Source organism: Gracilimonas tropica DSM 19535, assembly GCF_000375425.1.
GTDB classification, from domain to species: Bacteria; Bacteroidota; Rhodothermia; order Balneolales; family Balneolaceae; genus Gracilimonas; species Gracilimonas tropica.
On record NZ_AQXG01000005.1, the window covers coordinates 115,343 to 171,850 of the forward strand.

The 56,508-nt window shown below is 42.5% G+C and carries 60 protein-coding genes (2 of these 60 only partly in view); 27 read left to right on the forward strand and 33 right to left on the reverse strand.

Translation table 11 applies throughout. The annotated features are described in order from the left end of the window. On the reverse strand, positions 1 to 72 hold the 5' end (the start) of the coding sequence (gene purM, locus B151_RS0110075; protein ID WP_020403506.1) for a phosphoribosylformylglycinamidine cyclo-ligase. 918 nt of this gene lie to the left of the window's left edge; the window shows 72 of its 990 coding nt (coding positions 1-72); its start codon is at positions 70 to 72; its stop codon lies off the left edge, out of view. Between the two features lie 540 nt (positions 73 to 612). Between purM and dtd the strand changes: the two genes are divergently transcribed. From dtd to B151_RS0110110, 7 genes are all read left to right on the forward strand, one after another. Then, the gene (gene dtd / locus B151_RS0110080; RefSeq protein WP_020403507.1) at positions 613 to 1,053 is read left to right on the forward strand and encodes a D-aminoacyl-tRNA deacylase; all 441 of its coding nucleotides are present in this window, start codon (positions 613 to 615) and stop codon (positions 1,051 to 1,053) included. Positions 1,054 to 1,332: 279 nt separating this feature from the next. Further along, on the forward strand, positions 1,333 to 2,220 hold the full coding sequence (locus B151_RS0110085; protein WP_020403508.1) for an alkaline phosphatase family protein: 888 nt from the start codon (positions 1,333 to 1,335) through the stop codon (positions 2,218 to 2,220). 55 nt (positions 2,221 to 2,275) lie between these two features. After that, on the forward strand, positions 2,276 to 2,767 hold the full coding sequence (locus B151_RS0110090; protein ID WP_169332207.1) for a nucleotidyl transferase AbiEii/AbiGii toxin family protein: 492 nt from the start codon (positions 2,276 to 2,278) through the stop codon (positions 2,765 to 2,767). Next, positions 2,764 to 3,018, forward strand: a complete 255-nt coding sequence (locus B151_RS0110095) for a hypothetical protein (RefSeq protein WP_020403510.1) — start codon at positions 2,764 to 2,766, stop codon at positions 3,016 to 3,018. Before B151_RS0110090 ends, B151_RS0110095 begins: the two co-directional genes overlap by 4 nt. After that, positions 3,008 to 3,889, forward strand: coding sequence for a patatin-like phospholipase family protein (locus B151_RS0110100; protein ID WP_020403511.1), 882 nt, complete (start codon positions 3,008 to 3,010; stop codon positions 3,887 to 3,889). Before B151_RS0110095 ends, B151_RS0110100 begins: the two co-directional genes overlap by 11 nt. A gap of 213 nt (positions 3,890 to 4,102) precedes the next feature. After that, positions 4,103 to 5,665, forward strand: coding sequence for a glycerol-3-phosphate dehydrogenase/oxidase (locus B151_RS0110105; RefSeq protein ID WP_020403512.1), 1,563 nt, complete (start codon positions 4,103 to 4,105; stop codon positions 5,663 to 5,665). A 120-nt stretch (positions 5,666 to 5,785) separates the two neighbouring features. Further along, positions 5,786 to 7,564, forward strand: coding sequence for a sensor histidine kinase (locus B151_RS0110110; protein ID WP_020403513.1), 1,779 nt, complete (start codon positions 5,786 to 5,788; stop codon positions 7,562 to 7,564). A 3-nt stretch (positions 7,565 to 7,567) separates the two neighbouring features. Here the strand turns inward: B151_RS0110110 and B151_RS0110115 are convergent, their stop codons facing one another. Both B151_RS0110115 and B151_RS0110120 read right to left on the reverse strand, forming a co-directional pair. Beyond that, entirely contained in the window at positions 7,568 to 9,976 is a 2,409-nt protein-coding gene (locus tag B151_RS0110115) for a TonB-dependent receptor (protein WP_020403514.1), read from the reverse strand. A 134-nt stretch (positions 9,977 to 10,110) separates the two neighbouring features. Beyond that, complete coding sequence (locus B151_RS0110120; protein ID WP_040516907.1) at positions 10,111 to 10,521, reverse strand: DoxX family protein; 411 nt, start codon at positions 10,519 to 10,521, stop codon at positions 10,111 to 10,113. A gap of 210 nt (positions 10,522 to 10,731) precedes the next feature. Between B151_RS0110120 and B151_RS0110125 the strand changes: the two genes are divergently transcribed. Next, entirely contained in the window at positions 10,732 to 11,271 is a 540-nt protein-coding gene (locus B151_RS0110125; RefSeq protein ID WP_020403516.1) for a YceI family protein, read from the forward strand. A gap of 60 nt (positions 11,272 to 11,331) precedes the next feature. Here B151_RS0110125 and B151_RS0110130 read toward each other — a convergent pair whose 3' ends face one another. From B151_RS0110130 to B151_RS0110140, 3 genes are read right to left on the reverse strand one after another with little or no spacing between them, the layout of a single operon-like run. Then, on the reverse strand, positions 11,332 to 12,006 hold the full coding sequence (locus B151_RS0110130) for a LytR/AlgR family response regulator transcription factor (protein WP_020403517.1): 675 nt from the start codon (positions 12,004 to 12,006) through the stop codon (positions 11,332 to 11,334). Further along, complete coding sequence (locus B151_RS18445) at positions 12,006 to 13,037, reverse strand: sensor histidine kinase (protein ID WP_020403518.1); 1,032 nt, start codon at positions 13,035 to 13,037, stop codon at positions 12,006 to 12,008. The genes B151_RS0110130 and B151_RS18445 overlap by 1 nt, the downstream gene beginning before the upstream one ends. Beyond that, positions 13,024 to 13,713 carry a hypothetical protein gene (locus tag B151_RS0110140; protein WP_020403519.1) on the reverse strand — a complete coding sequence of 230 codons (690 nt, stop codon included), beginning with the start codon at positions 13,711 to 13,713 and terminating at the stop codon, positions 13,024 to 13,026. The genes B151_RS18445 and B151_RS0110140 overlap by 14 nt, the downstream gene beginning before the upstream one ends. A 194-nt stretch (positions 13,714 to 13,907) precedes the next feature. Between B151_RS0110140 and B151_RS0110150 the strand changes: the two genes are divergently transcribed. Next, positions 13,908 to 14,933 carry an isoaspartyl peptidase/L-asparaginase family protein gene (locus tag B151_RS0110150; protein ID WP_026166607.1) on the forward strand — a complete coding sequence of 342 codons (1,026 nt, stop codon included), beginning with the start codon at positions 13,908 to 13,910 and terminating at the stop codon, positions 14,931 to 14,933. A gap of 169 nt (positions 14,934 to 15,102) precedes the next feature. Here the strand turns inward: B151_RS0110150 and B151_RS0110155 are convergent, their stop codons facing one another. From B151_RS0110155 to B151_RS0110180, 6 genes are all read right to left on the reverse strand, one after another. Next, positions 15,103 to 15,891: a hypothetical protein gene (locus tag B151_RS0110155; RefSeq protein ID WP_020403521.1), complete on the reverse strand. Its 789-nt coding sequence runs from the start codon at positions 15,889 to 15,891 to the stop codon at positions 15,103 to 15,105. A gap of 99 nt (positions 15,892 to 15,990) precedes the next feature. Beyond that, complete coding sequence (locus tag B151_RS0110160; RefSeq protein ID WP_020403522.1) at positions 15,991 to 16,827, reverse strand: purine-nucleoside phosphorylase; 837 nt, start codon at positions 16,825 to 16,827, stop codon at positions 15,991 to 15,993. Between the two features lie 60 nt (positions 16,828 to 16,887). Beyond that, complete coding sequence (locus tag B151_RS0110165) at positions 16,888 to 17,553, reverse strand: DivIVA domain-containing protein (protein ID WP_020403523.1); 666 nt, start codon at positions 17,551 to 17,553, stop codon at positions 16,888 to 16,890. A 46-nt stretch (positions 17,554 to 17,599) separates the two neighbouring features. After that, positions 17,600 to 17,959 carry a hypothetical protein gene (locus B151_RS0110170; protein WP_020403524.1) on the reverse strand — a complete coding sequence of 120 codons (360 nt, stop codon included), beginning with the start codon at positions 17,957 to 17,959 and terminating at the stop codon, positions 17,600 to 17,602. Between the two features lie 4 nt (positions 17,960 to 17,963). Next, a complete protein-coding gene (locus B151_RS0110175) occupies positions 17,964 to 18,284 on the reverse strand; it encodes a hypothetical protein (protein ID WP_020403525.1) in 321 nt (106 codons plus the stop codon). Between the two features lie 55 nt (positions 18,285 to 18,339). Further along, positions 18,340 to 19,044, reverse strand: a complete 705-nt coding sequence (locus B151_RS0110180; protein ID WP_020403526.1) for a YggS family pyridoxal phosphate-dependent enzyme — start codon at positions 19,042 to 19,044, stop codon at positions 18,340 to 18,342. A 196-nt stretch (positions 19,045 to 19,240) separates the two neighbouring features. Between B151_RS0110180 and B151_RS0110185 the strand changes: the two genes are divergently transcribed. Further along, entirely contained in the window at positions 19,241 to 20,302 is a 1,062-nt protein-coding gene (locus B151_RS0110185; RefSeq protein ID WP_020403527.1) for a Nif3-like dinuclear metal center hexameric protein, read from the forward strand. Positions 20,303 to 20,312: 10 nt separating this feature from the next. Continuing rightward, a complete protein-coding gene (locus B151_RS0110190) occupies positions 20,313 to 21,047 on the forward strand; it encodes a zinc ribbon domain-containing protein (protein WP_020403528.1) in 735 nt (244 codons plus the stop codon). Between the two features lie 105 nt (positions 21,048 to 21,152). On the opposite strand, the gene B151_RS0110195 is transcribed toward B151_RS0110190, so the two are convergent. The 5 genes from B151_RS0110195 to B151_RS0110215 form a co-directional block, all read right to left on the reverse strand. Continuing rightward, the gene (locus B151_RS0110195) at positions 21,153 to 22,295 is read right to left on the reverse strand and encodes a DUF2911 domain-containing protein (protein WP_020403529.1); all 1,143 of its coding nucleotides are present in this window, start codon (positions 22,293 to 22,295) and stop codon (positions 21,153 to 21,155) included. A 76-nt stretch (positions 22,296 to 22,371) separates the two neighbouring features. Beyond that, positions 22,372 to 23,019 carry a DsbA family oxidoreductase gene (locus tag B151_RS18450; protein WP_020403530.1) on the reverse strand — a complete coding sequence of 216 codons (648 nt, stop codon included), beginning with the start codon at positions 23,017 to 23,019 and terminating at the stop codon, positions 22,372 to 22,374. Positions 23,020 to 23,140: 121 nt separating this feature from the next. Continuing rightward, positions 23,141 to 24,949 (reverse strand): PAS domain-containing sensor histidine kinase, encoded by a 1,809-nt coding sequence (locus B151_RS19560; RefSeq protein ID WP_020403531.1) that lies wholly within the window; start codon positions 24,947 to 24,949, stop codon positions 23,141 to 23,143. Positions 24,950 to 25,103: 154 nt separating this feature from the next. Continuing rightward, entirely contained in the window at positions 25,104 to 26,753 is a 1,650-nt protein-coding gene (locus B151_RS0110210) for a M28 family peptidase (protein ID WP_020403532.1), read from the reverse strand. 85 nt (positions 26,754 to 26,838) lie between these two features. After that, positions 26,839 to 27,192, reverse strand: coding sequence for a VOC family protein (locus B151_RS0110215; RefSeq protein ID WP_026166608.1), 354 nt, complete (start codon positions 27,190 to 27,192; stop codon positions 26,839 to 26,841). 120 nt (positions 27,193 to 27,312) lie between these two features. On the opposite strand from B151_RS0110215, the gene B151_RS0110220 reads away from it, so the two are divergent. After that, positions 27,313 to 28,155: a restriction endonuclease gene (locus B151_RS0110220; RefSeq protein ID WP_020403534.1), complete on the forward strand. Its 843-nt coding sequence runs from the start codon at positions 27,313 to 27,315 to the stop codon at positions 28,153 to 28,155. Between the two features lie 65 nt (positions 28,156 to 28,220). Next, positions 28,221 to 28,880, forward strand: a complete 660-nt coding sequence (locus B151_RS0110225; protein WP_026166609.1) for a CDGSH iron-sulfur domain-containing protein — start codon at positions 28,221 to 28,223, stop codon at positions 28,878 to 28,880. 2 nt (positions 28,881 to 28,882) lie between these two features. Here B151_RS0110225 and B151_RS0110230 read toward each other — a convergent pair whose 3' ends face one another. Continuing rightward, a complete protein-coding gene (locus B151_RS0110230; RefSeq protein ID WP_020403536.1) occupies positions 28,883 to 29,158 on the reverse strand; it encodes a hypothetical protein in 276 nt (91 codons plus the stop codon). 89 nt (positions 29,159 to 29,247) lie between these two features. Between B151_RS0110230 and B151_RS0110235 the strand changes: the two genes are divergently transcribed. The 4 genes from B151_RS0110235 to B151_RS0110250 are packed head-to-tail and all read left to right on the forward strand — an operon-like array spanning position 29,248 to position 31,181. After that, a complete protein-coding gene (locus B151_RS0110235; protein WP_020403537.1) occupies positions 29,248 to 29,625 on the forward strand; it encodes a DUF423 domain-containing protein in 378 nt (125 codons plus the stop codon). Positions 29,626 to 29,675: 50 nt separating this feature from the next. Continuing rightward, a complete protein-coding gene (locus tag B151_RS0110240; RefSeq protein WP_083909898.1) occupies positions 29,676 to 30,404 on the forward strand; it encodes a porin family protein in 729 nt (242 codons plus the stop codon). A gap of 54 nt (positions 30,405 to 30,458) precedes the next feature. Beyond that, on the forward strand, positions 30,459 to 30,794 hold the full coding sequence (locus tag B151_RS0110245) for a hypothetical protein (RefSeq protein WP_020403539.1): 336 nt from the start codon (positions 30,459 to 30,461) through the stop codon (positions 30,792 to 30,794). 30 nt (positions 30,795 to 30,824) lie between these two features. Then, on the forward strand, positions 30,825 to 31,181 hold the full coding sequence (locus B151_RS0110250; RefSeq protein ID WP_020403540.1) for an MmcQ/YjbR family DNA-binding protein: 357 nt from the start codon (positions 30,825 to 30,827) through the stop codon (positions 31,179 to 31,181). Here B151_RS0110250 and B151_RS20445 read toward each other — a convergent pair. Continuing rightward, complete coding sequence (locus B151_RS20445; RefSeq protein ID WP_020403541.1) at positions 31,164 to 31,463, reverse strand: DUF6787 family protein; 300 nt, start codon at positions 31,461 to 31,463, stop codon at positions 31,164 to 31,166. The genes B151_RS0110250 and B151_RS20445 overlap by 18 nt on opposite strands. A 164-nt stretch (positions 31,464 to 31,627) precedes the next feature. On the opposite strand from B151_RS20445, the gene B151_RS18460 reads away from it, so the two are divergent. Then, complete coding sequence (locus B151_RS18460; protein WP_020403542.1) at positions 31,628 to 32,272, forward strand: MIP/aquaporin family protein; 645 nt, start codon at positions 31,628 to 31,630, stop codon at positions 32,270 to 32,272. Here the strand turns inward: B151_RS18460 and B151_RS0110265 are convergent. Both B151_RS0110265 and B151_RS0110270 read right to left on the reverse strand, forming a co-directional pair. Beyond that, positions 32,241 to 33,650, reverse strand: coding sequence for a sensor histidine kinase (locus B151_RS0110265; protein WP_020403543.1), 1,410 nt, complete (start codon positions 33,648 to 33,650; stop codon positions 32,241 to 32,243). The genes B151_RS18460 and B151_RS0110265 overlap by 32 nt on opposite strands. Next, on the reverse strand, positions 33,647 to 34,348 hold the full coding sequence (locus tag B151_RS0110270) for a response regulator transcription factor (protein ID WP_020403544.1): 702 nt from the start codon (positions 34,346 to 34,348) through the stop codon (positions 33,647 to 33,649). The genes B151_RS0110265 and B151_RS0110270 overlap by 4 nt, the downstream gene beginning before the upstream one ends. A 122-nt stretch (positions 34,349 to 34,470) precedes the next feature. Here B151_RS0110270 and B151_RS0110275 point away from each other — a divergent pair, with 122 nt between their 5' ends. Further along, positions 34,471 to 35,268, forward strand: a complete 798-nt coding sequence (locus B151_RS0110275; RefSeq protein WP_020403545.1) for an SDR family oxidoreductase — start codon at positions 34,471 to 34,473, stop codon at positions 35,266 to 35,268. A 269-nt stretch (positions 35,269 to 35,537) separates the two neighbouring features. On the opposite strand, the gene B151_RS0110280 is transcribed toward B151_RS0110275, so the two are convergent. After that, positions 35,538 to 36,542 (reverse strand): sugar phosphate nucleotidyltransferase, encoded by a 1,005-nt coding sequence (locus B151_RS0110280; protein ID WP_026166610.1) that lies wholly within the window; start codon positions 36,540 to 36,542, stop codon positions 35,538 to 35,540. Between the two features lie 142 nt (positions 36,543 to 36,684). Here B151_RS0110280 and B151_RS0110285 point away from each other — a divergent pair, with 142 nt between their 5' ends. Together B151_RS0110285 and B151_RS19565 are read left to right on the forward strand one after the other, a co-directional pair. After that, positions 36,685 to 38,373 (forward strand): UDP-N-acetylmuramoyl-tripeptide--D-alanyl-D-alanine ligase, encoded by a 1,689-nt coding sequence (locus B151_RS0110285; protein WP_020403547.1) that lies wholly within the window; start codon positions 36,685 to 36,687, stop codon positions 38,371 to 38,373. 15 nt (positions 38,374 to 38,388) lie between these two features. Next, complete coding sequence (locus B151_RS19565) at positions 38,389 to 39,039, forward strand: nitroreductase family protein (protein ID WP_020403548.1); 651 nt, start codon at positions 38,389 to 38,391, stop codon at positions 39,037 to 39,039. Positions 39,040 to 39,054: 15 nt separating this feature from the next. On the opposite strand, the gene B151_RS0110295 is transcribed toward B151_RS19565, so the two are convergent. After that, positions 39,055 to 39,891: a nucleotide excision repair endonuclease gene (locus tag B151_RS0110295; protein WP_020403549.1), complete on the reverse strand. Its 837-nt coding sequence runs from the start codon at positions 39,889 to 39,891 to the stop codon at positions 39,055 to 39,057. 379 nt (positions 39,892 to 40,270) lie between these two features. Between B151_RS0110295 and B151_RS19570 the strand changes: the two genes are divergently transcribed. Together B151_RS19570 and B151_RS0110305 are read left to right on the forward strand one after the other, a co-directional pair. Then, positions 40,271 to 41,473, forward strand: a complete 1,203-nt coding sequence (locus B151_RS19570; RefSeq protein ID WP_157470888.1) for a PAS domain-containing sensor histidine kinase — start codon at positions 40,271 to 40,273, stop codon at positions 41,471 to 41,473. Positions 41,474 to 41,489: 16 nt separating this feature from the next. Beyond that, positions 41,490 to 41,963: a GyrI-like domain-containing protein gene (locus tag B151_RS0110305; protein ID WP_020403551.1), complete on the forward strand. Its 474-nt coding sequence runs from the start codon at positions 41,490 to 41,492 to the stop codon at positions 41,961 to 41,963. A gap of 522 nt (positions 41,964 to 42,485) precedes the next feature. Here the strand turns inward: B151_RS0110305 and B151_RS0110315 are convergent. Genes B151_RS0110315 through B151_RS0110325 form a run of 3 tightly spaced genes read right to left on the reverse strand, consistent with a single transcriptional unit; the run spans position 42,486 to position 43,825 of the window. Next, complete coding sequence (locus B151_RS0110315) at positions 42,486 to 42,887, reverse strand: universal stress protein (protein ID WP_020403553.1); 402 nt, start codon at positions 42,885 to 42,887, stop codon at positions 42,486 to 42,488. A gap of 35 nt (positions 42,888 to 42,922) precedes the next feature. Further along, complete coding sequence (locus tag B151_RS0110320) at positions 42,923 to 43,366, reverse strand: hypothetical protein (RefSeq protein WP_020403554.1); 444 nt, start codon at positions 43,364 to 43,366, stop codon at positions 42,923 to 42,925. 15 nt (positions 43,367 to 43,381) lie between these two features. Next, complete coding sequence (locus B151_RS0110325) at positions 43,382 to 43,825, reverse strand: energy transducer TonB (protein WP_020403555.1); 444 nt, start codon at positions 43,823 to 43,825, stop codon at positions 43,382 to 43,384. 103 nt (positions 43,826 to 43,928) lie between these two features. On the opposite strand from B151_RS0110325, the gene B151_RS0110330 reads away from it, so the two are divergent. From B151_RS0110330 to B151_RS0110340, 3 genes are all read left to right on the forward strand, one after another. Further along, positions 43,929 to 45,344 (forward strand): CCA tRNA nucleotidyltransferase, encoded by a 1,416-nt coding sequence (locus B151_RS0110330; RefSeq protein ID WP_020403556.1) that lies wholly within the window; start codon positions 43,929 to 43,931, stop codon positions 45,342 to 45,344. Beyond that, positions 45,337 to 46,209, forward strand: coding sequence for a 4-(cytidine 5'-diphospho)-2-C-methyl-D-erythritol kinase (gene ispE, locus B151_RS0110335; protein WP_020403557.1), 873 nt, complete (start codon positions 45,337 to 45,339; stop codon positions 46,207 to 46,209). The genes B151_RS0110330 and ispE overlap by 8 nt, the downstream gene beginning before the upstream one ends. A gap of 154 nt (positions 46,210 to 46,363) precedes the next feature. Beyond that, a complete protein-coding gene (locus B151_RS0110340) occupies positions 46,364 to 48,841 on the forward strand; it encodes a glycogen/starch/alpha-glucan phosphorylase (protein ID WP_020403558.1) in 2,478 nt (825 codons plus the stop codon). Between the two features lie 2 nt (positions 48,842 to 48,843). Here the strand turns inward: B151_RS0110340 and B151_RS0110345 are convergent, their stop codons facing one another. Beyond that, the gene (locus tag B151_RS0110345; RefSeq protein WP_020403559.1) at positions 48,844 to 49,941 is read right to left on the reverse strand and encodes a hypothetical protein; all 1,098 of its coding nucleotides are present in this window, start codon (positions 49,939 to 49,941) and stop codon (positions 48,844 to 48,846) included. 198 nt (positions 49,942 to 50,139) lie between these two features. On the opposite strand from B151_RS0110345, the gene B151_RS18475 reads away from it, so the two are divergent. After that, a complete protein-coding gene (locus B151_RS18475) occupies positions 50,140 to 51,180 on the forward strand; it encodes a mechanosensitive ion channel family protein (RefSeq protein ID WP_020403560.1) in 1,041 nt (346 codons plus the stop codon). A gap of 43 nt (positions 51,181 to 51,223) precedes the next feature. On the opposite strand, the gene B151_RS0110355 is transcribed toward B151_RS18475, so the two are convergent. The 6 genes in view from B151_RS0110355 to B151_RS0110380 are tightly spaced (at most 15 nt apart) and all read right to left on the reverse strand, a layout consistent with a single transcriptional unit that may run on beyond the window. Continuing rightward, positions 51,224 to 52,045 (reverse strand): energy transducer TonB family protein, encoded by an 822-nt coding sequence (locus B151_RS0110355; RefSeq protein ID WP_020403561.1) that lies wholly within the window; start codon positions 52,043 to 52,045, stop codon positions 51,224 to 51,226. A 4-nt stretch (positions 52,046 to 52,049) separates the two neighbouring features. After that, positions 52,050 to 52,463, reverse strand: coding sequence for an ExbD/TolR family protein (locus B151_RS0110360; RefSeq protein ID WP_020403562.1), 414 nt, complete (start codon positions 52,461 to 52,463; stop codon positions 52,050 to 52,052). Positions 52,464 to 52,465: 2 nt separating this feature from the next. After that, positions 52,466 to 53,173: a MotA/TolQ/ExbB proton channel family protein gene (locus tag B151_RS0110365; RefSeq protein ID WP_020403563.1), complete on the reverse strand. Its 708-nt coding sequence runs from the start codon at positions 53,171 to 53,173 to the stop codon at positions 52,466 to 52,468. A 15-nt stretch (positions 53,174 to 53,188) separates the two neighbouring features. Beyond that, a complete protein-coding gene (locus B151_RS0110370; protein WP_020403564.1) occupies positions 53,189 to 54,883 on the reverse strand; it encodes an SPOR domain-containing protein in 1,695 nt (564 codons plus the stop codon). Between the two features lie 3 nt (positions 54,884 to 54,886). Beyond that, positions 54,887 to 55,084 carry an HU family DNA-binding protein gene (locus B151_RS0110375; protein WP_020403565.1) on the reverse strand — a complete coding sequence of 66 codons (198 nt, stop codon included), beginning with the start codon at positions 55,082 to 55,084 and terminating at the stop codon, positions 54,887 to 54,889. A 7-nt stretch (positions 55,085 to 55,091) separates the two neighbouring features. Then, positions 55,092 to 56,508 carry the 3' portion of a porin family protein gene (locus B151_RS0110380; RefSeq protein ID WP_026166612.1) on the reverse strand. Its footprint extends 308 nt past the window's final position, so 1,417 of the gene's 1,725 nt are visible here — the last part of the coding sequence; its start codon lies off the right edge, out of view; it ends in the stop codon at positions 55,092 to 55,094.

A 56,508-nucleotide genomic window follows, 5' to 3' on the forward strand; every position in this document is an offset into this window, starting at 1 on the left:
AACCACACCCTTGATAGATTCTACCATTTCCTCTCCGGCTTTGATATCCACTCCGGAATCTTTGTAAGTCATTGGTTTTTTATTGCTCATGGTATTGCCACTAAATCTCTAAAACACTAAAAGTTTAATCTGGAAAAGTGATAAGGAATCATTTTTGAGAGATAACATTTATCACTTCATCACTCTTCACTAACAACACACAAATATAGAAGGATTATCAGAGTGTTTTGGAAACTTTTTCTCACACTTTTCCACACCTAAGAGATAACAAGAATGGGATTTATAAGTTTTAGTAATAGTAGTAGAGTATGTGGATAAGTGGATAACTTTTTTATCCCGATTTATACAGCGAGTGCGAAAAACATGTGGATAGTTTTGTGTATAACTTACTCTTAAAAATCAGTAGCTTAAATAGAATCGAAATTAGTATTCCACAAGTTTATATATTTTGAACATAAAAGTGGCCGGAACATCATTCACACCAAAAGTTATTCTTTCGAATTGTTGATAGAGTAATTTTATTGTTGAAACCTGTTGACAATTTTAGGCAGTTTGAGTTATCCAACTTTTATCAAAGAGTAATCCACATAGTAATCCACATATCCACAGTTTATGAAAGCAGTCATTCAGCGCGTGAAATCGTCATCTGTTATGGTAGAAAATGAAATTACCGGAGCCATTGAGCAAGGCCTTTTAGTTTTGATCGGCATTCATCAGGACGATACCAAAAAGCAAATGGAATGGATCTGCAGGAAGATCGCCAAACTCCGCATTTTTGAAGATGAAGAAGGTAAAATGAACAATTCTGTGCAGGATGTGGGTGGAGGAATTTTACTCGTTTCTCAATTCACCTTATACGCCAATTCCGATAAAGGAACGCGACCCAGTTTCATCGAAGCAGCCCGACCCGAAAAAGCAGAACCCATGTATGAAGAGATGATACAATGGTTCAAAACGCATACTGACCTCAACATCCAAACCGGAAAATTCGGAGCCATGATGAACGTAAAACTCGAAAACGATGGCCCGGTCACTATTATATTAGAGAAATAGGAAAATACAATATCAGTCCTATGAACTTTTTAGATAATTCGATGTTCACAAAGAGATGGAATAGGATTTTTTAACCTAATATTACTACAAATCCAAATGGTGTCATCCCGAGCAGGCAAAATGTTGAAAAAAAAGACTTCCTTACGCGAGGGATCTCAACATTTAATACCAATTGCCAGTGTAGACTTTGAGATCCATCGCGTTCACCGTATGATACTTTATAAAACCCTGCAGGCGCTCTGGATGACAACATTTAAAAGATTGTTTTAGTTAAAAAAAATGGCAGTAATTTTCATTTTTATTGATGGTGTGGGGCTTGGAGAAGATTCCTCCGGAAATCCATTCACTGAAAACCGGTATGAATCTTTTGAAATCCTGACGGATGGATTTTTTAATAACCAAGCTGCTCCAGTGCTTCAAAAGAATCAACTCTTCAAACCTATTGACGCGAATTTAGGCGTGGAAGGATTACCCCAAAGCGGAACCGGTCAGACCGCCCTTTTTACCGGAAGAAATGCATCGAAGGAAATTGGAAAGCATTTTGGGCCGTTTCCGCATTCCGGGATCAAACCCTTTCTGAAAAAAGAGAGTGTATTTCATGCGGTGAAGGAAGCTGGAAAGAAACCGTATTTTATGAATGCATATCCGCCCATCTTTTTTGAACACGCCAAGAAAAGAAACCGCTGGAGCTGCACTACTTTAATGACCAAAAGTGCCGGTGTGAAGTTGAATTCAACGGAAGATGTTTTGAATGAAACTGCACTTACGGCTGAGATCGTGCAAAATGCCTGGCGCGAAAAACTAGGGATTGATATTCCGAAAATCACTCCTACTAATGCCGCACAGCGATTATTGAATGTAGTTCCGGATTATGATTTGGTACTCTATGAATATTACCTCACCGACAAAGCGGGTCACAAACAAAAGCACGAAGATGCCAAGCGCGTACTCAAACCGCTGGATGAATTTCTGTTGCACATCATCAAAAATAAGCGAAGTGAAGATGTGCTGGTAATCACCAGCGATCATGGAAACCTGGAAGATCTGTCCACCAAAACGCATACGCGAAATAAAGTCCCACTGTTTGTATTAGGAGAATCGGTTCAGCCCTTTGAACAAGTAGAAAGCCTGACCGATGTGAAAGACGGGATAATTTCGTTTATTTAGGGAGATGGATAACAATTCAATGATATCAAAACTACTCAAGAAAGTTTGTACGGGCTTGGAAAAGCAAGATATTGCTTACATGCTTTCTGGTAGTGTGGCAATGAATGTTTATACGGTTCCAAGAATGACAAGAGATATTGACATTGTGATTAATGTTAAAGTATCTGATAGCGATAAAATTGCTGAACTTTTTAAGGAAGGCTATTACATATATAAAGAGGGACTGAAAGAAGAAATAAAAAATAGACGGATGTTCAATGTTATAGATGAACAGACAAGCTTTAAAATTGATTTTATAATCAGAAAAAATACTCCGTTTCATATAAATGAATTTGAAAGAAGAGTGAGTAAAAAAATTTTTGGAGTAGATGTCTGGGTTGTTACAATAGAAGATTTGATTATTTCAAAACTAAAATGGATTCAAGATTTAAAAAGCGACCAGCAAATTTCTGATGTTGAAAATTTATTATCTGTTTCCGATGTAGATATCACATACATAAAGAAATGGTGTAAAGAATTGAACCTGAATACATATTCTTTGATATGAAAGACACACCAAAACATATAGTAGAAATGCAAAGAAATATGATCCATTCAAAATCGGAAGAGGAACGTTTTCTAATGGGGGCAGATATGATCGACTCGGTGTATGAGATGGTGAAAAATCAAATTATTGAGGAAAGTCCGGAACTAAGTGAACAAGAAATACGAGCAAAACTATTTTTAAGATTCTATCAAAACGATTTTTCGGAACAGGAGAAAGAGAAGATTGTAGAGCATATCAAAAATGCCCAATAAAAAAGTCCATTTAGTATTAGGTAGCGGTGGTGCGCGGGGAATTGCTCACATTGCCGTGATCGAGGAGTTGGAAAAAGCGGGATATGAAATTATTGAAGTCATTGGCTGTTCGATGGGCGCTGTTGTGGGCGGAATTTATGCAGCGGGACACTTGGAAGCGTACAAAAAATGGATATTCAGTCTCACCAAAAAAGGCGTATTTGATCTGCTCGATTTCACCTTCGCCAAACAGGGATTTGTGAAAGGCGAGAAACTTTTTGCCAAGCACCTGGAAGTAACCGGGGAGGAAAAGATCGAGGAATTTCCCATTCCTTTCACGGCTGTGGCCACCGATATGCGAAATCACAAGGAAGTACATTTCAAATCCGGTGATTTGTATAAAGCGTTGAGAGCTTCGGTTTCCATTCCCGGATTTTTTGTGCCGGTGGTGGAAGACGGTCAGGTACTGGTAGATGGTGGGGTGCTTAATCCGCTTCCCATCAATCTAGTGGATAAAAAAGAGGGAGCTGAGATCGTAGCGGTAAATTTAAATGGAACTGCTGATCCTAAGTACGACAAACCACCTGAGCCGGACCGGCTGGAGGAAATGCAAAAATGGTTTGATAAGATGCTGCCTGAAGCCATCAAAAATAATAGAAAGAATAAAACCAAGTCCGAACTTCCTGCCGAAGAAAACTCCTTTTCTCTTATTGAATTAATGGACAGTACGTTCAGTTTTACACAGGACCGGCTCACGGAACTAATGATCGAAATGTATAAGCCGGATCATTTGATCAATATTCCGAGAAATGCCTGTGGCGTTTTTGATTTTGATCAGGGAGAACGAATTTATAAGATTGGTCAAGATGCTTTCCAAAAAAAGATGAAATAGTTTCTCTCACATTAAAGTAGATATGATTTAAATAATACTTTGGTTTTGTCTGCTTTTTGGGATGACTTATTTCGGGAAATCAGCCCGGACTACGAGTATTTTCAAAGAAAGATTGATGAATCTATGTCAACTTCGTTACCGGGGAATTTAATGTGCGCTTCTTTCTTTATAATATTCTACTGATGAGCTTTAATACCTAAAGGGAGCAAAAGTATGAACAGGACAGATTTTTTAGATCACATAAAAAACTTCAATGATTACTGGGATGTGGTTGTGATTGGAGGCGGGGCAACAGGCTTGGGAGTTGGAGTGGATGCAGCCGCGCGGGGATACAAAACGCTGCTTCTGGAAATGCACGATTTTGCCAAAGGAACCTCCAGCCGAAGTACGAAATTAGTACATGGTGGAGTTCGGTATTTGCAACAAGGAGATGTTTCCCTGGTGATTGAAGCCCTGCACGAACGCGGATTGTTGATTCAAAATGCGCCTCATCTGGTAAGTCATCAGTCCTTTATTGTACCCAGTTATGAGTGGTGGAACGGTCCCTTTTATGGGGTAGGAATGAAAGTGTATGATGCTTTGGCCGGGAAGCTGGGCATCAAAAAATCTAAAAATCTATCCAAAGAAAAAACGCTGGAGAAGATCCCGACTTTGGAGCCGGAAGGATTGCGTGGAGGAGTGATCTATTATGATGGTCAATTTGATGATTCCCGACTTTCAATCAATCTGGCACAGACGATGTATGACGAGGGCGGCTACCCTATGAATTACATGAAGGTAACCGGGCTGGAGAAAAACGGGAAAGGATTTGTTGAGGGCGTGAAAGTGCGCGATATGCTGAATGGCGAAGATCTTGAAGTGAACGCCCGGGTGGTTATAAATGCAACAGGAATTTTTTCAGATGATATTTTGGAAATGGATGAAAAAGGGCATGAAAAGATCATTCAATATGCGCAGGGCATTCATCTTGTTTTAGATAAAGAATTTCTTCCCGGAGATTCTGCTATCATGGTTCCACATACGGATGATGGCCGCGTTCTTTTTGCGGTTCCGTGGCACGATAAAGTGATTGTGGGAACGACAGACACGCCGGTTGATAAAGCTACTTTGGAACCGATCGCACTTGAAGAAGAAATTGAATTTGTACTACGACATGCGGCTCAATACCTCACCAAAGATCCGGAGCGGGAAGATATAAAAAGTGTGTTTGCCGGAATTCGTCCACTGGTGAAACCGCCTGACGCCAAAGATACTTCAGAGATCTCCAGAAGTCATCACATTCAGGTTTCCGAATCAGGATTGGTAACCATTGCCGGCGGAAAATGGACGACGTATCGAAAAATGGCGGAGGATACGGTTGATCAGGCTGCCATGGTGGCCGGACTGGATGTCAAGGAAACACCGACCAAAGATCTGCGCATTCACGGCTGGCTCAAAAATGTGGATCGGGATGATCACCTGTATGTGTACGGATCTGATAAAGTAGCGCTCAAACAACTCATCGAAGAAAACCCGGAATTAGGTGAAAAACTCCATCCGGATCTTCCCTATTTGAAAGCTGAAGTAGTGTGGGCGGTTCGGAATGAAATGGCGCAAACCATCGAAGATGTGTTAGCCAGAAGAACCCGGGCTCTTTTCTTAGATGCCAAAGCAAGCATAGAAATGGCCCCCGAAGTAGGAAAGTTACTCGCCCAAGAATTCGGAAAAGATGAAGCCTGGGTTGATCAGGAAGTGAAAGAATACAAGCAAGTAGCCAAAAATTACACTTTGCCTTAAAAAAGAATAAATAGCCGATAACGCTTTTTAGAATACGTTTTAAGTATCTGATTATTAGCCTTTAACATTAAAGTACTTTTTGGTTACCTTCGGGAAGGGATAAATATTACTGGCTACCGGATGGACATAAAACAAATTACATCGCAAGAAGAGTTACGGTCTCTTCTTCAAAGGCAATCGGACCTTTTTCATCATATATCAGCACTAAATGAGCAAGAACTTTCGGTGCGCGCTCTATTGGATAAAGCGGTTGAGCTGATCAATAAGGGGTGGATCTATCCCAATAAAATGTCGATTGAATTTAGGTTGAACGGGGAAAGTTTTACCAACCGGGAATTCACTAAAAGTGATTGGTATATAAAAGCATCTTCACCCATCAAAGAAGAGGATGAATTAGAACTGTTTATTTACTGTAAAAAGGACCGGGTTTTTTTAGAAGAAGAAAAGAAACTGGCTCAGGTAGTTGTTCAAAACGTAGCGTCAAAAACAGACCGGATTTTATCCCGCATTGAAGTTGAGGAAGAACAGGAAATGCTGGATAAAGCGTATAAGCTGGCTCATATTGGAACCTGGGAATATGATATGATCAATGACGAGTTGTATTGGTCGGATGTAACCAAAGAGGTTCATGGTTTTGGGCCTGATTACGATCCGGATGTGGAAAGTACCATTCAACTGTTTAAAGAAGGATATAACAGAGACACTTTTGCCAAAGCAGCCAATGATGCCATTGAAAAGGAAATTCCATTTGATGTAGAACTTAAGATCGTGAGTGGTCAGGGGGACGAACGTTGGATCAGGGCTACAGGAGAACCTGAATATGACGATGAAGGAGTTTGTTTGAGATTTTATGGAATCAGTCAAAATGTGACGGATCGCCGGCAAGCAGAAGAAGATCTTGAACATAATGAACGCCGGTTCAAAGCCTTGGTAAAATACGGGATGGATATGATCGCCATTCTGGACGGTGATGCCAATTACAAATATGTTAGTCCGGCTTCGAAACACATTTTAGGAATTCGTCCGGATGAGTTAATAGGCAAGAATGCCTTTGATTATATCCACGAAGAAGATGCAAAGCGGTTGCTAAACCAATTTGAAGGGTTAAGTCATAGAGAAACCACACAGTTAAAACCATATAGGTTTTTAAATTCAGAAGGCGAGTGGCGCTGGCTGGAATCAACCGTTACTAATCTAAGTGAAGATCCGGCTGTAAAAGGTTATGTTGCGAACTCCAGGGACGTGACAGAGCGGCAAATTAAGCAAGAAGAAATACTGAACTCCTTAAAACAGAAGGAGACCTTACTGGCAGAGGTTCATCACCGCATAAAAAACAATCTTTCGGTACTTACAGGATTACTGCAAATGCAGGCTGCAAATGAAGAAAATGAAGAAGTTCTAAAAAGATTGTTCGATAGCGTTGCCCGAATTAATACGATGGCAAGTATTCATGAACAACTCTATAAAACCAATGATTACAATGAAATAGAATTCAGTGACCGAATTCAGCTTTTAGCTAAGAATATCCACAAATCGTTTAAGAGTAAAAAAGATATAGATCTGAATTTTCAGTGTGAGCCGCTGAAAATGAGCATTTCCAAAACACTACCTACTTCTTTGATCGTGAATGAGGTTTTGACAAATATTTTTAAACATGCCTTTGAAGGCCGGACAAGCGGCAATATCAAGATCTCTTTGGTGCAAACCGACATAGAAGACTATATGCGGCTTACCATCACAGATGATGGAGTTGGGCTCCCCGATAATTTTTCAGCTAAAGAAAGTTCTTCCTTAGGATTAAAGCTCATACATATGCTTTCTGAGCAGATCAAAGCTCAGTATTTTTTTGAATCAGGTAAGAACGGAACTTCCTTTAACTTACTTCTTAAGAAAGACTAAAAGCTATCTTCTGTTACTTCCACTTTCATTAGTGCCGAAATTGTAACGGAAGTTCAGCCGGAAACTTCTGCTCGACCAACTGTACTTACTGTTGGTATAGGAAGTGGGTTCAATGATCTCGCGATCGCTGTTTCTGGAATTAAAAAGGTCACGGACATTCAGTGATATTGAAGCCCTGCCATCCATAAGATCTTTAGAAAGTCCGCTTCCTACGAAAGATCGGGCTCCACGTGTTCCCTGTGTAGTTTGTTGCGCTCCGCGGAAAAAGATGTAAGACTGAAAATTCCAACCATCTAAGAATTGCCAGCGAACACGGAGTCTGCTGGTGAACGTCTCATCTTCACTGTCATAATTACGCCCTTGGTATGCCCCCTCCCGGTAAGATCGGTAAATGTTAAGGCTTCCCGAAAGTTGAAGTCCGTCAAATAATTCCTGGTCAGCTGAAAACTCAACACCCCAGGCATCTTCAGTGGCAAGGTTGATCGGAGTTCGGGTGGTAATACCATCTTCTATGATAGAGACATCTTCTACAACCTGCGTACGGTGGCGATAATACACGCTTGTTAAAACAGAGCCGGATTCCCAATATCGCAAATAACCGAGTTCATATGAATCACTGAATTCCGGCTCCAGGTTAGGGTTGCCTGCACGGCGGTTACGCTCATCCTGAATTTCAATAAACGGAAGTAACTCTCCTGACCAGGGTCTGGAAATACGACGGCTGTAACTGCCCTGAAATGAATTCAATTCATTTAGCGTATAGGACAGAAAGAGACTTGGAAACAAATTGGTGTAGTTTTGAGAACTTTCATTTCCTGATCGATCCAACTCAGTTTCTATGAGCGTATTCTCGGCCCTTAAACCAATTTGGTAAGTGAACGGCTCGAGCTCTCCGGAGTAAATAGCATAAGCGGCATTCACACTTTCCAGGTACATAAAGTTGTCAGCAATGCCGGCATTATCGGGAGAATTGACCCACTGCCCGTTTCGAAAGTCCTCAACCCGATAATCATTGTCTTGCCAGTCGTAATTAAAACGAAGGCCGGCTTCGAATCGTCCGGCTTCACCAACAGGTTGTTCGTAATCCATATCAAAACGAGCCTCGCGGTAAACTTCTCCGGAAAAAGAGCGTTGTTGAATTTCATCTCCCGTTCCCTGCTGAATCACCTGATCAAAATCCGTATTGCCGTTTTCTTCGCCAAATTCGAAATCAAGATCGGCCACTAATTGATGATCTCTGTTTTCGTTGAATGTTTTTTCGTATTGGGCTCTGACATCAAAATCGCTTTCACGCTGTTCTTCTAAAATGTTGCGATCGGTGCGCCGAATGATATCCCAATTTTCACTGATAGTTTGATAGACCCGATCATTATCAGGATCATAGTCTACATAGCGGGCAATTCGGTCTTCAGTTTGTTTTTCGAGGTTGATACGAGATTCTACGGTTAGGATCTGATCGTACGGCAGAAAGATATCGGCTCCCAAATTGATATTTGCCTCACGTTCGATCTCATCCGTTTCAGTTCTTTCACTGTAGGCATACGTGGTATCGGCACTAAAGCTCTGAAATGTACGACCGGTTTCCGGCTGATTTTCATATTCAACTTCCGTATTCAAAAACCAATTTACTTTGCGGCGCTGATAGTTAAAATTTCCACCGATCCCATAATCCTGTGGATACCCGGTATTGGCCCGAACACTTCCATTGAATCCAAGTTCGGCATTATCAACCAATATAATATCGATGATACCGGCAGTTCCATCGGCAGAATATCGTGCAGAGGGATTCGTGATGATTTTCACCTCTTCGATCAAACTGGCGGGAATACTGCTGAGTGCATCCGTTCCATTTCTGACCAGATTAGAGGGGCGGCCATTGATTAGAACCTGCACTCCTTGATTTCCCCGGAGACTTACGTTACCCTCAAAGTCGGTTGTAATGGAAGGCACATTGTCGAGTACATCCAAAGCAGAGCCGCCCATACTGGTAATGTCTTCCTGTACATTAAAGCTGCGGCTGTCGAAGTTCATTTGCATATAGGAACGCTCTGCCTGAACTTCCACATCTCCCAGGCTTTCCTGAGTGGGATCTAATGAAATGGAGCCTAAATTGTAAGCCTGTCCTTCAGATAAAGTAACCTCACTGGAATATTCTTTGAAGGATAAAAAAGTAATGCGGATCTCATAGGTTCCGGGTTCAATATCCAGTGTAAAATTGCCGTCCACACCGGTTGCTGTACCGGATATGATTTCTTCTCCATCCGGCTCATACAAAGCCACGGTAGCGTTTACCAGTGGATTGGATTCATTATCAAGTACTGTTCCCGTTACCTTTGCTTCCTGAGAATAGGCTAAAGCACTGCCCGCTATATGAATACAAGCAGCAATAACCAGCTTAAAAATTGATTTCATGATGACAGGTTCTTGCTCCGATCTAATTAATAGTCGTTTGTGTAATGAAAATTCAGGCATAATAATGCCTGAATTTTGAACAAAACCTGCGAAAAACGAATGTTTAAACGGTTTTTTACAAATTCAGGGCCGAATCAAGAGATCTTGTTATCAACAGAGAATTTACCGGGCCCCGTAAAGAGGATAACCACGAACATCAACAGGAATAAGAGAGACTTTTCCTTAGTGTTGAATGGGTCACCGGCATGAGCAAAGAAAAAGGCAACAGACATATTGATGGCTAACACAATGGCAGAAAAGCGGGTCCACAATCCAACGGCTACAAATAGGCCACAGATTCCTTCCGCAAAAGCAGCGAGAATAAGAGAAAGCTCAGGCCCTATCCCGATGGGGTCTCCAAAGGAAAAATCTCCGGAAAAAACTTTCATGAGTTTTGGTAAACCATGAGTAAAGATCAGCGCTCCGGCGCCAAAACGTAACAGAAAAATGGAATAATTAAGGCTGATAAACTTATTGAAGTCGGTGGAAAGTAATTTTTTAAACATGTGAAAAATATTGATGAATGAATATGAATCTAAAGAACTCAAAAATACCCAAAAGCGTTTGAGGGTCAATAGCTTTTGAACTGTAAAAAAGTGTTTACTTAATTTTTATATGGCGTTGATAGGAACTTTCTATTGTGAGGAGAAGTTATGAATGATTAAATTAGTTCAACATTAAACTATTTAATACTAATCAATATAAATTATTCAATTATGGCAACCTGGAATATTGACCCTACTCATTCAGAAATACAATTTAAAGTAAAGCATCTTGTGATCTCAACTGTTACCGGCTACTTCCGTTCTTTTAACGGTTCGGTTGAAACCGAAGGAGATTCTTTTGAAGGTGCAAAAGTAACTTTTGAAGCTGATATTGACAGCATCGACACGAATCAGAAAGATCGCGACACGCATCTGAAATCAGATGATTTCTTCAATGCAGAGAAATTCCCAAAAATGAAATTTGAATCTACCTCATTCAAAAATACCGGTGGTGATGAGTACGAACTCACCGGTAATCTGACCATCCGCGACGTAACCAAAGAAATTACGCTGGATGTAACGCACGGCGGAACCGTTGGCGATCCATACGGCCAGACCAAAGCCGGATTTGAGATCAACGGAACCATCAACCGTAAGGAATTCAACCTGAAATGGAATGCAGTAACTGAAGCCGGTAACGTAGTTGTTGGCGACAATGTGAAGCTGCACATGAATGTTCAGGTAGTTGAGCAAGTACCTGCTGAGGCATAAAATTAGCTCCTATTTGTACCCCGAAAACAAAAGGCGGTCGTTGAAAGCGACCGCCTTTTTTTATGCAGTATATTTTCTTAAAAAATCTTCCCGGTATGATTTTCCGATAGGGAACTGCTTTTTATGGATGTGCACCAAATTGCCTTCCACAAAATCAATGTGGCCGAGTGATACAAGGTGGGATCGGTGAATGCGAATAAACTGATCTTCCGGAAGCTGACCACAAAATTCCGTAAGCGTTTGGTAGAATGTAATTTTTTGTTCTTTGGTATGAACCGTGATGTAATCCCCGCTGCTTTCCGCAAACAAAATATCCTGGAAAGCCACACGAAATAATTTTCCATCGGCTTTTATGGTGATGTATCCATCAGCAGAATTTGAATCGGTTAACGAGCGAGATGCTTTTTCCACCGCCTTCAAAAAACGGTCGAACGAAAAAGGTTTCAGTAAGTAATCCACTACATCTAAGTCATAGCCTTCCAGGGCGTATTCAGAATAGGCCGTCGTGAAAATTACTTTGGGAGGATGGACCAGGCTTTTAAGAAATTCAATTCCTGACAAACGGGGCATATTTATATCAAGAAAAAGCAGGTCGACTTTATTTTCCTTCAGTACCGACCGGGCTTCAAGGGCATCCTTGCACTCACCGATCAATTCCAGCTCGTCGGTATCTTTAATGTAGGTTCGTAGAATGTCGCGGGCAGCGGGTTCGTCGTCGATGATAAGACAGCGCATTAATCCAGCTCCAGTTTTAATTCCAAATTATAGGTGCTTTCACTTTTCTTAATCTCCAGAGAATGTCGATTGGGATATGCAAGTGCAAGCCTGCGTTTTGCATTTTCAATTCCGGATCCTACTCCGTTTTGTGTTCGGGGCGAATCTATGAAAAACGTATTTGAGCACGTTAATGTAAGTTGCTTTCCCAGTACCAAAATTTTAATAGCAATGAAGGCATTCTCGTCTGTAAGGTCGGCATGTTTAAAACTGTTTTCGATGAAATTGATTAGCAACAAAGGTGCAATTTTTTGTGAACTGATCTCGCCGTCTAAAATAAAGTGAACTTTTGTGGGATCATTCAGCCGCTCTTTATGCAATTCAACGAAATTTCGAATGTAGGCTACCTCTTCTGTCAGCAAAACCTGATCTTCCTCCATTTTATCCACCACGTATCGTAGCATCTCCGAAAGTTTGAGAATAAGTTCCGGCGCTTTTTGGGATTTTTTTAACGCCTCATTGTAGATTGTATTCAAAGAATTAAATAAAAAATGGGGGTTAACCTGAGCTCGTAAGGCTTTCAATTCGGAAGCTACTTTCTCTGTCTCAAGTTCAGCAACCCGGTTTTTGGCTTGAACACCTTCAAACCAAGAGCGGGCAAATTCCAGCGAAGAACTTACCAACAGAAATAAGATGGCAAATCCAATCACCTCCAGGGGAGTGTAAACACCCACCAGATAATAATTGGGAAAAAGCCACTCAGAGAGATATCGAAATGAAATGTGATACAGAGACATGGGAAAAAGAATCAGCAAAAACATGCTTAAGCTGTACAACCAAAACCGTGATTTTGCCAAATAATTTGGGATGAAGTGATAGGAATGGATGGTGACGACGATAACAAAAGGAAGCAAAAACAAAAAGGTATATATCACATCAATAGTTCGAACTTCACCGGTTCGGCTAAAGGCTTCTAGTGCTATATAAAATGAAACCGCCCAGAAAAGGAAGTAACTGAGAAGTTTTTTAACATTAATTTTAGGGAGCTTCATAATCAGTTCGCTTTAGAATAATAGGGTCTTCATATGCATCCTTTACCTTGCCGTACTTTTCAATAAACTGACGCAACTCTTTGGTGGAGGCAGTAACCAGTATTTCATTGGAATCATCGAATTCTGAAACTACGACTTCATGTTTAATGCGAATTCGATTATTCTGAATTTGATCTTTGATCCATGAGCTTGCGAGGGGTTCCATGGTCAATTCATTCCCTTTGAGCTGAAAACGAGAAAAGGTATTTACATTAAATCGGTGAGACTCCACAAAAGCAGAACTCAAACCCAGATCGACATCAAGGATCTTTAGATTGAGGAATCTGTCTCCATTAATTTCTCCTATCATACCTAAAAATAAGGTGGGTTTTGAATTAACAGCCTGTTTGTTCTCAAAAAGTACTAAATAAGCATTCATTCCAAGACTGTCTTCTTCACCGGGATCAAAAGAGATGTCTTCGTCCGGATATTGCCGCATCAAGTCAGCAACCATTTTCGGATTTTTATCAGAAGCAAAGGTCCAGCGCTGGTCTTCCGTTTCATACACACCATCAAGCCCATCCACGAAAATGGCATCTTTAGAAGCAATAAGGGGGTGAACCGATTTCAAAAAACAGCCTGACATAGAAAATATCAGAACAATTAAAATTGCAAGTTTGGGTAGAGTTTGTCTCATGATTAAAGCATTTGTTGAGGTTGTGCCTCAAAGAAATGAAGGTAATCGAATCCGAAGAAATTTTTTCGATGAATGGAGTTAATTACTCGACGAATGAAATTTTCATGGGTTTAAAATGAGTAAATCAGGAAAGCAATGCTTTAATCTTGAATAAATCTGTGGTATAATCTCTTGAAACCTAATCAATTAAAGCTATGAGAAAACTAACTACGATCTTTACCTTTTCAATCATGTTGCTGATGATTGGTTGCCAGCAATCTGAGCAGTCGGGTAATTCCAATCAGCAAACCAAAGAATGGGCCATTGCATTACATGGAGGTGCCGGTTATGTATCAAAAGATATGCCGGAGGACAGAAAGCAAGCTTATCTCGAATCTCTTGAAGAAGCGTTGGCAATAGGTTCTGAGATATTGGAAAACGGAGGCTCAGCCCTGGACGCAATCGAGAAAACAGTGAATTACCTTGAGGATAATGAATTGTACAATGCCGGAAAGGGAGCGGTTTTTACTTCAGAAGGAAAAAATGAGTTGGATGCTGCCATCATGGACGGTTCAACACTTAATGCGGGAGCAATAACCGGAGTAACAACCGTGAAGAATCCAGTATCTCTGGCCCGCAAAGTGATGACAGAATCGAAGCATGTGTTTTTCTCTGCAGCGGGTGCTGAAGCATTTGCCGATCAGGTGGAGGTTGAACGGGTAGACCCGGAATATTTTTTTACCGAAAGTAGATATCAGTCTTTGCAAAGAGCCCTGGAACGTGAGAAACAAGAATCGAGCAATTTGCTTGACACTCCGGAAGAGAAAGCCTGGAAATATGGAACCGTTGGAGCGGTTGCCAAAGATAAAAATGGAAACCTGGCGGCAGCCACATCAACCGGCGGTATGACGAACAAGAAATTCGGCCGTGTGGGAGATGTTCCCATCATAGGGTCCGGAACGTATGCCAACGATGAGGTAGCGGTGTCAGCAACAGGCTGGGGAGAGCGGATTATGCTGAATGTTTCTGCACACACGCTGGCTTCTTACTACAAGTTTAAGAATGCTACTTTGCAGCAGTCCATGGATTACCTGGTAGATGATGTACTTGAGCCCGGAGATGCCGGTTTTATAGCCGTGGATAAATATGGCAACTTCTCGATGAAAACAAATACCGGCTCCATGTTTCGTGCAGCTACCGACTCGGAAGGAAATAAAGAAGTGGGTATCTGGGAAGATTAGTACAACGCAGGACAGGCAGCTTGTCCGTCCGGTTTTAGTTCAAACTTCCAATCACTATGAATTTAGGCGGACGGGCTGTCCGCCTTTCTTTTTTAAAAGCTAATTATTCGCAAAAATTAGCATCATCGGGGTTCTGACTTATTTTGGGATTCCACTCAGTGGAAGGTCTTTACTCCAATCCCAGGCGAAACTGATCCCTTAATTCCTGAATATAGATCCCAATATCATTTCGAAGCTCAAACAACCGGGCATGCAGATCTTGATAGAGTTTTTTGGAGAACAGTGATTTCTTGAAGCTCTGAAGAAGTTCGAGGGCATGGTTGGCGCAATTCAGCGCTTTTTTGGAGTAGGCAATATTAGCGCCGATATAGTCCTGATCAAAACCAAAAGAATGACCCCCGGCAATTTTTGCACCTATCTTCAAAACCTCATCAACAAATTCCTGGAACTCTTTGGATTGATGTTTTGGGTGGATTGATTCTGCCATTTTCAGGATATCTACTGCCAGGTCTTTGGCATCGAGGTAAATATCAAGGCTTTCCAACTCGGCGTAATCGGAGTACATGTAGTCGTCGCTCAGGCTCTTCCATTCGTCCCCTTCATCAAAATCATCGAGATCGTCGTCCTCGTCAAAATCCATGAAGTCTTCCTGATCCATGTTAAAGCCAAACAGAAAATCTTCATCGTCCCACTCATCCTCCTCATCTTCCCAATCATCTTCATCTTCGGGAAAATAAGCTTCGTCCATGAGCAGCTCTTCTTCAACATAAGCTTCAAAAGCATCGTCTTCATTTTGACTTTCTTGCAAAAGCGTAATCCATCTCGGGGTATTCCCTTTAGGATCTGAGGCTATAAACTTTCGAAGCTGTTCACTCTTTTTCTCAACTTCATTAAGGTGAGCTTCCCATTTGAATTCATCCCACTGTTCGTCGTCGAATCCATCAAAATGCTGGTGCATATAGGCAGGCAATTGGTTGGTGTTTATTATAAAAAAGGAATTGTATAACGGAATGCAAGACCTTGTGGAAAAGTAACGCTTTTTGTGGATAAATAGTTGTTAGAGTCTCTCTAAAACACTAATAATTACCTGGGTCATTTTAGGCTCCGCCATAGCTGCTGCAGCTAACACATCTTCTATATCAACAGGCTCAAGGGCATCCGGAAAGCACTCATCAGTGATCACGGAAATCCCTAAAACATCCATTCCCATGTGCACAGCCGTAATAACTTCAGGAACGGTGCTCATTCCTACTACATCGGCACCCAGGTTTCGCATATACCGGTATTCTGCTTTGGTTTCCAGCATGGGACCGGTAACGGCTAAATACACTCCCTGGTGCATTTTTATAGAATGATCGAGGGCCACATTTTCAGCCAATTCGAGCATGCGCTCGGTGTAAGGCTCGCTCATATCCGGAAAGCGGGGGCCCAGTTCTTCATCGTTGGGTCCGATAAGGGGATTATCTCCCTGGAAATTAATATGATCCCTGATCAGCATAATATCACCCTTACGAAAATTCGGATTCAATCCGCCGGCCGCGTTACTTACCAAAAGCGATTGCGCCCCAATAGCTTTAGCCACCCTAACCGGAAATGCAATTTGCTGCATGGTGTAGCCTTCATAATAATGGAAGCGGCCCTGCATGGCTACCACTTCCTTCCCTCCTAAAGTGCCAAAAATGAGTTTACCCGCATGGCTTTCAACCGTTGAAACGGGAAAATGAGGAATTTGGTCGTAACTGATCACGTGTTGGGTTTCTATCTCGTCTGCAAGCTGACCGAGTCCGGTTCCAAGGATCAATAAATACTCAGGCTGAAAGTCAGTTTCATTTTTGATGAATGCTACTGCTTCGTCCCTTTTCTGGCGGAATTCTTCAACCGTATCGTATTTCATAAAGTGTTTTTTGGAATAACTTCAGAAGTGATTTTAATAGAAATGAAAATACGCCAAGTACTAATCTATTTCATCTAAAATATCATCAAGGCGATCGCTGCCGGGAGGAAAGGCATGATCTTCCTCTTCTTCGTTTTGTTCTTTGGCAGTGCGGTTATCTGAATCACCTTCCGGTTCATTTTCATCAAGCATAAATTTAAGTTTGCTTGTTGATTTTTTTGAGCTTTCCAGGGATTCTTCCAGCGGTTCTTCTTTAGGAAGTTTAAAGACTTCCATTTCATCTTTGCTAAATTGATCGACGGATTTTTTAGCGTTTTCCAGGTAATTGGTCATGCCATTTATGATCTCTTCCCTCCGATCCAGCAAGCGCAGTATACTTTGGCGAATTTGTTGGCGATTGTGGTTGGCATCCTGAATAATGGCATCGGCTTCCATTTCCGCTTTTTCGATCATGCTTTTGGCTTCCTGGCGCGCCCCGGAAACCTTCTGCTCCATAGATTCTTTTGCGGTCTGAAGCGTTTCATGAAGGGCATCCTCAACGCGCTCGTAATGTTTTACGCGATCTTTAAGCTTCTCGATCTCCTGCTCAAGTTCCTTGTTTTTATTCAGCAGGTGCTCAAACTCGTTAGATACCAGTGTTAAAAAAGCCTGTACATCTGCCGTGTCGTATCCCCGAAGCCCTTTTTCAAAAGTTTGTTGTTTAATTTCCAGCGGAGTGAGTTTCATAAAGCAGTGTTTTTAGTCGTCCTTAATAGCGTATTTAAAATAACATTTATTCATTTAACATGTTGCGCAGGTTCCCTTCATTTTTATCATCATTTTTTGAGCTGCTTCGAACCTCTTCTTCCTCAATTTCGATCTCTCCCATTGTTTTTTGTTCCCTGGATTCGCTAAGGCGGTAATTTTCTTCCTCTAATTCTGCGACAATAGTTTCCAGGTTTGTGATCCGTCGTTCTGTGTTCTTCTTGAACTCACCAAGTGCTTTAAAAAACTGGGGGTCAAGATTCGAACCACTTCCTTTACGATTTATCCACTGTTTAATAAGACTGTATACCCCCCAGAATAAAAAAGAGGCAAATCCTATTCCGCCAATAAGGGCAATTATGGCAACTACCATTTCTTCAAACGACATACTTTCAGTTCCTCAAATTGTTTTTGATGTTGGAAGTTGTACCGGTATGCTCAGAGGTGTCTTTAAATTCCTCTTCGATCTCTATCTCACCTAAAGGGCTTTTTGTGTCATCTGATGGGCTGGATCTTCTTTCTGCAGAGGCGGCTTCAAGGGTCTCTACCCGTGATTTCAAATTGTGCACGATCTGACGCAATTCTTTTAGCTCACGGGCACTGCCCATTCGCTTTTCTTCCATTTCAAGTTCCTTTTCTTTGTAAGCATAAATGAGTCCGCCGCCGACGGCTACGATAGCCACAATGGCAAACCAAGGGAGTCCAAATAACATAACGGTAGAATTTGATTATAAGTGGAATTAACAATGAAAAATAGTACGCGTCAAGTTAATCATAGTTGCGCTCTCCAAATATGGCACTTCCAATTCTTACCATAGTAGCTCCTTCCTGAATAGCCACTTCCATGTCGTTGGTCATTCCCATGGAAAGGTGTTCAAGTTGAACGCTTCCCTCGTTGTATTTTTGATGTTCATCAAAAAGCTCTTTAAGCAACTTAAACTCCTGCCGGACATCCTCAGGATCATCTGCAAAGGTTGCCATGCCCATCAAACCCCGAACCTGAACGTGGTTATAATCTTGAGCGGATTCTAAAATAGAAGACAGGTCTTCGGGTTTACACCCGCCTTTTTGTTTTTCATCACTGATGTTGACCTGAATGAGTGCATTCACTACTCGATTTGCCTGTGCTGCCCGCTTCTCTATTTCCTTTAAGTACTTTGCTTTCTCTACGGAATGAATCCAGTTTACGCGATCAGCAATATATTTGATCTTGTTGGTTTGGAGGTTGCCAATAAAATGCCAGACAACTTCAGGCATATCTATTTCAGCCATTTTATCCTCCAGCTCCTTCATCCTGTTTTCTCCAAAATGAAGCTGACCTGCTGAGATAGCGGTATAAATATCATCAACAGGTTTGGTTTTACTGACCGCCACCAGCGTAATGTCCTTTGGATCTCGTCCCGCGTCTTTAGCGGCGGCTTCAATTTTTTGCTGAATGGCTATAAGATTTTGGGCGATATCTTGATCACTCATAACAAAAGAAGACTTTTTTTAGCATTTTCACTAATTAAGCATAAGATAAGCTTTTATCATTCATGAATAACCCTTATTTTTGGAAGCTCTTAAGACATCGTAATTACTGGTTAATTTTTGATATTGACGAAACTGAAATCCATAATTCCACCCCTCGATAGGTTGTCGGGTTATAAACAACAGGGGGATAGATAGCATGGCCACCCAAATCCGGCAAATATCTACCTTCCTCAATCAGTGGGCACCGCCTCAGGTGAAAATGGATTACGATAACGTCGGATTACTTGTAGGAGACCCAGAGGCCAGTGTTTCTTCCATTCTTACCTGTCTTGATGTGACCGATAAAGTGGTAGCAGAAGCTATCGAAAAAGGTTGCGAACTGATCGTTGCTCATCACCCGCTTATTTTCAGTAAAATTGGAAGCATTAACCCAACCGATGAGCAAGGGCGCATCATATACAAGCTGATCAAAAATGATATTGGGTTGTTAGTAGCCCATACAAATCTGGATGCAGCTCTTGATGGCGTTTCCTTTGTATTGGCTAATATGCTCGGGCTCGATAACCTTCGCTTCCTGGATAAAAATTACGATATAAGCAGAAAGATAAGGCTTATCACTACTCATGGTGATAGCGATGCTGTCCTGAAATTGTTGAATTATCATTCCGCTGAAGAAGCCCATTATTTCGAAGTCGATAGCCGTGAAGAGGGATTGAAGTGCTTTGAAGCCATCATAGATCAGCATAACGTATCGGTACTTGAGAAAGCCTTGAAGAATGAAGGGATGTTAAAAGAGGGAAGTTTTCAGGTGATAGACCTGGCTTCCACTTCGCAAAATTTTGGTATGGGCGTTATAGGGGAATACCCTGAAGAAGGGATTGGAAAAAATGAATTTTTACACTTGGTCTCAAAAGCATTGAATGTGAGAGCCATCCGGTATTCCGGTGATGTGGATCGTATTGAAAAAGTGGCCGTTTGTGGAGGAGCCGGAGTATTTTTGAAGAATAAGGCCATTGCATCCGGAGCACAGGCATTTGTAACAGCAGATATTAAATACCACGAATATTTTACCGAGAAAGAGAACTTCCTGCTGCTCGATGTAGGACATTATGAAAGCGAATTTCCCATTGCAGAAGCTTTAAAAAATGAATTAAGCGCTGCATTCGAAGAACTTGAAGTATCAGTTACCCGAACTGAAACCAACCCGATGCAGGTGTACGTGTCGGATCCTGAACCGAAAACTATTCAACCAAGTTGAACCTCACTCCATGAAAGAAGTATTACAAAAATTAGCCAACCTACAATACATAGACAGTCGAATAGATGAATTAAAGCAATTGAGAGGCGACCTTCCTGAAGAAGTACTCGATCTTGAGACTGACATTGCCCGAAAAGAGGCAAAATTAAATAGCCTGGAAGAAGAAGACCAGAACCTTACAGTTGAATATGACAGCCTTCAGCTGGATCTGAAAAGTGCAAAAGAGAAGATCGAGAAATATGAAGATCAGCAGCTGAATGTTCGTAACAACCGCGAGTATGATGCCCTTACCAAGGAAATTGAGGCACAAAAGCAAGTGATTGAAAATGCGGAATCTCGTCTTCAGGAAATAGAAAAACGCAAAGAAGCGATCGGCCCGGAAATTGAAGAAGCCCAAAAAGAACTTGATGAGGCTAAGGAAGCATATGATGAAAAGAGCAGCAGTCTTGACGATGTTGTGAAATCAACGCAGGAAGAGGAAGACCAACTGCTTGAAAAACGCAAAGAAGTAGAAGAAGAGATCGATGATCGTTACCTGCGTAGCTATAACCGCCTTCGTAATGGGTTGACCAATGGAATGGCTGTAGTAGCAATGGATCGCGGCGCAGCCTTGGGTATGGCCTTACCTCCTCAAACTCAAGTAGAAGTTCGCCGCAAGAATAAGATCATCATTGACGAAAACAGTGGCCGGATTGTTGTGGATCAATCCTTTTTTGACCACGCCAAAAAGGAACTCTCTATCTGACCTTGATCAGCATATTATTAAAAACAAAAAGGGAAGTCGCAGTGACTTCCCTTTTTTGTTAGCACACATATATGAAAGGCGAATCAAAAAATCTGGCGAAAACTGTTATTGAACCCTAAAGTCTGAGTAAAAGACGGTGTTGCCCCAGATCAGATTAAGTCGCCCTCCCTCTTCAGTCTCTTCAACCGTAATGGTAAAAGCTTCTGTTGTATCTTCTTTGATACTGATTTCCATAGGAACCCGGCCGAGATCCCTTGATTCATCGTAAGTCTGCCCGTTTTGTCCGGTTTGTTTATTGATAATCAAAGTACCGCCTTCAGGTTCAGGAATAGTGAATAGGGTATACTCGCCGGCGGGTACTTCCAAATCACCAAACATAAGGTCCTCAGAAGTATAAAAATGAGTAGCGCGGTTGGCTCCTGTTCTCCAACGCTCGCCCCAGGGCACGATATTTCCAAATAACTCTCTTCCACGTTTTTGGGGTGAACCGAAATCAACGCGAAAATTAGTTCCTTTGAACTGAAATTCGGCGGAAACCGCCCCGGAAAGTTCCCCGACCGGGTTCCGGGCAAAGCGTTCAGCCAAAGCATTCATATCTAAATCGTCAACACGATGGACCTTAAGTTTGCGGGTAGTTAAGCCGGCATCAAGGTTTTGGATGCCCCCTTCTGCAGTCACATCTACGCCCATGACGCCCCGAAAGGGGTGGCGAATGGTCATGGAGTCTCCTTCTATGGTTGCGATCACAAAATCTGAGATGCGGTTACCGGAAAGCATCGGCTGGCTAACAGTGTCTTCGCCAGCTTCAACGGCATTCCGGAAGGCTATCTCGAAAGGCCAGTGTACCATATCTATAAATGGCAATGTGCCCGGTTCATAAGGAGCCATATAACTGTTGGTTTCACCGTCTTCCCCTAAAGTACTTACACGGAGACTATCCCCATTCTTGATGATACTGCGGGCCGTAGCTCCTTCATCCGAAAAACCAAGCGAGGGAATATGGTCGGTCTGAAGCATGCTTTCCATACCTCTGTATTCATCAAACTCCATTACATAGGTAGAAATTTGGGTTTCGGGACTTCGTAAAATAACCCGGGTGGTTATGGTTGAATCAGTTATCGTGAATTCTTCAACTGCTAACGTATCATTACCTAACAGGGTAACAAAAGCGGCCCGGTTGGCAGAATCATACGAATTACAAGCAGTGAACAAAGTAGCAGTAACAAGTAGTAATGCTAATTTTTTCATGACAGTAAATTTATTTGAGTTGAAATTGAATCTATTTCAAAAAAATATAAAAGTTGACGCAGAGGCTTTTAAAAGCCTAAGAAATAACATTCTTTTCTTCAGCATCAATTTGTTTAAGGGCGTCAATAAATACAGAAACCGGTTGTGCCCCGGAGAGTCCATATTTTTCATTAATGTAAAAGAAAGGGACTCCCTGCACTCCAATACGATGAGCTTCCTCCACGTCCTTCATCACCTGATTGGAATACAAATTTTTTGTCAAAACTTCTTTGGCTTCATGACTGTCAATACCAACATTTTCTGCGATCTCGATAAGCTGTTCCGAATCACCCACATGTTTGCCTTCTACGAAATAAGCTGAAAGCAATGCCTCCTTCATTTCATCTTGTTTACCATGAGATTTGGCTAAATGTAGTAACTGATGTGCATTAAAAGAATTGGTGGGTTTTACGGCATCCATATCATAGTTAAGACCGGCTGCAGAGGCCATCTCAACCATGTTTGCATTCATCTCTTTAGCCCAATTTCGGTCACGTCCGTATTTCTTAGCAAGGGTATCATAGATATCAAGATCGGATTGTGTAGGGGCATTCGGATCCAATTCGAAACTTCTCCAGTTTATTTCTACTTCTAAGTCGGAAAGTTCTTCCAACGCTTGCTCAAGATGCCGCTTGCCGATATAACAAAAGGGGCAAACTACATCAGACCAGATATCTATTTTCATTGATGTTTTCTTGATTAAACTCTAGTTACTTAAACTCATTAGGGCGCAATAACATTCATGTTATAGATACAAAACATTCAAATAGAATGGATATGTTTGTTTTTTATCCACCCATCTGCGGTTATGTGAGGCATAGGATAAATTTAGTCCCCTCGCCCGGAGTGCTTTTCACTTCAATATGTCCGCCCATGCTCTCAATTTGATTCTTGGTGATAAAAAGCCCGATACCTTTTGCATCGTCGTTATCATGGAAGGTTTTATACATACCAAACAGATCATCTCCGTGTTTCTGGAGATCTATGCCCTTTCCGTTATCAGATATCTCAAGCCAAATATGATCGTCTTTTTCATATGCGTTCACCTCAACTATTGGAGAACGGTCTGGATGGCGGTATTTGATAGCATTAGAGAAGAAATTCAACAAGATACTCTCAAGGTATACAGGATTATAGCTGAAAGTGAAGTTTTTGGGAACCTGTACAATGAGTTTTGCATCATTTGAATCGATCTCTGTGGTCAACACTTCTTTTGTTTTTTTAATAAACTCAACAAGATTAACTTCCCGCTCTATTTTTGCAGACTTGTACTGCTCATCTATAATCTCATTTAAGTCTTTAATAGTTTCCTTTAGCCTTTCTGAGGCGATACAAAGATGATCAAACAGCTGTTTTCTTTCATCCTGGGAATCTTCTCCTTTAAAACATTCAATAAGCATTGAAATAGAACCGGAGTGATTCCTTAAGTTGTGAGATACAATATGAGCAAAGTTCTTGAGGCGTTTATTCTGTTGACTGATAATATCCAAGGTTTCACTCAGTTCTAACTCTCTGTTCTTTAGTTTGGTGATATCAGTGACAATGGTAAGCGCAACCGTTTCTCCGGATTGATGATGTTGAAAAGGAATCTTAATGGACTTATTCCAAATTTCCTCTCCTGCGGGGTTCGTGGTTTTATCTTCGGGGGTATAAACCGTTTCGTTATGATCGATTACAAAGCGGTCTGTTTCTAAAAAAAGCTTGGCCATTGATGGAGATAAGCCAAGGTCTTTATCGGTTTTGCCAATGATCTCAGATTTTTCCATTTGGTAAAAATCGGCCGTAGACTGATTCACAAAAAGATATTCCCCCTCTCTGTTTTTCATAAAGATCATGTTTGGGTCGGTGTCAAAAACAGCCTGCAACTGAGTTCGGAGCCTCTCATTTTGCCGAAGGGCCCTTTTTTGTTCAGTTACATCTGTTGCAATCCCAAATGTGCCAATAATGGTATTTTGATCATCATATAATGGGAGTTTGCTGGTAGAAGTCCAGGTCGTAGGCTTATCTTTTTCAGCATAGACTTCTTTCTCGGTTTTGTGAATAATGGGTTCACCGGTTTCAATGATCTTTTGCTCATCTTCAAAAGCTTCCTGAGCATGGGAAAGGTTGAAGAAATCAAAATCCGTTTTACCGATAGCTTCATCAGTACTTTTGAGGCCTAATTTTTTTGCACAGGCTTTATTGATAGCAATGAATCGGCTTTCCAGATCTTTGAAAAAAACACTATCCGGCAAACTGTCCATTAGTTGCTGATAGAATTCAGGATGGTTAGGCAGTTGTAATTTTTGAGGTTTCCGGAATACAGGGCTCGTTACACTGCCAATGACAAGAGGTTCTTCAGCAGTAATTCTTTGGCCCTTCCAGCGGAATGTGACTGTGGCCGGAGATTCATTTAGTTGATGGTTGGTTTGTATTTCGAAAGGAAGCCCGGTCTTACGCACCAAAGCATTGTTGATCGCTTTCTTTATCCGTACAATTTCAGAGGTATACATAAAGCTTTTTGCCTGGTCCTCTGAAATAAAACAGTGATCAAAATGCCGATAAAGATCGTGCCAAAACGGTGCGCCGATCTCAAACAGGTCTTCTTGTGTATTCCATCTCCAATAAGCATCCATATTACTGTTGCTTTCGTCTTTTTTAAATGCTGATTTTTAACCTAAAGCAAGGCTCATATCTCTATGAACCGCAAATTCCTAAATAACCCTAATCAACAATTTAAAAATAACCCTTTGTAGGGTATGAATACACATCAAAGGCAATGAAAATTTATTATGGCCTTTCCTCTATCATCCTAAGTCGTGTAGCCTCAAATTCATCACCCCTTTTCCAGCTTTGCATTTCCTCCTGGTTGAGCGCTCTGAAGCCTGTGAGGAAAAATAATCGGGTGTCAATTTCAGCCCCGGAAAGGTCCCAATACTCATTGATCTCGTCATTTACGGTATGGTAATTGGCATCCGATATACTGTCGCGAACAGCGAGAAAGTCTTCACCTTTATCGGTGAACTGGGTGCCGGGATTTGGAAAAATCGCCGGAATTCCAACTTTAGCCATATTAAAGTGATCTGATCGGTAAAAATAACCACGATCCGGATGAGGATCCGGCTCAACAGTGCGGCCTTGTTTTTGAGCCTCTTCTTCTAACAGGTCGCTTAAAGACGTACGGCCATATCCAACAACTACTACATCACGGGTTTTGCCATACACGTTCATACCATCCAAATTGATGTTGGCTGTTACATTTCCGGGATGAACCGTGGGGTGTTCTGCCCAATATTGGGAACCCAGCAGCCCTACCTCTTCGGCACTCACCACTAGACCCAGTACGCTTCTCTTCAGTACCGGCTGAATTTCTTTATAAGCTTCCATCATTTCCAGCAAGGCGGCAACACCGGCAGCATTATCAGAAGCACCATTATTAATTGAATCTCCTTCCACGGGCGTTGTAATTCCAAGGTGGTCGAAGTGGGCTGTAAGTACCAAATATTCATCTTTGAGTTCGGGATCATTTCCCTCAACTTTTGCCAAAACATTTTTAGCCCTGATCTCCCGATAGCTGGCATCCATACTTACGTTCATTCTCACACCATTCAGGGGAACGGGTTCAAAGTCGGGACTGTCGGCAGCTTCCATAAGATCGTCCAGATTAAGCCCGGCTTCTTCAAACAACAAACGACTGGCTTGTTGCGTCATCCACCCATTGAATTCGGTATTTCCTTGTGCATTTTCACCTTCCCCCTTCAGGTAAAACCGTTCACGGCTCCACCCATTGGCAACTACATTCCATCCATAGCCAGCTGTTTCATCGGTATGTATGATGATGGCGCCGATAGCTCCAAGTTCTTTGGCTTTTTCATATTTGTAATCGTAGCGACCATAGTACAAGCGGGCATTTCCTCCAAAAAGGTCAGGATCATATGCAGGATCATTATTTTTCACCACAATGATCTTGCCTTCCACATCTACATCTTTAAAATCATCCCAATCTTCTTCAGGAGCCTGAATTCCATATCCTACGTACACAAGTTCGGCATTATTTACGTCAACCTGCCCGGATTGATTGGCGGGCCAGGCCATGAATTCATCATAATATTGCAAGGCAAAAGGCGTGCGGCCATCCGTACTGACAGACATTTTTGCGTTTGAAGTAGTTTGGCCAAGAAGCGGAAATTCCTGGGTGTAACTTCCATCTCCTGCGGCCGGTTTTGCGCCCATTCTTTCAAATTCAGATATCAGGTAATCCACAGACATCTCTTCGCCGGCGGTTCCGGTAGCACGGCCTATGAAACTGTCATCAGAAAGCGTCTCTATATGCCTTAAGAGGGAATCTTTGTTGATGGAGTTTGCAGCCCGGTCGGCGGGAGAGTTGGAGCAGCCGGTGATCATTAAAAAGGCCAATAAAGAAAAGAGGGATAAACGCATGAATGAAAGTAGTTTAAATTAGTATGTCAAAGGAAAATAGTAGCCAAAATACTGACAAAAATCAGCTTTTGAATGTGAATTGATGTTATCGGTCAGACCAAACTGCGAACTCGTTTCCACTGGGTTCGGTGAAATGGAACCGTCGGCCTCCCGGAAAATTATAAGCGGGTTTGATAATGATTCCCCCGGCTTGTTCGATCTTTTGTTGAGTAGATTCCAAATCTTTACTGTAGAAAATGATAAGGGCACTGCCCGCATCGGTCGCGGCTTTTTTGGGTGACCGAAAGAAACCACCGTTTATTCCCTCGTCCGAAAAATCGCAATAATCCGCTCCGTAGTCAGTAAAATTCCAGCCAAATGCTTTGTTGAAAAACACCTTTGTAGCCTCAAGGTCTTTTGCCGGAAATTCTACATAATCAATTTTCTCATGCTTGCTCATGGTTCCTCCTTTTTGGAAAATGTAGCTATTCAGGATTTGTTCGACAAGTGGTATAAATTCATAATTCATTAACGACTTTTGCCTACAATAGAACAACGTAATAAATAGCCGGGACAGAGGATGAAATCATTTGAAGTCATCAAAGCCACAGGAGACAGAGAACAGTTTGACCTGTATAAATTAAAGCGCTCCCTACAAAATGCGGGGGCAGAGCCCCATACCATACAGTCGGTTGTTGACCACCTGCAAAAGCGTGGTTTTTTCAGGGATGGTATCACCACAAGGAAGATCTATCAGGAAGCGTATCGGCTCATAAAGAAAAAATCCCAAAAAGTAGCCGGGCGATATAAACTGAAGGAGTCGCTGTTGGAGCTTGGCCCCTCCGGATATCCTTTTGAGATCCTGATAGCTGAGATCTTCAAAGAGCTTGGATATAGGACCGAAGTGGGCCAAAAAATACAGGGAAAGTGCGTTTCACACGAGGTGGATGTGATCATTCAAAACGAGCAGGAGCTCATGATGGTGGAATGTAAGTTTCATAATCGGCAGAAACACCATTCCAATATAACCGTGCCACTTTATGTACAGGCACGTTTTCAGGATGTGGCCGAAAGCTGGAAGCTGGATCCGAAATTGAAAGCAAAGCAATCTATTGGATATCTCGTTACCAATACGCGTTTTAGCCAGGAGGCGATCGAGTATGCCACCTGCATGAACTTGAAGTTGCTGAGCTGGAATTACCCGGAAGCACAAGGTTTAAAGGTATTGGTAGAACGCACGCAAATACATCCAATTACTTGCCTGGCAAGCCTTACCAAAAAGGAAAAGCAGCTGCTGCTCAATAACAAGATCATTCATTGCCGGCAGTTATTAACCAATAGAGAGATCCTTAAAGAACTAAGGTTTAATCATGTAAAGATATCAAACATTTTGAGCGAGGCAGAAGACCTGATCTCTGATTGATTTGCCTGTTTGGTTTGATGATTAGGCTTCAGTATCATCGGATGAAAACGTCTAAACTGTTTATCATGAAAGAAAAAATTCTCTCCTATTCTACTGAAGACATCAAAGTAACCTGGGATAAAGAACGATGTATACATGCCGCGGAATGTGTACGCGGACTTCCAAATGTTTTTGATCCTAAAAGAAAACCGTGGATAAAACCGGAGCTGGCCAATGTTGGGGAACTGACGGAAGTGATAGAACGCTGTCCTACCGGCGCGCTGCACTACGAGCGGATCAACTCTGAGAAGAAGGAGCAAGCCCCGGAACAAAATGTGATCACTATCCAAAAAGACGGTCCATTATATATCCATGGAGAAGTGGCGATCAGAGACCTGGATGGAAATGTGGTGCTCAAAGATACCCGGGTGGCAATGTGCCGATGTGGAAAATCCAAGAACAAACCGTTGTGCGACAATTCTCATATAGAGGCCAACTTTAAAGCTGACACGAGCTACAACGTAGAACGGTTGCGTACCGAACCAGTGAAAGGTAAAGGAGGCGAGTTATCTGTTACCCTATATGAGAATGCTCCTTTTTTAGTGGAAGGAAACTACGATTTGGTTGGTGAAGAAACGGGCCGGGAAACCTGCAGTAAAAAGATGAGCTATTGTCGCTGTGGAGGCTCTTCAACCAAACCCTTTTGTGATGGCACTCATAAGAAAATTGGTTTTGTATCTGGGTAAAACTAAAACCGGAAAAACTTTCTTATATCGAACCAGTTGTCTGTTTTTACCGCGAGTGTTTCAATAAACCGCTCGCCGTAGAGATATCCCAAAACCATACAAACTAATATGTATCCGATAAGCAGAGGATCAGCAAGGGATTTGATGAAAAGTATTCTTGAAAAGTAGTTCAACAAAACGAAGGCGAGAGAAAGCGCCCATAAACCCGAAAATAAAGCATGCTTCAGCCGCTTCAATATTCCCGGGCTTTCTTTCATTTTACTTTCATCTATTTTCATGATATTTAATCTAACAGTTTGAAATAGTAAAGGTAGAGCAATTTTTGTGGAACAAAGAAAAAAGCTTTATCAAAATAAACATACACTCGATGTCTAATCCAAAGATCATTATTGCGATTGCAGCCGTGCTTTTAGCCCTGGCGGTAGCGGCCGGAGCATTTGGAGCTCATGCTTTAAAAAACATACTCTCTGCTGAACGACTTGAAACCTGGCAAACGGCGGTTCAATATCATGCCTGGCACGCTCTTGGATTGATACTCATTGCTTTGATAGGGGCGCAGTTTGAAATAACGATTACATGGCCCGTATCACTGATATTAGCCGGTATCGTGATCTTCTCCGGGAGCTTGTATGTGCTGTGTCTGTCGGGCATTAGCTGGCTGGGCGCCATCACTCCAATAGGCGGAGTTGCTTTTATATCCGGTTGGATCTTACTGGCGGTACAATGTATAAGAGAGAGTTTCTAAAAAGCAGGAAATTTATTATTTAGAGATAGGTGCTAATCAAGGTCAAGCATATGAAAAAATATATCTCAATTCCGGTTACATTAATAATTATGGGAATACTACTGCTCCCAAAACAAGCTGTTTCCCAAATCTTTAAGGGAAATGATGATTTAGAAAAATCATCGATTCGATTGAACACCAACTTTTTGTCTCAGAATTCGCATCAACAGAATTTTGGACTTCTATCCAACGACTTCTACAAGAATCCGCTTATTGGAGTTGAAATGGATTATAAACTCTCAGACCATTTTCTGATATCAGCCGGAATCAGTTATGAAGGGGCAAAAGAAACGGCTCAATATCAAATTACATTTGTGATACCGCCAAGTCCGGATGCCTTAACGAGTTTCCAAAACACGTATGCATTCAGAAATTTTTCTTTAGAACCGAAAGCAAAACTTAATTTCAGTCTTCAGAAATTTGACTTCTTTTGGGGAGCTGGCCCGATCGTGTCGGTGGCCTTCTTAAATTCTGAATATGAAGCGGCTCCCTATAAAGATCCCGATGAATATTCCTATCTCAAGTCCCATAATTCTGCTTCTTTTGGGATTGGTGCGCAGGCATTTACAGGGCTTCAATATCTATTCAATCAACATTTTGGACTAAGTGCAGAAGTGGGATACAGGCACTTAGAGCACCATTCTTTGGATGTGGAGGAATGGTCCGGCGGGGAGAATATCCCTTTTGGATATTCCATGAAAGGAGTTTTCAACCGAGTTGGATTAGTGTATAAATTTTGAATCCGGGCAAACGGAATTATTTGAAAAGAGGTTGAACATGAAAATACATACATCGTGAAACTTCTTTTTTTAATATCGTTTTCGATTGTGCTTGCCGGTTGTGAGATCGGTTATGATCCCCGTGTAGAGGTGAATCCAAAAGCGCCTGTGCTTGAGATCACCAACTTCACCGATAACCCTGTTTTTTTCTATGCCATAGCTAAAGAAGTGGCAGATACAACTCAACTGGCCAATCCGTGTGATGAGTTTGACCCTAATTTGTCTCCCAATACTACATTAGACTTCCCTTACCAAAATATTACGGGTTATACAGAAGAAACAGTGTCGGTGTTTTTCTTGTGGACAAACTGTAAGGGGCAAAACGACAGCGATACTTATCCGCTGTATTGATCAAAATATTTAACTCAATGATCCTGAGAAATGCATATTGAAGCATTTTATAAATTTTGTATGGCTCTACCGGGTACCAAAGAAGACTTCCCCTTCGATGAGCAAACACTTGTATTTAAGGTGAAGGGAAAGATGTATGCTCTGTCAGATGTGGACAGTTTTGAAAGCATAAACCTTAAGTGTGATCCCGAGCGGGCGCTGCAGCTAAGAGCTCTTTATGAAGAAGTAAAACCCGGATATCATATGAATAAAAAGCACTGGAATACCGTGCAAATGAGAGGGGAGCTGGAGGATAAGCTCATTGAAGAATTGATACATCACTCCTATGATCTTGTAGTTGCAAAACTGCCCCAAAAAGATCGGAAAGATCTAACTGCTGGGAACTAATCTTCTCAAGGTCTTTTTGAAAAAGCCCCAAAAAAATTGGAACTGGCCGAAAAGGGTACCGTATATTAGCAACAGGACATGATAGGTAGGGGGAATCGTGAATAGCCAAATCAGCGTTTTTAACCATAATGGATCTGATTCGGTAATTCCAAGTACAGAAAAGACAAATTTCCGTACAAAAACGACACTCATGCCGGCAACCGAAAATACTAAAAGGATAACGAGTACTTGCCAGTTGCTATCTATTTCCCACTTCGATTTTAGTTTTTCAAAATATTTCATAGAATCATAATTGAAACCCTAAAATAGGCTTTTTCTAAACTTATGTGAAGTCAATTAGTTATAAATATTAATAGAAGTTTTTTTACAAATTTACTTAAAGGCGGCTTGCAATTCCTTCCTCCGGCAGGTAGTTTCTGCCCCAAGGAAGGACACTTGGAGATATATTGATTACTTACGATAAGGGTATAGACACTTACTTTTCAGAAGCTTTTGGAACTTTCTTTTTAGTGCTGGTTTATGGCATTACGGGAGAACCTTTAGCGATCGGATTAACCATCATGGCTTTGGTATATATATCAGAACGTATATCCGGAGCCCATTTCAACCCGGCCGTTTCATTGGCATTCTTTTTAAAGAAGCAGATATCATGGAAGCAAATGTCCGGTTATATGCTAAGTCAGATCATCGGAGCGGTCTTAGCTTCTATTGCGCTTTTCTTTTTAGCGGAAATGGCATTTTATGTGGAGCCGCCGAATACCACCAATATCTATCAGCAAGCTTTTGCCGAAATTCTCTTTACGCTGGTCTTTGTTTTGGTGATGCTCATCTTTACAGGGACAAATACGCATCGTAAAAGTAAACTAAGCGGCTTGGTCATTGGTCTCACATTCGCCGGAATGCTCATGGTAAGCACTCCTGTTTCAGGAGGGGTTCTGAATCCGGCGCTATCAATCGGTACGGCCCTGGTCGACTTATTGAATGGAGGCTATTCCATCATTGATGCAGCTTTATATACTGTGGCGCCTTTGGCCGGCGGTACATTAGCGGCATTCATTTTCAGTCTTTTTTATTCAGAATGGGAAGCTTAAAGTAAAATCGACTTCCTTTGCCCTCTTCACTTTCTACTTTAATGTCAGATTGGTGAGCTTTTAAAATTCCTTTTACAACCGAGAGGCCCAAACCGGTTCCCCCTTTATCTCTGGAGCGAGCCTTATCCGTACGATAAAAGCGGTCAAACAGCCGTTCAAGGTGCTCACTTCCAATTCCCGGTCCGGTATCCTCCACATAAACTTCTACCTCGCCGTCCAAGAAATTGAAGCCCAGTTCTATGCTGCCTTCAAGAGTATATTTAATGGCATTGGAAACAAGGTTATCCAACACTTGTTCAATTTTGTCAGGGTCAGCATCAACAGTACAAGGGGTGATGTTTTTGGTATGAAGTTCCAAGCCCTTTTTCTCAGCCAGTGGATAATAGACGGTTTCAACCTCATCCACAATCATTTTCAGGTCAAAGGGTTCACGATTGATAAAGCTTTCATCAAAATCGTACCGCTGTAGTGTTTTGATGTCTTCAAACAAGCGCGCTACCCGCTTGATCTGTTTTTGGGCAGTGGCCATATATTGCTTTTTCTTTTCAGCCGGAAGTTGTTCCAACTCCAGCATTTCCATGGCGCCCGAAATGGTATGCAAGGGATTTCTGACCTCATGGGTAATATCCGCAAAAAACTGACTTTGCTTTTCATTGAGCCGCTTTAGCTTATCATTATCAGCACGAAGCGTTCTTGCCATATGATTCAGAGAGTCTGCCAACGTGCCAAATTCATCATTTCGGTTCAAGTCGATCTCACGGTCTAAATTCCCCCGGGAAATATCGTTTGCTGCTTCATCCAGTTTCATGATTGGGGCGGCCATATATCGTGCAAAAAGAAAACTTACGATAATGACAGCACCAATGGAAAAGATCATCCCCGCATAAATAATATGGCGGATGCTTGCTACTGCAGCATAATACTGACTTTTATCCTGACTGATCCGTAAGTATTGAGCCTGATTATTGGACCGCCCCAGGTCTACGTAGGCAACCAGTTTTTCAGACTGCTCGCTATTCTCAATGATTGGGCTTCCATCTTGTTGTTCAAGTTTCTGAAGCAGGTTTGTGGAAAGGACCTCCATGACATCTTCAAACGCATAATCGGGAAAAGTTAAGAAGCGATAGCCCTCGTTGTTATAAACCGCAATTTCATATTTAGATAGCTGTGCAAGACGAGTGATCTTATCATCAAAAAGAGCGTTGTCATCAAAGCTGCTGGCAGCCAGCGACATAGAAAGGGCATCACGCTCAAACTGTTCAATCCCTTCATCCAGCAGAAAGCTGCGAATCGTTAAAATAGAGTACGCACTGATGGTGATGATACCAATGATGAGCAGAATAATGTAGGTCCAAGCCAGTTTAGAGCGAATTTTCATGCGTGCAAATATTCCTTGTTGAAGCCATATCCGACGCCTCTATAGGTTTTAATGAGTTTGCCCTCTTCACCCATTTTAAGGCGAAGATTTTTTACGTGAACGTCCACTGTTCTATCAAACACATATTTATCTTCATCAGAGATCTTCTCAAGGATCTGTTGACGGCTATACACTAATTTAGGATTTTGAAAGATCATCTCCGCGATGGTGTATTCGGTGTGGGTAAGATCGACCAGCTCATCGTTGATATACATCTCACTGGAATCAATATCCAGGTACACTTTACCATATTGGATCCAGTTGCTTTTTTCAGGTGAACGGCGGCGAAGTTGAGTTTCCACATGAGCCTTTACCAAGTTGAGGCTGGCTGGTTTTTTTATGTAGTCATCAGCGCCCAGCTCCAGCCCTTCGATCTCATCTTTTTCCTCATCACGAGCAGTTAGAAATAAAACTGGAATGTCGTAAATCACCGGATGCTGACGAATGATACTGCACACTTCCTTTCCATCATGATAAGGAACCATGATATCTAAAATGGCAAGATGGATCTCGTTGGCGTTTTCTTCGATGTGCTCCAGCGCTTTTTTGCCGTCTTTTGCCCAAAGGACGTTAAAGTCATTCAGTTCTAAAAAATTAGCCAGCATTTCTCCGGATTCTTCCTCGTCCTCCATTAAAAGAATGGTGTGTTTGTTGCTCATCGTATCTGTTTTGTGTTATGGTGTTTTCGTGTTATGGTGTTAAGGTAAATTAGAAAATAGTACCTTAACACCGTAACACTTTAGCACTGTAAAACTTATTTCCTCAAAAATAATATTTCGGAATGAATTACCAAGGAAAAACCATTTGGATCACCGGCGCATCATCAGGCATTGGAGAAGCTTTTGCGCGGGCTTTTTATAAGGAAGGGGCAAACCTGATCTTATCGTCCCGGCGAGAAGAGGCTTTAATGGAAGTGAAGAATAGTTTAGGTGATGACACCTCCAATGTCAAAGTGCTTACACTGGATCTGATGGATGCCGATTCCTTTCCAGCAAAAACCAAAGAAGCACTCGCCGCTTTTGGCCAAATTGATGTACTGATGAATAATGGCGGTGTGAGTCAGCGCTCAGAAGTACTGGAATCTGAAATGGACACCTATCGACGACTTATGGAGATCAACTATTTTGGAGCGGTGGGTTTGACCAAGCAAGTACTTCCCCACATGGTGGAAAGAAAAGCTGGTCATATCATTGTAACCAGCAGTGTAGCAGGCAAGATAGGGACTAAATTCCGTTCCGGATATGCCGCCAGTAAACATGCGGTTCAGGGATTTTTTAATTCGCTTCGGCAGGAAATGTATGAGCATAACGTAGCCGTCACGTTGCTCTGTCCGGGCTTCATCAAAACGAATATCTCTAAAAATGCATTGACGGGCGACGGCTCCAAATTCAACAAAATGGGCGATGCTCATTCCAATGCTATGACAGCTGATGAAATGGTGGAAAAGGTGTTGCCAAAGATCAAAGCCCAAAAAGAAGAGATCTACGTAACCGGCTTCAAAGAAGGACTGGCGCTCTGGGTACAGCGGTTCTCCCCAACCTTGTTGAATAAGATATTGAAAAACCAAAAAGTAACCTGATTGCACTTGGTAACCGGTCAAATGGTACACGGATGTTGCGGAAATTCACGGAAAAGAGTTAAATACAAATCCGTGTCTCCTTTTTCTATTCGGATTTCTCCAAAACGTTAAGCAGACAGCTTGTCCGCGCAGGGTTGAATTTGAATATCTGTTTTGAATTAGAAATGGACGGGCAAGCTGCCCGTTCTACGTTGTTAGTTACCACAACCCAAAACAAAAAAGGCTCCCGAAGGAGCCTTTCTACTTCAATATTCAAAATTGAATATCCACTATTCAATATTCAACGCGCTATGATCGCCTACATCTACTTTACCTTTCACATTTTTGAGATGCGTGAACGCACCAACCGTTGAGCCAGAGATCTCTGAATCTTCGATTTCTGCATGATCACGAATAATGGTGTTTTCCACTTTCGAGTCTTTGATCACGGTATCGTTCTCGATGCTTACTTTCGGTCCCACCGTGCTATTTTTGATCTTCACCCCTTCACCGATATACACCGGAGGAATGATGGTAGAGCCCGGATATTTGCTTTCATCCACGCTCTCGAATTCTTTTTCGGTGATGATGCCGGTGGTTTCCAGCCACGCCGGGAGCGTTCCGCAATCCAGCCATTCGTCAACAGTAGCAGTTTTGAAGATCTTGCCGTCTTTGATCATCTTATCCAGGGCATCGGTGAGGAAATACTCGCCTCCGGGCCCTTTCATATCATTATCGATCACCCACTCGATCTGTTTCTTGAAGTAGGCTCCATCCTTGAAATAATACACGCCGATGATCGCCAGATCAGAAATAAACTCTTTGGGTTTCTCCACAAAACCGGTGATGGTATCTCCTTCATGCGTGGCTACGCCAAATCGCGATGGATCATCTACTTGTTTCAGCCAGATCACACTGTCAGCATCGCCTAATTCAAAAGGTTTTTCGCTGTCAAAAATGGTATCGGCAAAGGCAATGATGACTTCTCCATCCAGGTGTTCTTTGGCACAAGCGACGGCATGGGCAGTTCCAAGTGCTTCAGCCTGGACCTCAAAAATGGCCTTTGCATTATGGCGTTCGCTCATTTCGCGAAGTGGCTGTTTGATATCCTCGCCAAAATCCGGACCGAGGATGTACACGATCTCAGTGATGTCTTTGTCAAGAGTGCGCTTAAATGTTTCTACAATACGTTCAACGATCATGGTTCCGGCAACAGGGAGCAATGGTTTTGGAACCGTGTGCGAATGTGGACGAACGCGGGTACCCCGGCCGGCCATTGGGATAATTAATTTCATATATTTCTCTTCGTTTTTTTGAAACAATAGTCTTAATTGCGCGGTGAATATAGGAAGGTTCTGAACCGATTTCGAATTCCTGTTTATTTCATACCTTTAAAAATACATAGACGGCTAAAACCTTAACATCAATCCAAAAGATTTGAACTGGTATTACTCCCTTCTGAATGCAGGCGGTATTCTTTTTTGTCTGATAATGTTGCGCTACACCTGGTATCGCATGCGCTTTTTTCTGCACAATTATCAGCAGGTAGGTTATAAGAACAATGAGTTCTGGCAGTGGATGAAATCCCATTGGGACGAAAAGATCATTCCTCCAAATATTGCACTCATCAATATTCTGATCTTTCTTTTTCTTTGGTTTGATGAATGGGTTCTGGAGCGTATTACGTACACTTCCCTCGCACTGGTTTTCCTGGTATTTGGATTTTTCTGGTTCGGTTCTGTATCGCGATATAAGCCCGGGAAAGTGAAAAAACCGCTCGTTTTTACCCCAAGAGTCTGGCGGTTATCGATTCCATATTTTGCATTTTCCGCATTCATCCCTCTCACATTCACCTACATTAGCTTTACGGGTTTTCTCCCTTATTATGGCGTTGCCCTCCCAAATCATTTTACCGGGTTGCTCAATTTTGATCTGGTGATCCTGATTTTCGGATGGGCCTTTGGTACTATGATCATTCCCTTTTTTATCTTGCTCTCAGGGTTGATCACAAAACCTGTGGAACTCTATATCCAAAACGGATTTAAGAAACAGGCTCGTAAAAAACTGGCGTCCATGCCGGATCTGAAAGTGATTGCAATCACGGGTAGTTATGGCAAGACCAGCACTAAATTCATGATCCGCGATCTGTTGAAAGAACGGTTTAATGTTTGTGCTACGCCGGGCAGTTACAACACGCCCATGGGAATTTGTAAAGTGATCAATAACGACCTGAATGCAAATCACCAGATTCTGATCCTGGAAATGGGGGCCCGCTATGCTGGAAATATCAAAGAGCTTTGTAACATCGCCAAACCGGATATTTCTGTGGTTTCAAATGTGGGAGTGGCTCATCTCGAGACGTTTGGCTCACAGGATGTGATTGCTCGTGAAAAGGGAACCTTGGTGGATGTTTTGGAAGATGGGGATGTCGCTATTTTGAATGCCGATGATCCGCGTGTTTCCAAAATGGGAGCCGGGCGTGAGGAGATCCAGCGCATTATGGTGGGACTTGATTCCGGTGAAATTCGGGCAAGTAATATTTCTTACGATACATCGGGGATGTCTTTTGATGTGACTATCGGCGAAGAAACCGAGCGGTTTCAAATGAAGCTGTTAGGCGCCCACAATGCACAAAATCTATTGCTGGCTGTTGGGGTAGCGCATCATTTTGGCATACGACTAAAAACCATGGCATTGGCGGCCGCAAAGATTGAACCGGTGGAACATAGGTTAGAGCTGAAGCAAAATGGAGACTTGGTTATAATCGACGATGCATTCAATTCCAATCCCGTAGGAGCAAAAAATGCAGTTGAAATCTTAGCCCAATTTGATTCCGGGCAACGCATCATCATTACTCCTGGAATGATCGAGCTTGGCGAGATCGAGGAAGAAGAAAACCGCAAATTTGGTGAAGCCATTGGCAAAGCGAATCTGGATTTGGTGATCCTGGTGGGTGAAGAACGCTCTAAGCCGATTCTTGAAGGCATCAAAATGCACGATTCCAATGCCATGAATGTCCGTGTGGTCAATTCCCTGTTCGAAGCCAATGAACTGGTTCAAAAACATGCCCGGGCGGGTGATGTGGTGCTTTACGAAAACGATTTGCCCGATGTATATAATGAATAAAGAGCATATTTTACCATGAATACCGAAGATGCTATCCGAACCCGCAGAACGCTGAAGGTAAGGGTTGATCCTGAACATCCGCTGCCTGTAATCAAGGGAGATGAATTCATGAAAACCATGGAGGAGCTGATTGAATTGGGGGCACAAGCTCCCTTTCATTATGAAAGTGCGGAGTCGCAGCGTTCCGGCTCTTTGCAAGGTATTGAGCCGTGGCGATTTCACGCATTGGATGGCGACTCTTGCAGAAAAGTACTTGATGCATTCAATCAAAATAAACCGCAAAAAGCACCGGATGGCATCAAGCAAATGTTAGCAGCGGCCGATGGGTTGATCTTAGGAACCTGGCTGCCTGAAAGGACTCGCAAGCTCTCCAAAAAATTTCACCCTAACTTGAAAAATATGGAGCATATAGCGGCTACCGGCGCGGCTATTCAAAATATATTGCTGGCGGCTACGGCAAGGGGCTTGAATGCGTATTGGTCATCGGGCGGAATTTTACGAAAGCCGAAAGTGCTGCAATTTTTAGGCATCCCGGAGCATGAGATTTTATTGGGCGCCATCTTTCTGTTTCCGGATGAAATTCCCGAATCGGCTCAAACCAAAACAGGGAAGCATGCGGAAAGCCGGGGAAAAATTAGCGACTACTCCGATTGGATAAAGATGTAGAGTAATGAGCACTACCTAACTCTTTTTCATAATGGCTAAGAGGTCGTCGATCTCATCCTGATTGATGAGCACAGATTCCAAACCAAGCTCTTCTTTCATGCGAAAATTTCGGTTCGGGCCCAATGTGTAGAACATACGGAGTTGCTCAAGCTCGTTATCAAAATAATTTTCGGTAAATCGGTCTTTAAACGTGATCCCCATTACGCTTGATTCCAACTCGTCTGCCAGCAGAGATGAACTCCCCTTCAAAAACTGATCGACCAAAACGCCGGTTTGTGAATTCAGTTCAAGCTGAAATTTTTGTGGGGTGATGCGGTTCAAAAGCTGGCTTGGCAAATAGGCGGCACTTCGGATCGGCCGGTTGAATACATAAAGCAATTTAAGTAACGCTCCAAGACCTTTCCGTGTTTTAAGGTGCCCTTTGAAACAGCCATATACATTCGGGTAATCGTCCGGAACTCGCATGGAAAGCCGAAATTCACGTTTATTTCCCCGGCGCGCGGTGGAGATGTAATAATAAGTTTCCGGCTTTTTGTTGGCGTGATTGAAGGGCGGGCGCAACGAACGGATCAGCAAATTTTCCAGCAAGATGGCATCTGTTTCGGTGTTGCATACCTCATAGGATATCCGCTCGAGGTGTGCAACCATTCGCTGTGTTTTCTTAGACTTGGAGTAGCGGTAAGAGGTAATGCGCTGCTGAAGGTCTTTGGCCTTGCCCACATACAGCACCTGATCGTGGCGGTCGTACATGGTGTACACGCCCGGATGGTGCGGCGGAAGATCCTCGCCCAAGGCAGAATTAACCCGTTGCTTTTGGGTAAGCGCGGCCGGTTCAAACAGGTCTAAGGTCACGAAAGTAAGTTTAATTGATTGCTAACAACGGAAGCTAAAATAGGGGAAAGCCTGAATCAATATCCAATCCTATTAACCGAGTGTAATTCATTGAATGGTTGATCGGGCGGATGTTTTTTAGGTAGCGCTGTCGATCGTTCTAATTAACCGGAGTTCGAAATAATGCCTCATAAGTTTTCATCCTTAGCGCTTATAAAAGCTATTTTAAAGCATTTTGTTTAACGCGAAGGATCTCAATGTATAATACTAGCAGGAAAGCTACAACGCTAAGCCGAAAAGGCGGAATTGCGAAATACAATGCAAACCTAATTATTAACAGGATGTGCAATTAAGTCCTTTTTTCTATATTGGTGGCGAAAATATTGTAGGAGTGTTCGGTATGATAATATCACCTGGAAAACAAAGCGTGATGGGGCGGCTTATCTCTGAGAAGGACTGGTCAAAAACGTCCTTAAGCCCCATCGAACACTGGCCCTCTCTTCTGTTGAATACCGTGAATGTTATGCTCGAGGTCAACTTCCCGATCGCTGTTTGTTGGGGAAAAGAGTTGATAACGATCTATAATGATGCGTACCGCCCTTTATTGGGCGATAAACCGGAGGCATTGGGCCGCCCCTTCCTGGAAGTGTGGCAGGAAGCCAAAGACATTATAGAGCCACAGTTGCATCTTGCTTTGGAAGGTCAGCCCATTTTTTTCAAGAATATGGAGTTTAACTTATTGAGGAAATCAAAGCTCCAGCCGGCTTGGTTTGATTATACCTTCAGCCCCATACGATATTCAAATGGAGAGATAAGTGGGGTTATTAATATCGCTGTCGAAGTAACCGAAAGAGTACAAGCTTTGGATGGTTTGAAAGAACTGAATGAGTATTTGGAGCAAAAAGTGAAAGAGAGAACTGCGACGCTGGAAGAATATAAAGATCAGTTGCAGAACCTTACCTATCAATTGAATTTTGCCAAGGAACGCGAACGACATGCGCTGGCCGGGCACCTTCATGACCATGTTGGGCAGCTTCTGGACCTTAGTGTTATCAAGATCGATCAACTGAAACGATCAGTTCAGGATGAGAAGGTTCTTGAGAAAATGAAGAAGCTGAGAGAGGTGATCATGCTCGCAAATAATAATACGAGGGACTTTGTCCACGAATTAAAACCCCCGCCAATATTCGAGAAGGAAAATATGGAAGAGCTGCTGTGGTGGCTGGCTCAAAGGATGAAAAAATATGACCTGCAAATTCACATAAAGGACGACGGTAAGCCAAAACCCATTAGTGCGGAGGTGCACAAGGTATTGTACGAAAGCGTTAGAGAATTATGTTTTAATATCATTAAGCATGCCAATATAAACGAAGCCAGTATTGAGCTATCTGAGAAAAATAGTGAGATACTGATCATTATAAATGATAGAGGCAGAGGGTTCAACATAAATGAAAAGAAATCAGGAATGACCGGCAAAGGGGGATTTGGTTTATTTAACATACAGGAGCGTTTGCAAATGCTTGGCGGGAGTTTAATGATTGAATCACAAGCTGGAAAAGGAACAAAGGTAACACTCTCGGCGCCCCTTTTACCTCATTCCTGAAACATAACCTTAAGGCATGGAACCTATCATAACCACCATTCAACCCAAAATACTGATCGGTAAAAAATGCCGGATGTCAATGGCGAATCAGCAGACTCAAAAACTGTGGAAAGAATTTGGTTCCGAGAGAAAGGACATTCGGCGGGTAGTAGGGACCGATCTTTATTCGGTAGAAGTGTATCCTGAAGGCTATTTTCGAAAGTTTGATCCCACCAAACCATTTGAAAAATGGGCCGCTGTGGAAGTTTCTGAAGTGAAATTAGTTCCGGAAGGCATGAGTCAACTTATCTTACCCGAAGGTCTTTATGCCATGTTTTACTTTCAGGGAGCCGCTGAAGGTGCTTCAAAGTTCTATCAATATATTTACAGTGAGTGGCTTCCGGGATCTGCGTTTAGTCTGGATGTTCGTCCCCATTTTGCAGTTATGGAAGAACAATATGATCCAATGGATCACGATTCAGAAGAAACGATCTGGATACCGGTTAAGTGAGTAAAAGGAGTGTTCAAGATTTAAAATTCAAGAATTGAACAACAATTGTTATACTTATGACTCAAACAGTGTGTGAAATAAGAAAACCCGAAAAGGTTAACAGCCAAAACGAATAAATCAGGAATACCCTACAATTAAAGTCCTGTTACACGTTTTTATTGAAATTGGACTGTTTTTAATAATTTTTCCAAAAAGAGCCATAAAAAAGGCTCGGTTAAAGAGACAGTGGAAATCCGAGCTGCGAAGATTTTCGTAGTAAGAAATAAAGAAGTAAATGAAATCTACATTGAATATTAAAGAGACAAAAAAAAGAAAGTGTAGTTATTGTGGTGCAGTAGAAGGCAAACCAAGGCCCCTGGGGCGATTTATGGTGGAGTTGAAGCCCATTGGAGATAAATTGGCTTGCCAAAGTTGTATAGTGCATCATAATGACGAATACCCAAACCGGGAGCTTAAGAAAAGCTGGTTTGAAAAGGTATCCAGGTTTTTTGAAAAGCGAAAATAACCGGTTTTATCTGTTCATTATTTGATCAGCGTGATTCCGCCGGAGATGTTCTCGATGATATAATTGCTAATCCCTCCTGGTCCGTCATCGTTGATGTCCCATTTGAAATCGGCACCGCCAATGAACAGGTGGTCAGCATCAAGTTTCTTGCATTGATTGATGATGACCTCGCCGGGATCTCCAACCTCTACTAAAGTGGTTAATGCTCCCTCCTTTCCTGCAATGTCTTCAAAAGTGAATTTTGCCATTTCAGAGATAGCCTGCGCCTCAGTTATCGCATCATCATTAATAGCAACTACAAGGATATAGATCTCCGGTTCAAAGCGCAGGTTTTGAAATAATTCAGCAGCATATTTCACGGCCTCACTGGCATATTTTGTGCCGTTGGTGGCAATGATCCATTTTTTCGGTGTTCCCATAATCGAGTATTTAGTTGATTGAAATTTCCTGGTAATTATATTCGTCGGTCATGTACTGCGATGGCCAATAACACGGCAACCTTTTTGTTTTCGTGCTCGGCAGGAAAAAAGGTAAAACGTTCAAACACAGAAAGTAACTGTTCCTTACAAACAGGGTTTACGTTTCCAATAGGGTATAAGCCGGATATGTTGCCTTCTTTGTCAACAACATGCTGTAGAATAATTCTGGAATCACCGTCACTGCAAACGTCTTGCCGGTAAACTTTCTGTACCTCAGATAGCAAAGCACGGGTGCCCTTTAGCGGGTAGGCAATGTACTCCGGAGTGGTATATACAGGTTCTTCATATCCATAGAAAGAGGCTTTATCCCAAGTCTCGCCATAATCCTTTCCGGGAGGAAGAACCGGCAAAGCCTTTTTTGTAGGCGCACAGGAAACAAGAACTGAAGCGATACATACAGATAAAAAATACAATTTCATCTTTTGAAAATTATTTCAAATTCTAGCCCGGGTAAAAGTGATGGCCATCATCATATTAACAGGTTCGTCATGGTGCTCCGCAGGAAAAAACTCAAATGATCTGAAGGTATCCCTAAGCCCATCTAAACATTTGTTCTCGATGGTTGTAATGGGATGAATATTCAATACCTCCCCGGTTTCACTTATCACATACCGCACGGTAGCACTTTCCGGATTGTTATCACAAACATCACTTCTGTAGGTTTTGTGAATGGCCAGCCGGAAGTTCCGCGAACCCTTTAAAGCGTAAGCAATATATTCGGGTGTAGTGTAAACAGGTTCTTCATATCCATGATCAGAAGCCTCCTCCCAGGTTTGCCCCCGCTCAACACCCGGCGGTAAAGGGGGAGCCGCTCTTCGTGTAGGTTCGCAAGCGGTAAACATCAAAGAAACAATAAGCAGAAAAAAAAGTTTATGCATTTTGTGCATAGTTAAAGAGCCTGATTAAATATGAAATAAAATATCTTGGTTAACATCTGAAAGCAACGAATAACATTCCTATCTTTGCGGTGCTTTGGAACACATGAAAAATATACCTCAACTTCATCAAACCGTATTTTCAACAATAAGTGATGCGGCTGACTCGCTGGGCGTACCTGCCTATGTAGTGGGCGGCTATGTGCGCGATTACTACCTGGGCCGGCTACAAGAAGGAGAGATGGATATCGACTTTGTTACAGTTGGTTCCGGAATCGACCTGGCTAAGGAAGTAGCTAAAAGAATGAAAGGATCTTCCCTGGCAGTTTACCGGCAGTTTGGAACAGCTCAGGTTAAGGCAAAAGGACTTGAATTGGAATTTGTTGGTGCTCGTAAAGAAAGCTACCGCAAGAATTCGCGTAAGCCGATCGTTGAGGATGGCACGCTTGAAGATGATCAGCTGCGCCGCGACCTTACCATCAATGCACTGTCATGGTCGTTGAATAAAGATGATTTCGGAACGTTGATCGATCCGTTTAACGGTATGGAGGATCTTAAAAATGAAAATATCAAAACGCCCATCGATCCGCACCAAACGTTCAGTGATGATCCCCTCAGGATGATGCGCGCTATCCGCTTTGCTTCTCAACTCAATTTTAGGATCGAAGAACACACTTTTGGCGCAATCTCTGAGATGGCGGAGCGGATCAATATCATTTCCAAAGAACGCATTATTGACGAATTGAATAAGATCATTCTCAGTGATCATCCCACCCTTGGGTTTACCATGCTGTTCAAAACAGGTTTGCTGAAAGAGTTTTTTCCCGAGATGCATGACTTGCATGGAGTAAAAGAGAAGAAAGGAGTCCGCCATAAAGATAATTTCTGGCACACGCTGAAAGTTTTAGATAACGTGATTGAGCTGGATGCGGATCTTTGGCTTCGCTGGTCTGCCATTATGCACGATATCGCAAAACCGGCTACGCAACGGTTCTATGATGGTATTGGGTGGACATTCCACGGTCATGACGCACTTGGTGCAAAGTGGACCAAGCGGATATTCCGTCGCCTGGGGCTTCCTCTGGACGAACGCATGCGCTATGTGCAAAAGCTGGTGAGGTTGCATTTACGCCCTATAGCTTTGGTATCAGATGAAGTTTCGGATTCTGCTATCCGCCGGCTTATTTTTGAGGCCGGTGATGATATCGATGACCTGATGAAGCTTTGCCGGGCAGACATCACCACCAAAAATGAGTATAAGCAAGAGCGCTATCAAAAGAATTTTGATTATGTAGAGCGGCGCATCAAAGAAGTGGAAGAAAAGGACCGCATCCGGAACTGGAAAAACCCACTTTCCGGCGAAGAGATCATGAAGGCACTCAACATTGAACCGAGCAGAACAGTAGGTGATGTGAAAGACGCCGTAAAAGAAGCCATTCTCAATGGCGATATTCCGAACGATCATGATGCGGCCTTCAATTTTATGATGGAACACAAAGACGATTTTTTAAACAATGACTGAACTTTGGATCTCGAATTCCTACGCAAAAATTAATCTTGGGCTGAACGTGCTCGAGAAACTGGAAAATGGATATCATACCATTGAAACCGGTTTTGTTTTTATTGAATGGAGCGACCGTTTTGAGGTGAAACCGGGCCGTATGCATTTGGAGATGAGCGATCCGAAAATTCCGGTGGATGAATCAAACCTGATCGTGAAAGCTATTCGATTGCTGCAGCAAGAAGCCGGTTTGAAAGATGAGTACAACATCAAAGTAGAAAAAAATATCCCTGCCGGAGCCGGTTTAGGAGGAGGAAGCAGTAATGCCGCCACTACACTCCGCATGATGAACAAGGTCGCCAATCTCGGTTTATCTCAGGAAGATCTTTTGAGACTTGGGAAACAACTGGGTGCAGACGTCCCCTTTTTTATTAAAGGGGTGCCGGGATTTGCGACAGGTTTGGGAGATGAGATCGAGCCTCTCGACCTTCAACCCGATGCATGGATGGTAACGGTTTATCCAAATATGGAAAGTAGTACAGCCGAGGCCTATCAGTTTTGTGAGCCGAATCCTGAACCGGATTTTTCCCTCAAAAATGTGTTGCTGGATGAAGCCCCCGAGGAATGGCGATATCTGTTAATGAATGACCTGGAAAAGGCTGTTTTTCCACGACATCATTTGGTTGGAAACCTGAAGGATCAATTCTATGAATTTGGGGCTGAGTATGCCAGTATGAGTGGAAGCGGTTCCAGCGTTTTTGGGATTTTTGAACAGGATTTTGTTGCAATTAATGCGTATGAGTCGTTTCATAAGCTCGGATTTCCGGCTAACCTGACCAGGCCAAAATTCAAGCCGGATCAAGGAATTTATTTAAAAGAAGGGTGATAGGTGATATCGTGAATTATAAGATTTCAAGATCAACTTCAGGTTTCCGTTTGTACGGAGTTGATTGATTACAGTACCGGATTTTGTAAATCCTGACGAACTACATCACTAAGTCACCCTCCACCATATCACAATATTATTAGAAATTTGATTTATGAGTAAGAAGAAAGCAACGAATGTGAACACCCGATCTGGTATGGATAAAGATTCACTTCGGGAAGACATTAAATTGCACCTGCGCCACACGCTCGCTAAAGATGAGTATTCAACTACCGATTGGGACAAATACAAAAGCGTGACGCTAACCATCATGGATCGTTTGAACGATCATATGCTTAAAACCCAACAGCATTATTATAAGACCAATGCAAAGCGGGTGTACTATTTGTCCATGGAGTATCTGATCGGCCGGCTTTTGGATAATATGCTGGTGAACCTGAATGTGCGTGACCTGGTGGCTGAAGCATTGGGTGACCTTGATCTCTCCTACGAAGACATCCGCGATCAGGAATGGGATGCCGGGCTTGGAAACGGTGGTTTAGGCCGCCTTGCTGCATGTTTTTTGGATTCTATGGCAACGTTAGGTATTCCAGCAATAGGCCACGGAATTCGTTACGATTATGGAATTTTCTATCAAAAAATTCAGAATGGTTACCAGGTAGAACGACCCGATCTGTGGTTGAAATATGGAAACCCCTGGGATCTGGTGCGCCCTAAAGTTCAGTACCCCGTAGAATTTTATGGAAATCAGGCTGTGGTAAATGGAAGTAATGGCGATACCCGCTACACCTGGGAAAATACACACCGAGTAAAAGCGGTGGCCTACGATACGCCTATTCCGGGCTATGACAATGGCATTGTGAATTACCTGCGATTGTGGAAAGCGGAATCTTCGTCAGCTATTGATCTTAAAAGCTTTAATCAGGGTCAATACATAGATGCCGTTCGCGATAACCAGCTTGAGCAGAATATTTCGCGTGTTCTATATCCGAACGATAAGGTTTTTGTAGGGCAGGAATTGCGATTGAAACAAGAATATTTCCTGGTATCGGCGTCCATGCAGGATATTATCCGGCGCTTTAAAAAGCAGACCGACGACTTCACTATGTTCCCCGAAAAAGTATCCATTCAGTGCAACGATACGCACCCAAATCTGGCAATTCCGGAATTGATGCGCCACTTGCTGGATGAAGAACATATGGATTGGGATAAAGCCTGGGACATCACGGTGAATTCAATGGCGTACACCAATCATACCTTACTGCCGGAGGCATTGGAAAAATGGCCGGTTTCTTTGGTTCGAAACCTGCTTCCGCGCCACCTGAACATCATCTACGAAATTAACCGCCGCTTTTTGGATAAGGTGAAAGTGGAATTAGGTGACGATAAAAACCGCCTGAATCGCATGAGTATTGTGGGTGAAGGCGAACATCCCGTAGTGCACATGGCGCATTTGGGAATTGTGGGAGCCAAAAAAGTTAATGGCGTAGCAGCCATGCATTCCCGATTGCTGAAAGAGTCTATGTTTAAGGATTTTGCGGAACTGTATCCTGATAAATTCACCAACAAGACCAACGGAATTACTCCGCGAAGATGGCTGAAGCAGTGTAATCCTGCGCTTTCGGATCTCATTTCTGATAAGATCGGGGACGATTGGATCACGGATCTGGATGAGTTGAAGAAGATCAACAAATACGCAGAAGACAAAAAATTCCGCAAGCAGTTTACTGAGATCAAGCTGGAGAACAAAAAGCATTTGGCGGAATACATCAAAGAGAACAATGACCTGGATGTAGATCCGAACTCCATGTTCGATATTCAGATCAAACGGATTCACGAGTACAAACGTCAGCTAATGGCGGCACTGCATGTGATCACGCTGTACAATCGGCTTAAAGAAAACCCTGATCTGGACATCACCCCAAGGACTGTGATATTTGCAGGAAAGGCCGCTCCGGGCTATACCATGGCCAAGCTGCACATCAAACTGATCAACAGTATTGCCGACGTGGTGAATAACGATCCGCAGGTAAGCGACAAGCTGAAGTGCGTTTTCCTTCAAAATTACAGTGTGACGCTGGCCGAGAAATTGATTCCCGCTGCGAACCTCTCTGAGCAGATTTCAACCGCGGGAATGGAAGCATCCGGAACCGGAAATATGAAGTTTGCTTTGAACGGCGCACTCACTATCGGAACGCTGGATGGGGCCAATGTTGAGATCAAAGAAGAAGTAGGAGATGAAAACATTTTCATTTTTGGGCTGGAAGAAGAAGAAGTCGATCAGTTGCGCAGAGAAGGTTACAATCCCTGGGATTACTACAATGCCAACAAGGAACTGAAGAAAGCGGTGGATCAGATCCGCGATGGCTTCTTTAGTGATGGCAATAAAGAGTTATTCCAGCCGATCATCAACGCACTGCTACATGAAGGCGATTACTTTATGGTGCTGGCGGATTACGAAGCGTATGTGAACAAACAGGACGAAGTTTCCGAGGCCTTCAAAGATCAGGATGAATGGAACCGTAAGGCGATCTTGAATACCGCCAACATCGGAAAATTCTCCAGCGACCGAACCATTAATGACTACAATGATGAGATCTGGCAAGCGCCAAAGGTGAGTTTGAAAGATTAATTCTATTCGTAAATAGAATTATCAACTGAAATTATCTGATATTGAGAGGCTAACCACTCGTTGGCCTCTTTTTTATTGTCTATTTTTTCAGGACTGACTTGCTGAATAAAATTAAAAGCAAGTTCACTCTTTTTCTTTAGATGAGCATTCAAGTAGTCCATCAATAATGGAGAACTGGGATTTAAAATATATTGGCTATTATTTGAATCTGAATAGTGTTTCACCAAAATTTTTAATAGTTCATCATAATTCCAGACCGATACTCCGCTTATGATATTTTTGATGTCATGACGATAAAGATTCCATTTAACATCTTCCCGAATTTTTAATGTTTCCCGAAGAATGTACGTGGAATACGTTTTAAGAGAATGGTCATTATAATTGAATTGATCGAAAATAAGAGCTAAGTCATCATCGGTTGGTTTGTTACGCATCATGATTAGAAGCGCCCAATATCGGTTTACACGGTTTCCATCTGATTGGAGGGTTTTTCGAGCCTGAGGTAAAGCCTCATTCATGTCAAGACTATTGACGTGGGTCAAGAGTCCATCAGTAAACTCTTTTTCTTCAGCGGAAGCAAACTGATTGTAAATCAATTTCATTTTCATGGAAAGTTTGTTGCCATCCGTTCTGAGAAACTGCAGAAAAAAACTTAGCGCTATTTTGTTAGAAAAATTGTTCAGGTCTTTTCCGTCAATATTCCAGTCTGTATTTGTTTCCAGAGAGTCAGAGGGAAATTCCTTTTCGGTGATTCCATAATTTTTTTTAGACTCAATAATTGTTATAAAGCTATAGTTGGGATTTACATACTGCGGGGAAACATATTCAAATCCAAGATCCCTTTTCATAACGGAACTACAGGCATGTAAAGCTTTATTACCAGTTATCGTTTCTATTTGTTTTGCCCGCATTGAATCCACAATTTGTTCAGCGGTGAACTTTTTTAATCCAATGAATTCAAAATAGTTATCCGGAGATACTTCAACGAGATTCTCATTATTTATGACATCCGATTCACTTACAGAAACAGCTTTTGGTTGAAGTAATGCGCAGCCTGAAAGACAAAATAAAAGAATAGAAATCAAGCATATATTTTTCATTGTCCCCGATAAATAATTGTTCATAAGAGATATAATGAAAATAAAATAAAAACACAATCCAGGTTAGTTTCCGTTATGGTTATTCACGCCCTGAGTTGGAACAAATTTTGAGTGAACGCCTAAACAGAATCCTCTTTTACTTTTTGATGATTAACCAAGCAACGTTATTTTCTCAGCGTTCAACCTTAATAACGTATCATGCAATTACCAACGGCGCAAACCGCAAAGATTGATTCACTCGCTCCCGACAGCGGGATTATTCAGACGGATACCGTAAACATTCCGAATCCGTCGGATTATTCTATCTCAGAAGCGTTTATTTATATTTGGGATCTCTTACAGGTTCAGTTATTTACCATTCAGAATACACCGGTTACATTTCTTAAGCTGATCATTTTCCTGTTGCTGCTGATAGGATTCTCCCTTTTGTCCTCTTTCGTAAAACGGATGTTAAATAATCGCATTCTGCCCAAATTTGTTAGAGACAGTGGGCTACGGTATACCCTATCAAGAATGTCACAATACCTGGTTGTAGTCATTGGTGTCTTTATTTCCTTTCAGTTCCTGGGTATCAACATGACCGGTTTAGCGGTGATCTTTGGTTTTCTCTCCGTTGGTATTGGTTTTGGCCTTCAAAACATTACCTCCAATTTTATTTCCGGGTTGATCGTGCTTTTTGAGCGTCCAATTAGCGTGGGTGATCGGGTTTCCGTGAATAATGTGGAAGGCGATATTCAGGAGATCAATATCAGGTCTACCAAGGTGAGGACTTTGGATAATATTTCCATCATTGTACCGAATTCCGAGTTTGTGTCAAAAGACGTAATCAACTTTTCGCATGGCGATCCCACCTATCGTTTAAGCGTGAATGTCGGCGTTTCCTACTCTTCAGATCTCGACAAGGTACTGAAAGCATTGAACGAAGTAGCAGAAGAAAGTGATGACGTGATGGATAATCCCAAACATGATGTACAACTTCGCAATTTTGGGGACTCTGCCTGGGATATGAAATTGTTTGTATGGATCCCGGATGTGAAGAAAAGATACGATGTATTGAATAAACTAAACCAATCCATCGTTCGTAAGTTTGCTGAGTATGACATTGAGATTCCATTCCCGCAACGGGATCTTCACGTACGCTCCGGCTTCAACGGTGATAAGGATGAAGGTGAAGAAGTGAAACATGGCTCAGAGGATTCAAAAACTTCTGCTGAGAAGAAGGAGAATGCTGATGAATAGGAGATTTGTTCCACCGGCCTAACGACCGGGGCAATTCATCTATTTAATCAAACACAAAGCGGAAGGTGATGGTACCCCATTGTGCTTCTTGGGGAACGCCGCTTGGAAGTCTTGAAAAGCGCCATGTGCGAAGGGTCGTCATAACTTCGCGTTCCAGCTCCGGGTTCATTTTCTTTAGAGGAATTACACGTCCCACGGTTCCATCCGGTCGGACTTCAAAGCGAACCGTAATAACCGCTTCGGTATTTGCTGAGTTTTCAGGGAGCGGTTGAACCATGGGCGAGCGGTCTATATCACCCTCCCACTTCAGTTCATAAGGTGATTTCTTTTCTTCATTATTGCCAATGCCCTGATCTGAATTCATGTCGCCGCGAGCCCCGTCCACATCGCCGCTTTCATCGGCTCCTTCGGTAACGGTCTCATTTTCTTGAGCCACCGGGGGAATTTCAACTTCTTCTTCCTGGGGTTCGGGTTCTTGCTGAGAGGGATCAATTTTGTCGGTTTCAGGAGTACTTACGGGATCTTCCTTAACATCTTCGGTTTGATCAGCAAGGTCAACAGGTTTGGTTTCTTCCTGAATTTCTTGCTGTGGAGTGGTTTCCGGTTCAGGAGCCTCTTCTACCGGTTCTTCGGGCTCAGTCTCGGATGGGTTTGGCCGCTGGGTGACTTCTTCATTCTTAACTTCCGAGAACTCCGCAAGCTGGCCGGTTTGAAATTCACCAAACTCCACTTCAATGTATGAAGGACGTGCAGTTTGGTTCATATCGAGCGTATAAAGCAAAGAAAAGATCAAAATAGCCACATTTATCCCTATAGATATATACAGTGCTTTTCGATCGGTATCAGTGAAGGTATATTTTGCCATGTGGCTAAGAGCCCTGCTCGGTGGCCATGATTATTTTGAGATTCAATGCTTTGCTGACATTCATCACGCGGACGGCATCATCTACTTTGGCGTCTTTGTCAGCCCTTAATACAACGGTACCGTCCGGTTTATTATTTCGGGCATTTCGGATCGCAGAAGCGAGGGAGCCTCGTGCGGTCAATTCACCATCTACATAAAACTCACCTTCTTTAGTTACCGCAACAGAGATGAATTGAGATTCAGTGGCAGCACTACTTTCAGCTTTGGGTACTTCAACCCTGATTCCAAAATCAGTAACAAAAGAAGAAGTTAACAAGAAGAAGATGAGTAAAAGCAATACGATATCTGTCAGTGAAGACTGAGAAAACAAGGACAGAGGCGGGAGGCTTTTATCTCCTTTTCTAAAATCGCGTGCCATAATTAATTTTGATCTTTTTTAGCAGGAGATTGAAGCAGGTCAAGGAAATCAGCAGAGGCGTTTTCCAGCTCAAAAATGGATCGATTGATCTTGCCTAACAGAAAGTTATAAAAACCGTAAGCGATCAGTCCCACGATCAGGCCTGCGGCAGTAGTGATCAAGGCTTCCCAGATACCACCGGCAAGAGCACTTGGGTTAACGTTCCCCTGCAGCGACTGTATATCCATGAAGGCTTCGATCATACCGGTTACCGTTCCGGTGAATCCTAAAAGAGGAGCGACACCGGCAATCGTTGCCAGCCAATTCATGCGTTTTTCAAGAAAAAAGATCTCCTTCTTCCCGGCATTATCAATGGCGTCCTCAATATCCCGGATGGGGCGGCCTAATCGTTTGATACCGGCCTTGATAATACGTGATATCGGTTTGTCAAATTCATCACAATAACTCATGGCATTGGAAGCCCCTCCCTTACCTGACTTGAGCATGTTCTCAATGGTTGGAAGAAATTTATCCGGATCAACATGCGACCTGTTTACGGCAAGCCACCTTTCTGCGATCACATAACAGGCGATTCCAAATAAAAGGAAGATCGGTATCATCAGGATCCCCCCTTCAACTAAAAGGTCAAAAAAGGTAGTGGCTTCCTCCTGCATGGTCATAAGGGAGTCTTGAGCCACGGTGTCTTGCAAAAGAATGAGCAATGCTTGCATGTAGATGATAGTTCTTTATTGAATTTTGGTTATGAAATAATTTTCGGAATAAGGGGATTCCAGGTTCTCAGCTGCAAGTGCCGCTGACCTCAACGATTCAAACTGCCCTAAACTTACGCGCCAAAGCTGTCCATATTGTTGAGAGGCTACACTTGCCAATAACGATCGGTAACCTGCCTGAGCTAATTCCTGCTGTTTAGCGCGCGCGCTGCTTTCGCTACTTAACGAAAAAACAACAATGGTGTATCCGTTGTTAGCGGTATTAACAGGCTGTCCCATAAGTCCATATGTCGGCTGACCGGAAGGACTCTGTTGTGGTTGTGTAACTTCAGGCTCGGAAGGTTGTTCCGCCACGGAAGATTCGGGTTCCTGAGCAGGTGCCTGCTGCTGTTCCTGTGCCGGAGTTGGATTCTCTTGTGGTTGAGACTGTTTAGGTTGTGAAGCAGCAGGCGTTGAAGCTACCTGAGATTGCGGGGTAACGCCGGGAATATCTATAATTCCAAAATACCCCAATCCATAAGAACCCCCCGCCAACACGATAATGATCAGCAATATCCAAAGCATGACCGGAGGGCTTTGAGCCGGTGTTAAATCTTTTGTTTTGGGAGGTGTTGACTTAGAGCTTTCTTTGGATTTTTTATCCTCTTTTACTTCTTTCTTAGCTCCTTCCGAACTGATATTCTTGATCACCGGAACGACTTCGTCTTTTGGCTTTTCTTTATTCTTGGTTTTATTGGGGATGACTTCTTCCTCCTCATCCTCTTCACCTGCTAACGATTCAAAAGGATCCGGATCGTCTTTAGCCTCATGATCTTCGTTGTCTGATTGAGGATCATTTTGCAGAACTTCAGCCACGTTTTCCTCTTCCTCGAGATCTTCGTCATCATCATCCCCAAAAATGGAGCTTAAATCATCGTCAACAGGTTCCGGATCAACGTCATCGGATAGCTGTTTACTAAGTGCCGAAGCGAGGTCATCGCTGTCTTCACTTTCCTCCTCGGTTTCTTCAAATAAGGAATCGAAAGGGTTTTCTTCTTCTTCTTCGGTATCGTTCTCATTCATCGGTTCCTGTTCACCCAACAAGCCTGAGAACGTGCGCTCGGCCGTATCATCTTTATAAGTGTCAATTCCCCATTTATCAGGACCGGGTTTTGGAAGGGTGTCATCTTCAGGGTCCTCTGCCGAGAGCTCTTGTTCATCTTCTGCTTCTTCCCTGAAATCCATGCCTGCTATTTCAAAAGGATCTTCAAATTCATCGCTTTCAATGGTATCCTCGTCAGGGGCGTCTTCGTTGGTAGCATCAGCAGTATCAAGCTCAAAAGCCGGAGTCAGCTCATCGTCCTGCTCCTCTTCATCAGGATTACCCAGCAAGCCACTGAATGGGTCTTCCTCAGCTACAGGCTCTGATATTTCTTCTTCTTGCTCATCAGGTTCTTCCGGTTCCCCGGCTGAAGCTTCATCCATCTCGATCGGCTCCATTCCGGCGTACTTATAGTTGATCTCGGTAGCCAGGTCGTCATTGGGAATAAAAATAATGTTATTCCCAAATCCGCTGAACACTCCGAAGCCGTCAACTTCATACGCATCACCTTCAGAAATGGCCTCTTTGATCTCATCAATAAGTTTAGAAAGCCGTTCTTCAACAGAATCGGGTTCCTGTCCTAAAGCGTCGGCAAGTAATTCTACTAATTTTGAATGATCGATATGCATTGCTTACCCCTTATTTTCCGGCGTGAATTCAATGGTATCTTTGGGAGGCATCATCACATTGGTGCCGTCCGCTCGTTTTTCCTGTTTTTGATTATGGTGAACCGGTTTAAAGGCTCCCATTCCTTTCAGTTCAACAGAATTTTTCATGATGATCTGATCCCGAATCACGATTCCCAAAGTTTCAATAAAGTCGTCCGACATAGTAATTCTACAGTTTTATGGTTAACCCGCCAAAGATCTGTAAGGGGCGTTCCTGATACCCGTCCCAGATCTCGTATTCCTGGCTAAGAATATTCAACAATTTAGCATAAACACCAAAGGTCTCATTGATCTCATATTCGGCTCCGGCATTCAGCAGTAAGAAAGCGTTAAGCTCTGTTCCGGTTTCCGGAGATTGCCGCTTGCCAATATATTCCGTCCAGCCATTAATTTTTAACTGTTTTACCGGTTTAAAAGAAACAGCTCCTTTGACACCCATTTTTTCCTCATAAGGGATAGTTTGGCCGGAACTTAAATTTGGAGCACGGAAATATACCCGCCCATCGGCCCAAAATTTTTCCGGAATGAGCTGATAATTGGCTCCGGCATAAAATTCAAAGATGTTGGCGTTGGCGTAGTTGATGTCATAGAAATCGGCAAAAGTTATAGGCGCGGTGTTAATTCTGCGCTGATAAACGGCATGATTCTTAATATGGACATAACTGGTACCGACAAAAATTCTATTTCCTTCCAATAGTTTATAATTGACAGTTCCCTCGGCTTTCATTTTGTAAGAATGCTGTAGCTGGAATCTGTTTTGGAGAAAGCGGTTATATTGCTGATGGTCTTGAACGCTTTTCATCTCCGGTTTTCCGAAAGCAATGCCTGTTAATGAAAGCTTATCAGTAAAATTATGAACAACCTCAATCTCAGGGGTAAAATAAACGTCATCAGAAAAAGCATCTGAGGCATATGCGATCCCTGCTTTACCTCGCACAGTAGTCGTGAAATTAAACAGACGCTTATACTGAAAAGCAGCATTCGCTAAAACCCAATTTTCATCGTTTGCCTGACTGGGATTATAGCTTCCGGCATCAATATTCGCAGAGGCTTCAAATGTTTCATACATGCGTTTTCCTGTCCAATAATTTGAATAGGATGCAAACAGCTTATTTTCTGAAATATCACCATTTCCCAAGCCCGAATTCCCATCATTAAAAGTGGAGGAAAAGAAACTTCCGCCCGCGGCTAAATTCCACCCGGTGAAATTATTCTTTTTATTCTGAAGGGCAACCTGTCCGTTAATGCCCACATAATCTTTGCTTGCGGTTTCTCCGATAAAATTTTGCTGGATGCTATCGTCGAGATCAAATACATAATTATGATCACTCAAAGCTCCTACATCCAGAATTAGCTTCAGATCTTCTGTTCGCTGGTTGATGTACTTTCCACTTATATCCATGTATCGAAATCCACTTTCCTGATTATCCAAATGCCCATCCGAGGCGCTAAGATTCAGGTTTGAAGAAAGCAGGCTTGTTTCATTCAGCCTGTAAAAACCATAAGCCTCCAGTTCCGGTGAAAGAAAGCTGCCAAAACCACCGCGGGCATAGAGATTAGTGCGATCAGGTGTTTGCAGTATGGAT

What these genes read in the sequence shown, in the direction of transcription:
- B151_RS0110125 (WP_020403516.1), top strand. Translation starts at nt 10,732, where the DNA reads ATGGCAACCTGGAATATTGACCCTACTCATTCAGAAATACAATTTAAA.
- B151_RS0110210 (WP_020403532.1), bottom strand. Translation starts at nt 26,753, where the DNA reads ATGCGTTTATCCCTCTTTTCTTTATTGGCCTTTTTAATGATCACCGGC.
- B151_RS0110190 (WP_020403528.1), top strand. Translation starts at nt 20,313, where the DNA reads ATGAAAGAAGTATTACAAAAATTAGCCAACCTACAATACATAGACAGT.
- B151_RS0110110 (WP_020403513.1), top strand. Translation starts at nt 5,786, where the DNA reads ATGGACATAAAACAAATTACATCGCAAGAAGAGTTACGGTCTCTTCTT.
- B151_RS0110175 (WP_020403525.1), bottom strand. Translation starts at nt 18,284, where the DNA reads ATGTTATTTGGACTCCCTTGGTTTGCCATTGTGGCTATCGTAGCCGTC.
- B151_RS0110355 (WP_020403561.1), bottom strand. Translation starts at nt 52,045, where the DNA reads ATGGCAAAATATACCTTCACTGATACCGATCGAAAAGCACTGTATATA.
- B151_RS0110360 (WP_020403562.1), bottom strand. Translation starts at nt 52,463, where the DNA reads ATGGCACGCGATTTTAGAAAAGGAGATAAAAGCCTCCCGCCTCTGTCC.
- B151_RS0110180 (WP_020403526.1), bottom strand. Translation starts at nt 19,044, where the DNA reads ATGAGTGATCAAGATATCGCCCAAAATCTTATAGCCATTCAGCAAAAA.
- B151_RS0110370 (WP_020403564.1), bottom strand. Translation starts at nt 54,883, where the DNA reads ATGCATATCGATCATTCAAAATTAGTAGAATTACTTGCCGACGCTTTA.
- B151_RS0110155 (WP_020403521.1), bottom strand. Translation starts at nt 15,891, where the DNA reads ATGCACCAGCATTTTGATGGATTCGACGACGAACAGTGGGATGAATTC.
- B151_RS18445 (WP_020403518.1), bottom strand. Translation starts at nt 13,037, where the DNA reads ATGAAGCTCCCTAAAATTAATGTTAAAAAACTTCTCAGTTACTTCCTT.
- B151_RS0110250 (WP_020403540.1), top strand. Translation starts at nt 30,825, where the DNA reads ATGCATATTGAAGCATTTTATAAATTTTGTATGGCTCTACCGGGTACC.
- B151_RS0110100 (WP_020403511.1), top strand. Translation starts at nt 3,008, where the DNA reads ATGCCCAATAAAAAAGTCCATTTAGTATTAGGTAGCGGTGGTGCGCGG.
- B151_RS0110305 (WP_020403551.1), top strand. Translation starts at nt 41,490, where the DNA reads ATGGAACCTATCATAACCACCATTCAACCCAAAATACTGATCGGTAAA.
- B151_RS0110375 (WP_020403565.1), bottom strand. Translation starts at nt 55,084, where the DNA reads ATGTCGGACGACTTTATTGAAACTTTGGGAATCGTGATTCGGGATCAG.
- B151_RS0110345 (WP_020403559.1), bottom strand. Translation starts at nt 49,941, where the DNA reads ATGAAAAATATATGCTTGATTTCTATTCTTTTATTTTGTCTTTCAGGC.
- B151_RS0110185 (WP_020403527.1), top strand. Translation starts at nt 19,241, where the DNA reads ATGGCCACCCAAATCCGGCAAATATCTACCTTCCTCAATCAGTGGGCA.
- B151_RS18475 (WP_020403560.1), top strand. Translation starts at nt 50,140, where the DNA reads ATGCAATTACCAACGGCGCAAACCGCAAAGATTGATTCACTCGCTCCC.
- B151_RS18450 (WP_020403530.1), bottom strand. Translation starts at nt 23,019, where the DNA reads ATGAAAATAGATATCTGGTCTGATGTAGTTTGCCCCTTTTGTTATATC.
- B151_RS0110280 (WP_026166610.1), bottom strand. Translation starts at nt 36,542, where the DNA reads ATGAAATTAATTATCCCAATGGCCGGCCGGGGTACCCGCGTTCGTCCA.
- B151_RS0110225 (WP_026166609.1), top strand. Translation starts at nt 28,221, where the DNA reads ATGAAAGAAAAAATTCTCTCCTATTCTACTGAAGACATCAAAGTAACC.
- B151_RS0110320 (WP_020403554.1), bottom strand. Translation starts at nt 43,366, where the DNA reads ATGAAATTGTATTTTTTATCTGTATGTATCGCTTCAGTTCTTGTTTCC.
- B151_RS0110115 (WP_020403514.1), bottom strand. Translation starts at nt 9,976, where the DNA reads ATGAAATCAATTTTTAAGCTGGTTATTGCTGCTTGTATTCATATAGCG.
- B151_RS0110215 (WP_026166608.1), bottom strand. Translation starts at nt 27,192, where the DNA reads ATGAGCAAGCATGAGAAAATTGATTATGTAGAATTTCCGGCAAAAGAC.
- B151_RS0110330 (WP_020403556.1), top strand. Translation starts at nt 43,929, where the DNA reads ATGAAAAATATACCTCAACTTCATCAAACCGTATTTTCAACAATAAGT.
- B151_RS0110340 (WP_020403558.1), top strand. Translation starts at nt 46,364, where the DNA reads ATGAGTAAGAAGAAAGCAACGAATGTGAACACCCGATCTGGTATGGAT.
- B151_RS19570 (WP_157470888.1), top strand. Translation starts at nt 40,271, where the DNA reads ATGATAATATCACCTGGAAAACAAAGCGTGATGGGGCGGCTTATCTCT.
- B151_RS0110230 (WP_020403536.1), bottom strand. Translation starts at nt 29,158, where the DNA reads ATGAAAATAGATGAAAGTAAAATGAAAGAAAGCCCGGGAATATTGAAG.
- B151_RS0110085 (WP_020403508.1), top strand. Translation starts at nt 1,333, where the DNA reads ATGGCAGTAATTTTCATTTTTATTGATGGTGTGGGGCTTGGAGAAGAT.
- B151_RS0110130 (WP_020403517.1), bottom strand. Translation starts at nt 12,006, where the DNA reads ATGCGCTGTCTTATCATCGACGACGAACCCGCTGCCCGCGACATTCTA.
- B151_RS0110270 (WP_020403544.1), bottom strand. Translation starts at nt 34,348, where the DNA reads ATGAGCAACAAACACACCATTCTTTTAATGGAGGACGAGGAAGAATCC.
- B151_RS0110220 (WP_020403534.1), top strand. Translation starts at nt 27,313, where the DNA reads ATGAAATCATTTGAAGTCATCAAAGCCACAGGAGACAGAGAACAGTTT.
- B151_RS0110165 (WP_020403523.1), bottom strand. Translation starts at nt 17,553, where the DNA reads ATGAAACTCACTCCGCTGGAAATTAAACAACAAACTTTTGAAAAAGGG.
- B151_RS19560 (WP_020403531.1), bottom strand. Translation starts at nt 24,949, where the DNA reads ATGGATGCTTATTGGAGATGGAATACACAAGAAGACCTGTTTGAGATC.
- B151_RS0110170 (WP_020403524.1), bottom strand. Translation starts at nt 17,959, where the DNA reads ATGTCGTTTGAAGAAATGGTAGTTGCCATAATTGCCCTTATTGGCGGA.
- B151_RS0110150 (WP_026166607.1), top strand. Translation starts at nt 13,908, where the DNA reads ATGAGAAAACTAACTACGATCTTTACCTTTTCAATCATGTTGCTGATG.
- B151_RS0110195 (WP_020403529.1), bottom strand. Translation starts at nt 22,295, where the DNA reads ATGAAAAAATTAGCATTACTACTTGTTACTGCTACTTTGTTCACTGCT.
- B151_RS0110235 (WP_020403537.1), top strand. Translation starts at nt 29,248, where the DNA reads ATGTCTAATCCAAAGATCATTATTGCGATTGCAGCCGTGCTTTTAGCC.
- B151_RS20445 (WP_020403541.1), bottom strand. Translation starts at nt 31,463, where the DNA reads ATGAAATATTTTGAAAAACTAAAATCGAAGTGGGAAATAGATAGCAAC.
- B151_RS0110365 (WP_020403563.1), bottom strand. Translation starts at nt 53,173, where the DNA reads ATGCAAGCATTGCTCATTCTTTTGCAAGACACCGTGGCTCAAGACTCC.
- B151_RS0110105 (WP_020403512.1), top strand. Translation starts at nt 4,103, where the DNA reads ATGAACAGGACAGATTTTTTAGATCACATAAAAAACTTCAATGATTAC.
- B151_RS0110275 (WP_020403545.1), top strand. Translation starts at nt 34,471, where the DNA reads ATGAATTACCAAGGAAAAACCATTTGGATCACCGGCGCATCATCAGGC.
- B151_RS0110095 (WP_020403510.1), top strand. Translation starts at nt 2,764, where the DNA reads ATGAAAGACACACCAAAACATATAGTAGAAATGCAAAGAAATATGATC.
- B151_RS0110325 (WP_020403555.1), bottom strand. Translation starts at nt 43,825, where the DNA reads ATGCATAAACTTTTTTTTCTGCTTATTGTTTCTTTGATGTTTACCGCT.
- B151_RS19565 (WP_020403548.1), top strand. Translation starts at nt 38,389, where the DNA reads ATGAATACCGAAGATGCTATCCGAACCCGCAGAACGCTGAAGGTAAGG.
- B151_RS0110140 (WP_020403519.1), bottom strand. Translation starts at nt 13,713, where the DNA reads ATGAGACAAACTCTACCCAAACTTGCAATTTTAATTGTTCTGATATTT.
- dtd (WP_020403507.1), top strand. Translation starts at nt 613, where the DNA reads ATGAAAGCAGTCATTCAGCGCGTGAAATCGTCATCTGTTATGGTAGAA.
- ispE (WP_020403557.1), top strand. Translation starts at nt 45,337, where the DNA reads ATGACTGAACTTTGGATCTCGAATTCCTACGCAAAAATTAATCTTGGG.
- B151_RS0110160 (WP_020403522.1), bottom strand. Translation starts at nt 16,827, where the DNA reads ATGAAATACGATACGGTTGAAGAATTCCGCCAGAAAAGGGACGAAGCA.
- B151_RS0110240 (WP_083909898.1), top strand. Translation starts at nt 29,676, where the DNA reads ATGAAAAAATATATCTCAATTCCGGTTACATTAATAATTATGGGAATA.
- B151_RS0110120 (WP_040516907.1), bottom strand. Translation starts at nt 10,521, where the DNA reads ATGTTTAAAAAATTACTTTCCACCGACTTCAATAAGTTTATCAGCCTT.
- B151_RS0110265 (WP_020403543.1), bottom strand. Translation starts at nt 33,650, where the DNA reads ATGAAAATTCGCTCTAAACTGGCTTGGACCTACATTATTCTGCTCATC.
- B151_RS0110315 (WP_020403553.1), bottom strand. Translation starts at nt 42,887, where the DNA reads ATGGGAACACCGAAAAAATGGATCATTGCCACCAACGGCACAAAATAT.